Genomic DNA, 53,897 nt, shown 5'->3' on the forward strand with positions numbered 1-53,897 from the left:
AACAACCGTCCGACTCTATTAATCGATAGGGGCTTCACCCTCGAGCGCTTTGGCCTGGTTCTGCATCATTTTCAGGATGTTCAGGAAGCCATTGGCACGCGAGGGCGTAAGGCTGGCCTGAAGACCTGTCGCTGCGATGAAGGCGGGATCGATGGCTTGCACCTGATCTGGTGTCAATCCATCGAGTCCCTGGATCAAAAGAGCCAGCAGGCCCTTCGTGATCAAGGCGTCGGAATCACCTTTCCAACGCATCACGCCGTTGTTCAAATCACCCCGAACAAACACCTGGGAAACGCAGCCCCGCACCTTGATGTCGTCGGTCTGTTGATCCGGCGGCAGCGGATCGAGTTTCTTGGCGAGCCAGAGGACGTACTCGTAGCGACGTTTCGGATCCGCCGTTCCGCCGAGACGCTCCACCATGCGATCGAGGGCCTCGCTGCCGGTGCCGGGGGTCATGCCTGGTGTCGATTCCTTCGGCGCTGCACGTTAACCAGCAGCCCGACAAGAACCAGCACGATGGGGCTTTGCACAACCTCGTCCAACTTCACCCGGCCGGCCTGGACTGGAACCTCGAGGTAATCGCGATGGCCAGGGCCGCCATCCACTTGCAGGTCATAGCGACCGTCTTTCACGCCGTTGAGATCGAGCCTGATCTGTCCGGATGCATCGGTTCTACCGAGCTCCTCCCCAGGAGTTCCGTCAGCCTGCAGAAGACGAACCACGGCACCAGCAGCGGGTTCTCCATTGGAAAAACGGGTACTCAGCTCAAGATCACCATCGAGATACTCGAGTGCGCTTTCGATCTGATGGGCTCGGACCGGTGTTCCGGCAGCGAGCGTGAGAAGAACCGCAGCTAAGAGGAGTCGCATCAGTCGAAGGTCTGGAGGCTCATGATGCGGATCATTGGCCGTTCGGGCCAGGCCCCTCTTCCGTGATCCAGCCGCTGAATGGCAGATCCCATGGCTCTCTCGGCAGCAGCGCATGGCTGAGGCAGGCTTGGGGCAACACCACCCAGGCCGGCAGATCAGCCCATTGCGGCTTGGCACGCAGGCGGTCGTAATCCCCCCCGCCATAGCCCAGCCGCATACCCCTCTGATCCACAGCGAGGGCAGGAACGAGCAACAGCTGAAGTTGAGGAGGCTCCAGTGGGGGCTGGTCGACAGGTGCGGGAATGCCGCAACCGTCGCGCCCTTCCAGTGGCCTGCCATCCCAGGCGCGATAGCTCAGGCCCCCCTGTCCTTCACTGCAGGGCAACGCCAGTTTCCATCCCCGCAGTGTCGGCAGGAGCGGCATCAGATCCGGTTCGCCTGGCAGCGGCCAGTAGAGCCCAAGGCGGCCAGCCTCAGGGCGGAAGCGTCCTTTGCCGCTTGATGGCAGCAGCAACTCCAGAACCCAAGAGCGAATGGTCTCGTCATTGCGCTGCTGGCGGAGAGCGCGGTAGTGGCGCCTCAGGTCTTGTTTGCTACGAGCGTCTGCGCTCACTGCAGCAGGCCCCAGCGCCCCATCAAAGGCAGATGCAGCGATAACTGCTTCTGATCAGGCGGCCAGAGCGTTTTGAGCTCCTGCCGCAGAGTGGCCATTAGGTCCAGGCCTTGATGGTCATTGCTGCGCAGGGCCGACCACGTACTGATGAAACCCAGCAGTTGATTCGCTGTCCAATTCAGTTCAATGCGCAGGGTTTCAGGAACGATTTGGCTTCTCACTGGAAAGGGCAGATCGGCATAACGGTGATCCACATGGATGCGTTCGGGCGGCCATAACCCCTGCAAACGCTCGTGATACAGCGCATCCAGCCAGAGCTGCAGTGGTTCGGGCGCTCCCTGCAGCGGGTCGTAGCCCAGCCAAGCCAGTAAACCGCCGGGCTTCAGCACCCGTTTCACTTCCTGGTTGAAGAGCGGCACATCGATCCAGTGGATTGCGGCAGCCACCACCACGGCATCGAGGCTCGCGGCTTCAAGACCACTCTGTTCAGCTGTCGCCACCCGGTAGTGAATGCGTTCATGGGCAGGCGCGGCCGCGATCTGTGCTGGGCTGAGGTCGGTTCCTTCCACCCGCTGAAATTCAGCGGCCAGGCCGACGCTGGCCTGCCCGCTGCCGCAGGCCGCGTCCCAGCAGCACTGACGGCCTGGAGCTTGATCTGCCAGCCAACGAAAAAGGGCCTTGGGATAGCCAGGGCGGCAGCTTTGATAGGTGTCGGCTACGGCCTCAAACCAACCGTGATCTGGGCTGTTGCTCATCGCTGATACCAACCAGTGAGCGCGACAGCCAGTGCATCGGCGGCATCATCCGGTCGTGGTGGTTCAGACAGGTTGAGTTCCCGCATCACCGCATCCAGCACTTCATCCTTTTCCGCGTGGCCAAAGCCAGCCACGGCCAGCTTGATCTGCATTGGTGGAAACTCCACCACCGGCACCTTGAACCGAGCCAGGGTCATCATCACCACTCCCCTGGCCTGCACCACGTTGATCGTGTTGCTGGAGCGGTAAAAGAAGAATTTCTCAACGGCTGCCAGCTCAGGTCGCCAGATGCGGATGAGTTGTCGAAGATCCGCCGCAATCTCCACCATGCGATCGCCATCGGATCGACCTGGATCGGTGCGGATAATGCCGCAATCCAGCATCTGCTGGGTTCCGTTGCCCGTGTCGATGACCCCGTAGCCCACCCGGGCGAGGCCCGGGTCGATGCCAAGGATTCGCATGGATCCAATCTGGATCGATCAGGCGGCGATAGCCAGTTCAAAGTCGGCGCGATCAGTGCTTTCGCTGCGTTCGAACACCTTGCAGAACACTTTCACGACCCGTTCGCCGGAATCCACCTGTTCCAGGGGATCCTTCCGCAATCGATGGCGTAGGCAACAGGAGGCGACCCGTGCCACATCCTCTTCACTCACCTCCACGCGACCTTCAAATGCAGCCAGGGCTCTGGCGGCACGATTGGTCACGATGTCGCCTCGTAAGCCATCAACATTCAGCTCGCCGCAGACCGCTGCGATCCGCAGGCGCAGATCCTCATCGATGCTCACCGCATCGAGCCGTTGCTGGGCCTCCACCACACGATCCTGGAGAGCTTTCTGATTTCCTTCCACTGCCGTGCTGAATCCGTCGGGATCGCGATCAAAAGCGGTGCGCTGGTCCACCACCTGAACGCGCAGTTCGGGATCGCGAACGGTGCGGACTTCGACGCTCATGCCGAATCGATCGAGCAGCTGGGGACGCAGCTCTCCCTCTTCCGGGTTGCCGGAGCCGATCAGCACAAACCGGGCGGGGTGACGCACCGAAACGCCCTCGCGTTCAACCGTGTTCCAGCCGGAGGCCGCTGAATCAAGCAGAACGTCAACCAGATGATCGTCGAGAAGGTTCACCTCGTCGACGTACAGCAATCCGCGATTGGCTTTGGCCAGCAATCCGGGTTCAAAGGCACGCACGCCCTCACTGAGCGCCTTCTCGATATCGATCGTTCCGCACAGTCGATCCTCCGTGGCCCCGAGCGGGAGATCCACCATCGGGACCTGGCGCGGTTCCGTTGTCAGGTTTTGCCCCTCTTCAAGCTGTTGACGGATTTCGCTGCTCTGCAGATCCGGATCGCTGGGAGAGCTGTTGTAAGGATCGCCAGCTACGACGTCGATGTCCGGCAGCAAGTCAGCCAGAGCCCGGATGGTGGTGGACTTACCGGTACCCCGATCGCCCATGATCATCACGCCGCCGATGCGCGGATCGATCACATTCAGGAGAAGCGCCAGCTTCATCTCTTCCTGACCGATCACGGCCGTGAAGGGGAAGACCCTGCGCTTCCGGGGTGCACTCACGAGACCTGGACTCAAGAAGAACTGGATTGTTTCACAGGCCGGACGGTAAGCACCTGGGGTGGTGTGGCATCCGCTGGATAAATGAGACGGATGCGCACGTCCCGTTGTTCGCCCGGCTTCAGGGTGAGTTGGCCGAGGGCAGGGCCCCGTTGTCCCTGACGTAAAACAAGGTGAATGGTCTGGCGCCCGAGGGGCTGACCGTCAGCATCGTTCAGGCCTGAAACTTCGATGGGGCCACGGAACATCACAGGGCCTGTGAGGCTTTCGCGAAAGTTCAGTCCCCCAATCGGACGATCCGTCTTCATTGGAGATTCCAGGGCGATCTCAACCGTTGCCGGCCTTGTCTGGCGGTTCTTCAAGGGAAGGGTGAGGTCGTAATCAACGCCGTAGTTCCCGTGGGCTGCCCAGGCGGTGTTGGGGTAAAGCGCCTTCAGCTCGGCCGTCTGAACCTGTTCGGTGCCCATGGATCCCCGCTCAAGGCTGCTGATCGGCCATGACAACGGCCCCCTGGGAACTTGAAGCACAGGACTCTCAGGATCGGTGATCCTGCTGCGCCAGCCACTGCCGATCTGGATCCCGCTGACTCTGGAATAAATCATTTTCCCTTTGGCTCCGCGCGCTGTCGGGCTGTGCTCCTTGGAGCTCAACCGGCCGCTGTCCAGCAGCTGTTTCCAACGTTCCGGCGGTGGTGGAGCATTCATTGGGCCCTTGGCGGCCAGCGTTGCCAAGGCGACAGGGCCTGAGCTGTGCAGGCGCAGCTGCAGATTGCGTCCGTTGAGCAGTGGGTCCAGTCCCGCTACAGGGATGGGAAGCACCAGCAGCGTTGTCGGTGCCCCTGGCTGAAGCTGCCAGCTGCTGGTGGACAGTTCCGAGGCGCGACGTCGCTTCAGCAGGTCGCCAGCGACCCGGCTGCCCGGTCCGGCGGCGATCACTTCACTGGTTTCCCGCAGGAAGGTGGGCAGGGGCAGAAAGGGTGCAGCGGTTTGCCCCGGTCGAGTGGCCTGGGACAGGGATGTGCTGCCCTCAAGCAGCTTCAGTTCGACGGGGCCTTCACCCAGAGGGGCTGCCAGAACCGCGAGCCATAACGTCGATTCCAGGCTGTCGTCGTCTCCTGCGTAGACGTGATGGCTGAACAGGTCGAATCGACCTTCCAGTTCAACATCCAGCCCCCACCCATCTGCATTCGGAAAGGTGGAGAGAAGGATGCCGTCCTCCCTGATCAATTCGGGATTGTTGTCGTTCACCATCAGCACCGTGTCCAACGCCCCTGGCAGTGGTCTCACCTGCTGCTGACGCAGCACAACATCAGTGTTCGCTCGTGCTGATTCTGTGAATCCTCCGGGAAGGCAGATCAGGGCTGTCGTGAGCAGAGCGGGCAGTCTCATGGTTTGGGATTAGAAGCAGGGGCGGCTGGTCGTGGCGGGGCTGGCTGCGGCTTGAGATGTGGTGCCATCGCTTTCGCCAACGCGCGGATCATGTCCGTCGACCGTGGATCATTGAAGGGTCCCTGGACAAGAAACCCTGCAACGGCACGTCGTCCATCCGGCAGTTCGATCAGTCCGGCATCGGCGTAGGCAATTCCGATGTCTCCTGTTTTGTTGTATACGCGATAGCCCTTGCGGGCCAGGCTTTCATTCGGTGCCCCCTGGGCGCCACCGATCCCCTGCAGAAGTCCAGTGGGCAGGAGCGTGTCGGTGACCGACGTCGACATCACTTCGCGGAAGAGATCACGGCTCCTTGGGCTGAGGGTTTCGCCGCTGTCGACCAGAGCGATCGAGCGGCTGAGGTCTCGGGCGCTGGTGGTGTTGGTTCCATCCAGGTCTGGCAGCCAGTTGTTGACCTCTGTTGCAGGGAGTCCGAGGGCTTGGAAACGGGCGTTGACAGCTGCTTGACCACCCACCCGTTCGATCAACAGATTCGTGGCGGAGTTGTCGCTGACACGGATCATTTCCGTTGCCACTTCATACGTTGGAAAGCGGCTCCCGACAGGCTTTGAGGCCATCCAACCGGCCCCTCCACCAATCAGCTCCTTGGTGAGGATGAGCGGCTCGTTCCAGTGCAGATCGCCGTTGTCAATCAATTCCAGGGAGGCAAGCAGAATTGGGGTCTTGATCGAACTTGCCGCAGGCATGGGCCGCTCAGCCTCCAGTTGAGCAAAGCGACCGTCGTCCAGGATCAGCATGAAGGCGCTTGTCTTGAGGTCCTTCTGCTGGGCGGCCAGCTGTTTCCACTTTTCGGACAGGGCTGCGATCTCCTGTTTCGGTTCGAATCGTCCAAGTGGCTTTGCCGCAGCACCATCACGGCTGCCAGTCGAGGGCTTGGTTGAGGTGGCGGAATCGACTGGGGCAGGCTGCAATCCCGACAACCAGTCCTGCGATGTGATCCAATCGGGAAGGGAGATCTGCTGATTGCGGACCTGCGGCGCCAGCACTTTCAGAGTTGAGCCTGTAAGCACTCCCAACCCGATACCCATCAGGATCAGACGCAGAACCAAGCGTATGGGACGGCCCCATCCTGCGGCTCGCTTGGATGGTCTGCTGTTCGTCAACCCTGAAGCTGTGTCGTCTCCGGCAGAGGTTAGGGGCGCCTGGCCCGAACGGCCCATCGCAGCTGACGCACCATGCCGCGCAGCAGAGCCACCTCGTCAGGCCCTGTTGTTGCGCGCTGCAGAAGGTCATTCACTTTCGCCATGCGTGCCGAGGCGGTGTGAGGCAGGAGATATCCCACCTCCAGCAGAAGGCTTTCGGCATCATTGAGAAAGCCGCTCATCGCTGATGCTGGTGCAGGATCCGGCCCCACGGCTTGGTCGTTGAGGGAATGCTGCTGCAGGCGATTCATCTCATGGAGCACCACTGCAACGGCGTGGGACAGATTCAGAGACGGGTATGTCGCATCGCTGTGCAGGCTGAGCACTCTCTGGCAAAGACGGAGCTCGCTGTTGCTCAGTCCCCGGTCTTCACGCCCGAACACGACGGCGACCGGCTCGCCCTCTCGGGCTGGACCATCACCGCTGCTGAGCAACCAGGACAGGGCCTGATCAGGAGTCAGCAGGGGGATGTCTCCGTGGTCGATCCGACCGCAGGTGGCTACGGCCCTGCGGCAGTCCGCTAGCGCACTGAGCAAGGAATCATGGACTGTGGCGCGCTCCAGCATCAGGCGGCCATGAACAGCCATGCGCTGGGCGTCTTCGCTCTGATGATCACACTGAGGATTGACAAGACGCAGGGACTGCACGCCGAAGTTGGCGCAGAGCCTGGCCACGCTCCCAACGTTGAGCTCCCCTGCTGGCTCCACCAGAACGACCACCCGTGGGGAATGGGGTGATGACGATCTCAACGCAGTGTGCGCAGATAGGCAAGTAAGTCGGCCATCGATGAGGGTTCCATCTGAAAGCTCGGCATTGGCGGTGTTTCACCACTCACGATCTGGTGAACCACACGTGGATCTGAACTTCGCTGACTGATTCCAATCAGGTTGGGACCAAGCAATCCCTGGCCGGCCAACCCATGACAGCCAGCGCAGTTGATTCGGAACAGCTGGCCGCCATGGTCCGCAGATCCTTGAAGGTCGAGGGTGGCCTTGAGGTAGGGATCCTGTCGGGCGTTGCCCAGAACCCAAAGCAGCAGCACCACGCATGCTGCTGCGGCGAGCACGACCAAGGCACTGATCAGACCAGAGCCACCGTCGCTTTGGGCGTCAACGTCCTGATTTGCAGCAGTTGATGTCGGCTCCGACACGGCGATGGAAGTGCATGAAAGAATTGTGGTCAATCCTGCGCCCTTGTGTGATCAATGATCGAACCACTGCTGTGTGGCATCGTTCTCGGGCTGATTCCAGTCACTCTGATGGGTCTGTTTGTCGCGGCCTGGAATCAGTACCGTCGGGGAGACAGTGCTCTCGGGGGCTGATCATCAACAGTCCTGTTGTTCCGTAGCGTCGTTGATCGACGAGCACCCAGCCATCCCCTGGCACTGGCTGATTGTTTCCGGAATGTTCACAAATCACGAGACTGCCGAGGTTCAGCCATTTCCCTGAAATCAGCTTGTCGAGAATGGGCTGATAGAGCTCTTTCATGTAGGGAGGATCGAGATAAACCAGGTCGAATCCAGGCTCTGTCCAGCCACGGCTTAGCCAGCTGATCACGTCACTGCGAACCACTTTGACGCTGGATTCGCCTGGACAGTCCTGCTGTGTCAAACCCAGGTTCTGCTCGCAGATCCGAGCTGTTTTGGGGTTGGATTCCACGGCTAGCACCATCCCAGCACCGCGCTGGAGTGCTTCGCAGCCCATCACTCCGCTGCCGCTGCATAGATCAAGCCAGCGGCAGCCAGGCAACCGTGGGGAAAGGATGTTCATCACAGCCTCCCGAACTCTCGAGGTGGTTGGCCGTGTCTCCGAACCGCGGGGACTGAGCAGTTTGCGGCCACCCGTCAGCCGGAGCTGCCCCTGCATCTCAGCCCTGTTCTTGAGTGTTTCCCACTGACTGAATCGACTCAAGCCAGCTCAGCCAGCGCTTGAGCATCAGAGAGCCGCAGTCGGCGGATTTTTCAGGGTGGAATTGACAGGCACCCACGCGGTCCCGCCAAACCATGGCCGTGACGGGACTGTCCGCGAAAGGAGCGGTGGCAGCCAGGACGTTCTCGTTTGAGCTGGGAACAGCTGCATAGGAATGCACGAAATACACCCATGCCGTTGGGTCACCCTGCCGTAGCAGCGGGCAATCCATGACGGGGTTGAGAGGGGCCCAGCCCATGTGTGGAATGCGTTCGCGTGGATCATCAGGAAGTCGTTCGACGCGTCCAGGCAGCAGAGCCAGTCCCTGACGAGATCCTTCTTCGCTGCTCTCGAACAACAGCTGGAGCCCCAGACAGATGCCAAGGAGTGGGCGTCTATCCAGAGCCCATGACTTCAGATGGGGAATGAGCCCTGTGGACTCGAGATTCTCCATTGCAGGGTCAAAGGCTCCAACACCAGGAAGAATCAACGCATTCGGAGATGCCAGGTCAGCTTCGGAACGGACATCGAGCACGTCACCTCCAAGGCGCTCCAAAGATCGTCTGACGGAATGGAGGTTGCCCATTCCGTAATCGATCAGTCCGATCCTCAACGCGGGATGACTCAACCCTGATGAGTTCAGAGGTATTTCGAAATGGTGCCGCTCAGGGTTGCCTTGGGAACCGCGCCGACGACGGTGTCAACTTTCTGGCCGCCTTTGAACACCATCAGAGTCGGAATACTGCGAATGCCGTACTGGCTGGCGACGTTGGGGTTCTCGTCGGTGTTGAGTTTGAAAACCTTGATCTGGCCGTCGAATTCCTTTGCGATTTCCTCGACAATCGGAGCGACCATGCGGCACGGACCACACCAGGGAGCCCAGAAGTCGACCAGCACCGGTACGTCGCTCTGCAGCACGTCCTGTTCGAAGGAGGCGTCGGTAACAGCTGCGGCGCTGGACATATGACCTGAAGAAAGTGCCCAGAACTTAGCAACAGTACCGAGCCGTATCCCCGGTGTGACGTTGCCCGCAGAGAACTGTGATGGTGACTTGAGAAGAATGAAAGCCCGAACGCGCCGGGCCAGGGGGTGTGAGGAGTGTGAGAGCGTCAGCTCGCACACAACTCACACTAGCTCTGGCTTACTTACCCATCCCTAGTTGTTGAGCTTTCTGGTACACCTTGCCCTCGGTCAGCAGTGAAGGTGCCACCACCACTTCAACCTGCTGCATCTCCTTGAGAGTTTTTGCGCCCAAGGTGCCCATCGACGTTTTCAGAGCACCAAGCAAATTGTGTGTTCCGTCATCAAGGAGTGCTGGACCTCGCAGAATTCGTTCCAGGCTGCCGGTGCTGCCCACGTTGATCCTCGTTCCTCTGGGGAGAACCGGACTTGGCGTTGCCATGCCCCAGTGGAACCCGCGTCCCGGGGCTTCCTCTGCGCGGGCAATGGGTGAACCGATCATCACCGCATCGGCACCACAGGCAATGCACTTGCAGATATCCCCACCCGTAACGATGCCTCCATCGGCAACGATGGGCACGTATCGGCCTGACTCTTGCAGATAGTCATGCCGAGCAGCGGAACAATCCGCCACTGCTGTGGCCTGGGGGATCCCCACGCCTAACACTCCTCGCGAGGTGCAGGCGGCTCCAGGCCCGATTCCCACAAGAACGCCCGCCGCACCGGCGCGCATCAGCTGCATGGCGACGTCGTAGGTGACGCAGTTTCCGATGACGACCGGCACACCCATGTCGCGACAGAGCGATTCCAGGTCGAGTTTTTCCCGTCCCTCAGGACCGATGTGTTCGGTGGAGACAACCGTTGCCTGGACAAAGAACAGGTCCGCACCTGCCTCAGCAATGGTGTTTCTGTATTTAAGAGCAGCAACAGGGGTTCCGCTGACCGCAGCGATCCCACCCTTCCGCTTGATGTCTCCAATGCGCTGACGGATCAGCTGTTCCTGAACGGGTTGGCTGTACAGCTCCTGCATCAAGGGCACAAAGGCGTCCTTGCCGACCGCCGCGATCCGATCGAGCACAGGGTTGGGGTCTTCATAACGCGTCTGAACCCCTTCCAGATTCAAAACCCCAAGGGCGCCCAGCTGCGAAAGGCGTACTGCCATATCCACGTCGACCACACCGTCCATGGCACTGGCGATGATCGGAATCGAACGTTCGATGCCACCGAGCGTCCAGCTGGTGTCGGTCACTTCAGGATCGACCGTGCGGCCCCCGGGTACGAGGGCGATTTCATCAATTCCGTAGGCGCGGCGAACGACCTTGGAGCGTCCGAGCTGAATGTCCACCGCAGGATTGGTTCAGATCGGGACAAACTACCAACCAGCAGCCAGTCAGTAGGGCTCAGCGGCCAGTAATGCTCGACCAGCGGGATCGCAGATCACCGATCACTTTCTTGCGGTCGGTGCTGCGAATCATGTTGCGCAGCAGAAAGTTGATCAGCCAGATCAGGCCTGTCAGTTCGAGCAGTCCGGAGACCAGGGGCAGATTGTCGATCGTGCTGACAATGCCGCCGTAGATCTTCAGCAGGACGACCAAAACGATCAAGCCGAAGCCAAGCTTGATCGGAGTGCCCCATTTCCCCCAGAGATCCCCGAGATCCTGGCCGTTGAACCACTGGCGAAGTTTGTCCTTCAGCAGATCCCATTCACCACCTTCGGAGGTCTCCTGCGCAGGGATTTCAACGCTTGTGGAGAAAGCTGGATCGAGGGTTGCGGCAGGAGTGGGCGATGGAGTCGGTGCTGGAGTTGGCTGAGGGGTTGCCTCCGGCGTGGGAGTGGGTGTCGGGTCAGGCTGTTGTGTCTCCTCGATCGACCCCATGAAGGCGTTTAGAGCTAACAGGAATTTTATCGGAGCTTTCCAGTTACGACGCCCTATCGAGATAGAATGAAGGACGGCGGTTCAACCCTCGTATGACGGATTCTGTGGGGCCTGTCGGCGGCGGTCCTGGCGGTTCCGACGATCGGATTATTCAGACGGACCTACGCAACGAGATGTCGCGCTCCTATTTGGAGTATGCGATGAGTGTGATCGTGGGTCGGGCGCTGCCCGATGCCCGCGATGGTCTCAAGCCCGTGCATCGCCGGATCCTTTACGCGATGTATGAGCTGGGCCTCACCAGCGACAGGCCCTATCGCAAATGCGCCCGTGTGGTGGGCGAAGTGCTCGGCAAATATCACCCCCACGGCGACACCGCTGTGTACGACGCCCTGGTGCGCATGGCACAGGACTTCTCCATGTCGATGCCCCTCATCGATGGGCATGGCAATTTCGGCTCCGTGGACAACGATCCACCGGCAGCCATGCGGTACACCGAATCGCGATTGCGGGCACTGACCACCGACAGCCTGCTGGAGGACATCGAGGCTGAGACGGTTGATTTCGCCGACAACTTCGATGGTTCCCAGCAGGAGCCCACGGTGCTTCCCGCCCGGATCCCTCAGCTGCTGCTGAATGGTTCGGCAGGAATCGCGGTGGGGATGGCCACCAACATTCCGCCCCATAACCTCAATGAGCTGATTGACGGGTTGCTGGCGTTGATCGCCGATCCCGAGATCAGCGATCAAGAACTGATTCGGTTGATTCCTGGCCCCGATTTCCCCACCGGCGGTCAAATCCTGGGTCGCGATGGCATCCGCGACACATACCTCGGCGGTCGGGGCTCCGTGACGATGCGTGGGGTGGCTGGTATTGAAACGCTGGAGGTCCCCGGTCGCCCGGACCGTGATGCGGTCATTATCACGGAGCTGCCATATCAGACCAACAAAGCGGCGCTGATCGAGCGGATCGCCGAACTGGTCAACGACAAGAAGCTTGAAGGGATCTCCGACATCCGCGACGAAAGCGATCGTGATGGCATGCGGATCGTCGTTGAGCTCCGACGGGATGCCTACCCACAGGTGGTGTTGAACAATCTGTTCAAACTCACTCCGCTTCAGAGCAACTTCAGTGCATACATGCTCGCGCTGGTGAACGGCGAGCCGATCCTGCTCACCCTGCGCAAGATGCTCGAGGTGTTCCTCGACTTCCGGGTCGAGACGATCGAGCGACGCACCCGCTACCTGCTGCGCAAGGCGGAGGAACGCGACCACATTCTGCTGGGCCTGCTGCTGGCCCTCGATCAGCTGGACCCGATCATTGCCTTGATCCGGGCTGCTCCCGATACGGCGACTGCACGCCAACAGCTGCAGGAACGCCATGGACTTTCGGATATCCAGGCAGACGCGATTTTGCAGATGCAGCTGCGTCGGCTCACCGCCCTTGAAGCAGACAAGATCCGTCTCGAACACGAGGATCTGGTCACCAAGATCGCCGACTACAAGGACATCCTTGGCCGCCGCGAGCGGGTGTTCGGGATCATCCAGGCTGAGCTTGGTCAGCTACAGGATCGCTACCCCATCCCTCGTCGCACGGAGATCCTTGACCTCGGCGGTGGACTCTCCGACATCGACCTGATCGCCAATGAGCGGTCTGTGGTGCTCCTGACCGAGACCGGTTATCTCAAGCGGATGCCCGTCAGTGAGTTCGAAGCCACCAGCCGCGGGACGCGTGGCAAGGCCGGCACCCGGAGCCAGGGGGAGGATGCCGTGAAGCTGTTCATCAGCTGCAACGACCACGACACCTTGGTGTTGTTCAGTGATCGAGGCGTGTCCTATGCCTTGCCCGCCTACCGGGTGCCCCAGTGCAGTCGGACTGCGAAGGGCACGCCGGTGGTGCAGCTGTTGCCGATTCCCCGGGAAGAGGCGATTACATCGTTGATCCCTGTGTCGGAGTTCAGCGACGACACCGACCTGCTGATGCTCACCACCGGCGGTTTCATCAAACGCACCCGGCTTTCGGCCTTCAGCAATATCCGTTCCAATGGCCTGATCGCCATCAACCTGGAAGAGGGCGACGCCCTCACCTGGGTGCGCTTGGCCGTTCCCGGCGACAGCGTCTTGATCGGCTCCAAAGCCGGGATGACCATCCACTTCCGTCTCAGTGATGAGGAGTTACGGCCCCTGGGACGCACAGCCCGTGGTGTGCGTTCGATGAATCTGCGGGATGGCGATGCCCTGGTGAGCATGGATGTATTGCCAGTGGAACTCGCCGATCAGGTTGCTGCCAGCGCAGAGGATGAAGAGGACTCAGCCAGTGAGGGGCCCTGGGTGCTTGTGGCCTCGGCCTCCGGTTTGGGTAAGCGTGTGCCGGTGACGCAATTCCGTTTGCAGAAGCGTGCCGGTATGGGCCTGCGGGCGATGAAGTTCCGCACCGAGGCCGATGAGCTGGTGGGCCTGAGCGTCCTCGGTGCCGGCGAGGAATTGCTCCTGGTCAGCGAGAAGGGGGTGATTGTGCGCACCAGCGCCGATGCCATTCCCCAGCAGTCGCGGGCTGCCACGGGTGTGCGTCTGCAGAAGCTGGACAAGGGTGACCGGCTGCTCAAGGTGGTGCTGGTGCCGCCGGAAGCCGACGACGACAGTGAAGATGACGACAGCGCTGCCGGTGAGGCTGCACCTGATCAGGACAGCTGACCTTGCCGCCAAACGTTGATGTGCTGGTGCTGGGGGGCGGTCCTGCCGCCCTCTGCATCGCGTCTGAACTGAATCAACGAGGCGTGGCTGTTGCGGGCATCGCTCCCGATCCGCTTGATGCTCCCTGGCCGAACACCTACGGCATCTGGGCCGATGAATTGAAAATGGTGGGGCTCGAGCAGCTGCTCGAGCACCGCTGGAGCGACACCGTCAGTTATTTCGGCGCAGGCGGCACAACGGCTCAGGATCAGAGCTATGGCCATGGCATCGACTATGGATTGTTCGATCGGGCCGCGTTGCAGCGGTATTGGCTGGAGCGCGCCGACGGCGTGGTGTGGCATCAAGACACCGTTCAGCGGCTGGAGGTGAACGGTGCAACCACAAGCGTGAGCTGTGCATCGGGAGCCACGTTGCAGGCACGCTTGGTGATTGATGCCTCCGGCTCGCGTACGCCTCACATTCGCCGCCCGGATCAGGGGCCGGTGGCGGGGCAGGCGGCTTACGGCGTGGTGGGGCGCTTCTCCCCACCCCCGATTGATGCGGGCCGGTTTGTGTTGATGGACTACCGAAGCGACCACCTCAGCGAGGCGCAGCGCCGTGAACCGCCCACCTTCCTTTATGCGATGGATCTGGGTGATGGGGTGTTTTTCGTGGAAGAAACCTCGCTCGCCTTGGCACCGGGCGTTCCCTATGACGTGCTCAAGCAACGGTTCCAGCAACGCCTTGATCAGCGCGGTGTGCTGATCACTGAGGTGATCCACGAGGAGTTCTGTCTCTTCCCGATGAATCTGCCGTTGCCCGACCGCAGCCAGCCGGTGCTGGCCTTTGGCGGTGCGGCGAGCATGGTGCATCCTGCGTCGGGCTACATGGTTGGGGCGCTGTTGCGCCGGGGGCCTGATATGGCCGAGGCGATTGCTCAAGCGCTTGTCAATCCAGCCCTGGGCTCAGCGGCCTTGGCGCAACGGGGATGGCAGGCGCTTTGGCCGATCGAGTTGGTGCTGCGCCACCAGCTGTATCAGTTCGGCTTGGGGCGGTTGATGGGATTCAACGAAGCCCTGTTGCGCACCCACTTCGCCACTTTCTTCGCCCTTCCACGGGAGGAGTGGTTTGGCTTCCTCACCAACACCCTGCCGCTGCCACGACTCATGGGCGTGATGCTGCGACTGTTTGCAATGGCTCCATGGGAGCTCCGTCGCGGTTTGGTGCTGGGAGCTCCCGCAACTCAGAGCCCCACGTTCGCCCAATCCAGTGGCTGAATCAGAGGGAACAGGCGATCTTCGGAGTGAACGGCTTCGAACCAGCCATCCGGGAGTGGTTCCACCCCGTCCATTGCGCTCATCAACTGCCAGAAACGTTCCAGGTGTCGTTCAATCCGTTCCTTCGCCAAGCCGGTGGTGGTCCCGGCCCTCAGGATGAAGCTCCAGTCCGATGACTGGGCCAGCAGCAGTTCCCTCGCGGCCTGTTGCAGCAGGAGCAGATCAGCTTCTCGTGCCACTCCGCGGCTGCAGCGTCGCACCATGGCATCACCGGCTCGCCCCCACTCGGCCACAACCCAGGCGTTGGTGTCATTCAGCCAGTAGTTGTGATAGCCACCCTGTCCCCAACTCGATGGACAGGGATCGCACAACTGCAGCTGCCCCGCTGCGCTCAGCACATCTCGCAGACGGGTGAACTGCACGCCCTCCGCAGGTCCCTGATGGAAGAGCTCTGAGAGGAATCGGGGACCTTCAAACCACCAGTGCCCGAACAGTTCAGCATCGAATGGGGCGACCAACAGAGGGCTGAGTTCCATCGAGTTGGCCAATCCATCCAACTGCCGTCGTCGTCCTTGCAGGTAGTGGCGCGCGTGCTGGCCAACGCGTTGTTCGGCAATTGCTGGTTGGTAGGGCTGTTTTTGGTCCAGCGGCAGCTGATGATCGGTCACTCTGTGCAGCTTGAGGCCGAGGGGACGGGGCTGTTGCAAGCCCAGAGGAGCAAGGGCCTCGAGGGGAAGATCCCAGCCCAGGTCGCGATGGAACTCCCGGTAGTGGGGATCACCGGGATAGCCATCTTTGGCTGACCAGACCGGCAAAGTGGCTTCACTGTCCCGGCCAAAAAAGGCAACGCCATTGCGGCTGCAGATCGGGGCGTAGACACCGAAGCGGGGCCGTGGTTTGCCATGCAGCAGGCCATGGCCGTCGAGAACGGCGTAGCGCAGCCCGGCGTCGCGCATCCAGAGATCGAGGCCTTCGTAGTAAGCGCACTCAGGCAGCCAGATCCCCAGGGGACGCTCTCCGATCAGTCGCTGGTGTTCGCGCACCGCTGTACGCAGCTGACCACGGATCGCTTCAGGGTTCTGGCGGAGCAGGGGCAGATATCCATGGGTTGCGCCGCAGGTCAGCAGGTCTGCAACGCCTTGCTTCTGAAGACGCGCAAAACGTCCGATGAGGTCCCCGTCGCAGTCCAGCCAGCCCTGTCGGTGGTGCTTGATCGTGCTTTCAAGATGCTGAGCAGCCGTCTTCAGGGCCTCGTCAGCACGTGGCAACAGCTTGAGCCTGTCGTCCAGCCATTGCGGAAAGCGTTGCTTCAGTTCCCCATCACTGAGGAGCGAGAGCAGCGTTGGAGACAGCCCGATGGTGATTCTGGGCTGCACTCCAGGGGCCTGGACGGCCTGCTCCAGGACAGCCAGAAGGGGGAGGTAGCACTCGATCAGGGCCTGGAAGAACCAATCCTCCTCAAGCGATCCCGGCTGAGTGGAACGGACGTACGGCAGGTGGGCGTGAAGAACCAGGGCGAGAGCGCCTTTGGTCACGGAACCACCAGAAAGGTCACCGAATTTAGAACGGGCGGACAGTCTCACCTAAAGTTACTTAACTCATAGTCATTCCGACTAACGCCTGCTCCTGGAGAGTCGCCATGGCCAAGGATCCTGGTCGCGTACTGATTTTTGACACCACCCTCCGGGATGGAGAGCAGTCTCCTGGAGCCAGCCTCAACCTCGAGGAGAAGCTGGCCATCGCCCAGCAGCTTGCACGGCTTGGGGTGGATGTGATCGAAGCTGGCTTCCCGTTTGCCAGTCCCGGAGATTTCTCGGCAGTCCAGCGGATCGCCCAGCAGGTAGGGGGCGAGCAAGGCCCCATCATCTGTGGTCTCGCCCGCGCTTCCAAAGCCGACATCAAGGCCTGTGCGGATGCCGTGGCACCGGCTCCATGCCGACGCATTCACACGTTCATCGCCACCAGCGACATCCATCTCGAGCACAAGCTGCGCAAGACCCGCAGTGACGTGCTGGCAATCGTGCCGGAGATGGTGAGCTATGCCCGGTCGCTTGTTGAGGACGTTGAATTCTCCTGTGAAGACGCGGGTCGCAGTGACCCTGAGTTTCTTTACGAGGTGATCGAGGCCGCTGTTGCCGCCGGGGCCACCACCATCAACATTCCCGACACGGTCGGCTACACAACGCCGACGGAATTCGGGGCTTTGATCAAGGGAATCAATGATCACGTCCCGAACATCGGAGAGGCTGTGATCTCCGTTCATGGCCACAATGATCTGGGGCTGGCCGTGGCGAATTTTCTGGAGGCGGTCAAGAACGGTGCCCGTCAACTCGAGTGCACGATCAACGGCATTGGAGAACGTGCCGGCAATGCTTCCTTGGAGGAGCTGGTGATGGCAATGCATGTGCGTCGTCGTTACTACAACCCCTACTTCGGAAGAGACGTTGATAGTCCGACTCCTCTGACAGGAGTGCGTACGGAAGAAATCACCAAGACCTCCCGTCTGGTGTCCAACCTCACCGGCATGGTGGTCCAGCCCAACAAGGCAATCGTCGGTGCGAATGCCTTTGCCCACGAATCAGGGATTCACCAGGACGGGGTCCTGAAAAACCCACTCACGTACGAGATCATCGATGCCCGCACCGTCGGCCTAAGTGACAACCGGATCTCCCTGGGCAAACTCAGTGGCCGCAGTGCTGTCCGGGCGCGTCTCGAAGAATTGGGTTACGACCTGACCCGTGAGGATCTCGATGAGGCCTTTGCCCGGTTCAAGGACCTGGCGGATCGCAAGCGAGAAATCACTGATCGCGATCTTGAGGCGATTGTGAGCGAACAGGTCCAGCAACCGGATGCTCGCTTCGTGCTGAAACTGGTTCAGGTCAGTTGCGGCAGCAGTCTGCGACCAACGGCCACGGTGACACTGGCTGATGAAGAGGATGGTGAACGAACCGGCTCCGCTGTCGGTACCGGACCGGTTGATGCGGTCTGTCGCGCTCTCAATGACCTTGCCGGGGTCCCCAATGAGCTGGTTGAGTTCTCGGTCAAATCTGTCACGGAAGGCATCGATGCCATGGGCGAGGTCACCATCCGACTGAGACGGGATGGTTCCCTGTTTTCAGGTCATTCCGCCGACACCGACGTTGTTGTTGCCGCCGGGCAGGCGTTCATTAATGCATTGAATCGACTGGTCGCTGGTATGGAGAGACGGCCTTTGCATCCCCAGAAGGATGTGGTGTCGGTTGAAACGCGCCCAAGCCTCTGACCCGGCATGAGCCGTCGCGTCCTCGTCTCGGTTCTGCAGCTACTTGTGCTGCTGCTGCTTGCCTTGCTGGTGTTGGTGCCGCTGCTTTGGCTGGTCAGTACCTCTTTGAAGGGACCGGCTGAAGACATCTTCAGTAGCCCTCCTGCCCTGCTGCCTTCGGAGCCCAGTCTTCAGGCCTACGTACGCTTATTTCAGGACAACCCGCTCACCACCTATCTGTTGAACAGCACCGTGGTGAGTGCTTTGGCTGTGCTCGCGAATCTTCTGTTCTGCTCGATGGCGGCCTATCCACTGGCCAGGATGCGGTTCGCGGGCCGCGGCCTGGTTCTGGGGCTGGTGGTTGCCACGATCCTGATCCCGTTCCAGGTGGTGATGATCCCGCTCTATCTACTGATGGTTCAACTGGGGTTGCGCAACACACTGGTGGCTCTGGTGATTCCTCAGGCGGCGACCGCGTTTGGTCTCTACCTTCTTCGCCAGAGCTTCCTCGGTGTTCCCGTCGAACTTGAGGAGGCGGCGCGGATTGATGGCTGCAGCCGACTGGGTGAATGGTGGAACGTGATGATCCCTGCCGCTCGTGCCGACCTGATCACTTTGGCGATGTTCGTCTTCATCGGAACCTGGAGTGATTTTCTCTGGCCTCTCGTGATTCTTGATGACCCAAGCCTCTACACGCTGCCCCTTGGTTTGCAGCAGCTCTCCAGCAGCTTCGGTCTTGATTGGCGAATCGTGGCGGCTGGATCTGTGGTCTCGATCCTCCCGGTGCTCGTGCTGTTTGTTCTGCTTCAGCGCTTCATTCTTCCAAGCGCGAGCGGTGATGCCGTGAAGGGTTGACCTAGAACAAGGCGTTCGCCGCTTCTGTTTGTGTCGCTTCAGGATCTCGACCGTCTGATGGCCTTGCGTCAGCAGGATCCCGCGCTGGCCGACCGACTACGTCAGCCACTCGACCTCGAATCATTTGTGGCGCTGGCTGCTGAATTCGGTTGCTCTGTGACCGAAGCCGATGTCTTTGAGGCTCAGCAGCGGGAAGATTCCCAGCGCTCTGCTGAGGAACTGCAACGCCAGCAGGCCGATGAGTCTCGCCGGTTGCGATCGTTCATCCAGGGGTGACCTGCTTTGGTGGCCGCCGTCACCTACCGACGTGTCTTCAATGACTGACAAAATCGGGGCGCCGAGCGAGCTTGCACTTTGATAAAAGAGAGTGATGGTCCTTCGTCAGGACGGCAAGTCCAGGGCATCCTGGAATTCTGGAGACGTTGATGAACGTCAACCGATCATCCGTCTTCGCACTGATGTTCCGTCTCCTGCTCCAGTGAAGAAATCGCCATTCCTGAGCTGGAGCGACCTGATTGGCGAGCGCTGAGAGGTCCTGAACCCCATCCAGCGCGGCCGTCGGAACGCCTTAGTCCTCGAGGCGTACGACGTCAGGAGTCGTTCCGTGCACTTCACCAATCCAGCGAGCGTGCCGGACCGCGCCGTCATGGGTGTGGAAGATCCAGGCATCCGCCGGTGATTCCAGCGTTTCAATCACCTGGCTCTGGGTATTCACCCCCAGATAGCGGCCTGCTGGCAGGGACCGCAGCACATAGCGCTCGGCGTAGTTGGAGAACATGGCCCTGTAAGGGTTTCATCAAACCCATAGCGATATCGAGACAGTGTGAGACTCGTTATGCGGAATGTCTCCATTTTTTATTCCAGCAGCGTTAATAAGCTGTGTTGTTGCCAGATCAGACCTCTTGGAGGCTGGAATCGCGTCTGATGGCCGCCATCGCGAAACCAGGGTTCGGGCCATGGTGTGAGGGTCAATTCTTCGGCATCAAGGCCCCAGGCGGTGTCCAGCCAACGTTGCAGGTCGGCCTGTTCGGGGGCTTCCGGTTGCTGCCAGTGCACCACGGCCAACTCACGCGGTGTTGATGTCAGCGTCACAATGCGGTGATGCGGCTCACCGTCCTCCGCTGGGTGCTGGGACTCATCGAGGGATTCCTCGCTGACAAACAGGCGGAGTCCATGCTTCTCATCGGATTGAGGGAGCTGGTATTTGTTCAGATAGAGGCGTCTTGCCCTGGGAAAGGCTGCTCCCGGAGCCTTTGCCATCAGAGCGTTGTAAGCATTTTGCAGCGTCTGTTTCATGCCGAACATGGTCGAAACGTCCTGCATGAAATGATGGAGACAATTGCGGGACTGTCCAGTGATGAGGTCACATCGCTCCCGATATCGCCTTGCTGGCCTTGATGGTCAGCCCCATCCAGTGCTGGACACCACCTACGACAGTCTGGAATCCGCTCTCACGGAAGCGTTGAACTGGTGCTCGGGTCAGGGAGCTTCTTGCGCTCCGGCACAACGGGGAATTGCTGTGCAGGTCTGCACCGGAACAGGGGCCTGGAGAACCATCGATTATCCGAGGAGCTGTCTTGTGCAGCCCTCTCGGAATCAAGTCTGATGACCTGGGTCAGCGTTGACCTCTGTTTGGTTCCGATCGGTGTCGGGGTGTCGTTGTCTCCGTTCATTGCAGCTTGTCAGCGGCAGATCGCCAAATCCGGACTTAAGTCCCAGTTAGGCCCGAACGGCACTGCGATTGAAGGCCCCTGGGAGGAGGTGATGGCCTGTGTCCATGCCTGTCACCAGGACGTACATCGGATGGGCGCACCGAGGATCTACACGACGTTGAAAATCAACACACGCACTGATCGGAATCAGTCCTTTGAGGACAAGGTGAACGCGGTGGAGCGATGTCTCAACCCCTGAGAATCTTGAGAAGTTATGGGGGAAACAACATCCATTGCTTGAAATTTGAGACCAATGAGAACAGTTTTGAGTCGCGTCTGTGCGTCGCTGCCGCTCATCCTTCGCTCTGCTGCTGCTGTTGATCACCAGCCTTGGGACAATCGCTGGCGCCAGGGCGGCCACCTGGGAGCGAATCGGTGGCTATGTGCGCTTGATGCGGCGCGCTGGTGTGGAGTCTTTGGTGGCTAAAGATTGCCCGGAGGGTCTTCTCGGAGCTTTCCATGAAGGACGGCAGGTGTTGCTGATGTGCGGCAACAACCTCCCGGATGATCCGGCCTACGTCTGGGTGGTGCTTGCCCATGAATCCGCCCACGTCATGCAGTTCTGCAACGGCGGACCGTTGATGCCTGCCGCCCTGCTGACCCAGGAAATGGACCGAGCACGTCGGACGACTCCCGATGCATTTCATGAGTTGAAGCTCTATCACGTGAGTCAGCATCACGTCGAAGTCGAAGCTCGTCTGGTGCAGGCGTTGCCCCCGGATGAGGTGGAAGCTCTGTTCCATCGACACTGCGGCGATCGGCTTGAGCGCTGAGGTCCTTGCAGAACGGCATCGCGACAACTGGCTTGTGGTGGTGGAGAAACCTGCTGGACTGCTCAGTCAGCCTGGACTTGGAGCGGATCAGCAGGATTCCTTGATCACGCGCCTGCAACAGAAAGAACCTGACCTGCAGCTTGTTCATCGTCTAGATCGCGATACGTCGGGGGTGTTGTTGCTGGCCCGTGGGAAAGACGCCTTGCGCCGCTGCAGTGCCCTGTTTGCCAGCCGGCATGTCCGAAAGCTTTACGTCGCTGATGTGATGGGAATCATGCTGGGTAGCGGAGCGATCCATGGTCCATTGGCGCGTTTGCAGCGTCATCCGCCGCGTTATGGCTTCCATCCGTCTGGTCGTCCTGCCCGGACCCGCTGGAGAGTGCAGCGGTCACAATTGGGTTCGACCCGTTTATGGCTGGTTCCACTGACCGGTCGTTCCCATCAGCTGCGCTCCCATCTGGCCGAGCGCGGTCACCCGATCGTGGGTGATCCCATCTACGGCGCTCGAGGCTCCTCACGTCTTCAATTGCACGCCGTCGCTCTTGCCTTCCGACATCCCTTCACCGGTCAGAGATGTCGCTTCCTTTCTCGGAACCCGTTGCCATGTCCATCCCCGCAGAACTGATCGGCTATGGCGCTGCAGCGTTAACCACCGCGAGCTTCTTCCCTCAGGCCGTCAAGACTCTGAAGAGCGGAGACACCCGGGCGATTTCCCTGGGGATGTACACCCTGTTCACCTGTGGCGTGACGTTATGGACCATTTACGGCGTCATGGCCGGTGATGGTCCTGTGATCGCCGCCAACGTGATCACCCTGATCCCCGCAGCGGTGGTGTTGCAACGCAAGCTGGCGGATCAGCTGCGATAACTCTGACGGGCGGGAATCGGATAAGGGATCCGGCGATGACGCATCCGCCGCCACACCCGTACAAATGCCTTCACGACAAGTTCCATTTCCGCTCGACTCAGGGAGCTTTTGCGGAGCTGACCGTCACGTAATCGGGCCTCCGCGATGGAGCGGACGGTCTCGACAGCCTGTTTCTCGGACGTGTCTGGAGGCAGTGAGCGCAAGGCTGCTTCACAGCCATCGGCCAGCATCAGCACCGCCGTTTCCCGTGATCGAGGCGCCGGTCCGTGATAACGGAAGCGATCTTCATCCACGCCGGGGTCGCGCTCCCTGGCCTTGTGAAGGAAGTAGCCCATCTTCAAGGTGCCCTGATGTTCGGGGATGAAATCCGCCAATGGACGGGGTAGCCGGTGACGACGTGCCAGCTTCAGGCCTTCATCTACATGGGCCTGCAACACGGCGGCGCTGGCGATCGGATCGTCCAGTTCGTCGTGGGGGTTGGGGCCGCCTTTCTGGTTTTCAATGAACCAGTCGGGTGCGTGAAGTTTGCCGACGTCGTGATACAGCGATCCTGTCTTGATCAGGTCCACATCAGCTCCGATGGCTCGAGCCCCTTCCTCAGCAAGCCCGCAAATCATCAGGGTGTGTTCGAACGTGCCGGGAGCTTCCGAGGAGAGTCGGCGCAGCAAAGGACGTTCCTGGTCTGCCAGCTCCAGCATCCGTGCGCGGGTCAGCAGCCCAAATGATCCCTCCAGGATTGGAATCAAAAGCAGGGCGGTCATCAGCAGCAGACCCAGCACCAACGCCTCTGTTGCCAGCTCATCCAGACCGCCGGACACACTCACCCAGGGGCTCCAGCCTGTGTAGGGCTGGAGCTGGAGCAGCAGCCACTGGCCAAGGAAAGCTCCGAGCGGAAGCATGACCGCCATCTGAAGTAGCTGCCCACGGCTCCGTTGACGACCAGCCAGCAGGGCCCCGGCGGCGGCCACCGTAGAGGCCATCAGGAGTCGTCCGTCACCCAATCCACTCACTTGTTCTGGCCAGAGAAGGCTTGCGATGGCAAGCCATGCCAGTCCACAGCCAGGTCCCAGCCCCTCGGTTAACACCAGCGTGGGTGGGACCAGAAGTGCCAGAGGAATCACATTGGCGCCGAACCAAAGCTTGGCTGCTTGTACCAACAGAAGAAATCCAAGAGCCAGCAAGGCATGACGGACCTCGAGGGTGGGGCGTTCACGCCGCATCACAAGCAGCATCACGCCGCAGCCCGCAAGCGCTTCGATGAAGCGTCCAAGCCAGATCAGAGGTTGTGGTTCGCGCCGAACCTTCCCGAAATAATCGAGAACGTCGTAGGCCTGGGGGCTGATCACTTCACCCTTGCGTGTGATCAGGTCTCCCTTGCGAACCTCAATTGTGGGAATGCCCTGTTTGGTGAGCTGCTCCTCAATCAGCTGCTTGCTGAGGGTTGGGTCCGTGCGCAGGTTGCTGCTGCCCTGAAGCGTGTTTACAAGCAGCTTGCTGGCCAGGGTTCGTGCTGCCGGTTCGTCGATCTCCAGCGGTAGATCCCGCATCTGGATACCGGCGGCGCGACGCAGCTCCGCAGCTGCGAGGCTGCTCACAATCCCCTGGCTGAGCATCCGGTCAGCAGCGCGGAGCACCGCCTTGTCCCAGGCGAGATGTTCAGCTTCGCTGCGTTGCTTGAGCCAGCGCTGTTCCTGAGGCGACAGGTTCACCGGGCCGATGCGAGCGGCGGAACCGCTCTCCGTCACCTGCTGCAACTGTTTGAGCTGCTTGTTCAGTCGCTCCTTCAGTTGAATGCTCTCGTCCTTGTCGATGACCTGAACAACCGAACGGGCGACAAGGGTGGACCGTCTTTGCTCCAGTGCAGAGCTGTCCTGAACTAAAGCGTCTTTGGGCGCAACAGCATCGAACGGTGCCAGCGAGCCAGGCTGCAGATCTGGCTTCAGAAGCCAGGGAATGCTGGAGAGGAGCGCAACTGCAATGCAAACAATCAGGAGAACTGCCGTCTGGAGACGGGTCCAGCGCAGCAGTCTGCGACTTGGGGCCTGATGTTGCAGCCAGCCTCGCCAGAGGAGGCTCGCCCGAAGGATGCTCACATCAGGGAGGCGAACCGAGAGGTCCGGATTGACGCGTTCACGCTAGCTGTCCTGTCAGGGCATGCTGGAAGCAGTGGAAGCTAGATCACATGGCCCTGCGGCTTGATGGCAAGGCTTTGTCCACACAGCTGGAACAGCGCCTCGGAAATCTGATCGCTGGTCATCTTGATCGGGTCGAACGGCCTCCCGGTCTGGCTCTTTTGCGCGTTGGGGATGACCCGGCCAGTGGCGTTTACGTGGCCAACAAGGAAAAGGCCTGCGCCCGGGTTGGGGTATTGAGCACAGGGATCCATCTCAGTGCAGGTTGCTCTTCTGACGACGTGCTTCACGAACTGCAGCGCTTCAACACGGACCCTTTGGTTGATGGGATCCTGCTGCAGCTGCCCCTGCCGAATGGCCTCGATGAGGGGCCTTTGCTCACGGCAATCGATCCCGACAAGGACGCTGATGGTCTCCATACGTTGAATCTTGGTCGGCTGCTCAAAGGTGAACCGGGCCCGCGCAGCTGTACGCCAGCCGGCGTGATGGCACTACTGCGCAGCAATGGTTTCGATCCAGCCGGCAAGCGAGCTGTTGTGGTCGGCAGGAGCATCCTGGTCGGTCAGCCGATGGCCCTAATGCTTCAGTCGGCTCATGCCACGGTGAGTGTGGCTCACTCACGCACCAGAGATCTGGCAGCGCTAACCAGGCAGGCGGAGATTCTCGTGGTGGCCGCCGGCCGGCCGGGGATGATCGGTGCTGAACATGTCAGTCCCGGTGCCGTCGTGGTGGATGTCGGCATCCATCGCAAACCGGAAGGGGGACTCTGCGGCGATGTGCGTGCCGATGAGGTGAGTGAAATTGCCGCTGCTCTCAGCCCAGTCCCTGGGGGTGTTGGGCCCATGACGGTCACGATGCTGCTTGTGAATACTGTTCTGGCCTGGTGCCGTCGACACGGCATTGATCATGGCCTGGATGATCTGATCAGCTGAACTGACCGATGTCGCTTCAATGGCTCTTCCCCACACCAGTGCTGCAAGTTGATCTCGAGCCTGATGCCGAGATCGTTGAGGCCATGAACGCTGAAATTGAGTCGTTTGATCACAACGTCTTCCTCCATCCTGAGTTCAGCGATCGCAACAATCTCACCGGTGATCTTCTCGGGCATGCCGGTCTGGACCAGCTGCATCGCATGGATGCTTTTCAGTGGCTGAATCAACGCCTGGCAGAGCAGACCAGCCTTTATCTCAAAGAACTCCTTGGACCCGAGCATGGGCTTGAAGTTCATATTCAAAAAGCCTGGCCCGTTGTTTGTTCCAGAGACGGTGGCTCAATCGAACTGCATAGCCATCGCAATGCTCAGCTGAGCGCGGTTTTCTACGTGCGAGTGGACACGGATAACAGCAGCGGTGAGATTGAGTTTCAGGCTCCTGATGACTACTTCAGCCACGTCATGGCGATTCCATACCGCGATGCCGCTGTTTCAGGAGGCATGTTTTCGCCAAAGCCGAATCGCCTGTTGTTGTTTCCATCCGATTTACGACACCGTGTGATGCCGTATGAAGGCCAGACTCCTCGATATTCCGTGTCATACGACCTGGCGGTGACGACATCCTCCGGCCGCGGCAAGGAAATGCGAATGTCCCACCCGATGGATTGGGTTCCGCTGACGATGTTCAGTCCTCAGGTTTGAAGAGTATTCGCCGCAATCGTCGCTGCAGTCTCCACAATCCTTGAGCCATGGAGGTGGCGGTTGACGACTGGTTGTCAGCGAGTAGTAAGCGCAGACGCCCTTGGATGGCCTCTGCCTCGGCCTTCATTTCGAAGCGCTCACTTGAGTTGAGCGTTTCAGGGGTGAGTTTTTCAAGCAGACGTTTCGAAACCTGCAGATGATGCAGGACCCGACTGGGCACCCGTTCCTGTCGGAGCTGCTGACGGGTCTCCTCCACTGCCGATTCAACAGCTCGCGCCAGTCGTTTCGGTTCCTGATTCTGCAGAACCTCTCCGACGATCCGACGGCGATGGCGACGTTTCAGGCGCGAAGGCTGGCTTTGCAGACCAAGTTGAAATTGTCCTTCCTCGACGAGGCGTTGCAGGATCAGCGTTGGCATTGCATTGTTGATCGCTGCTTCAAACGGGAACTGGCGATCAAAGGTTGGCGCGAGATGGCGGCGCTGCTGGATCAGCAGCAAACCAATGGCCTGCCATGGTTCACGGAGATCACTCGAAAGTTCTTCAAGCTGTTGCTGCAGCTTTTGGAATAACTGTTCGCAGGCCGCGACGATCGAATATTGGTTTGGGGCTTTGCAGAGGTCGTTGAGGTACGTCTCCACCAGGGAGAGTTGAGAGAGCTCTTGCTCGAGCGTCTCTCTGGAATCCAGCCGATAAGCCTCCTTCACCCAGTCTGGATCCAGCCCGAGCACATCGATCTGTTGTCGGAGTTTCAGGCGGCGATCGACCCAGCCGTAGGGGAGCTTCGTCTCAGGGGCCAGCTGCAGTGCGGTTTCGATGTATTCGACCTCAGTGCGAGACACGCTGGCCGGCAGAACGGCAACAAGTGGTCGTTTGAATCGCGTATATGCCTGCGGGTCTTCATCCAGGAGTTGCCGCATGGCAGACAGACGGCGGTTGCCGTTGATCACCACGCCAGTCGCATCGACCAGCAGCGGCTCTGTCTGGACCTTCAGTCGTCGCAGCTCCCGCAGAATCGGCCCCCGTTCATCTGCGGCTTTTTTCAGCAACAGTCGGTGCAGCAGCTCCTGGGTCTCCGCTTTGTCCTCTTGCTGATGGAGTCGCGTCAGTTCGGCCGGACGCTGAGAGAACTCCTCTTGCAGCGAGGCCAGTAGTCGCCCGTTATCCACGCGATAAACCAGCAGGTCCTGGTCCAGATGGACCGTCGGCAACTGCGTTGGACCGTGACGGAGGCTGATCCAGTGACTGGCGACGATTCCTGAGCAGGCGTTTTCGATGCGATTCCGCCGCTTCGCAGGGTTCTCGATGGGGTCGAACACCTGACCTCCAGGGTTGAACAGGAGGTCCAGTGTCTTCGCAATCGCCCTGCCTGAGAGAATCCCGCCAGCTCAGGCCTCTTCATGACCGACGGCTTTGATTTCAAGGCCTATCTGAACCAGGCCAGGCAACGGGTGGAAGCTGCCCTGGATGGCTCCCTGGCTCCGGAGCGGCCCGAGTCCCTGCGAGAAGCGATGCGTTATTCCCTTCTGGCCGGCGGCAAGAGACTGCGTCCGATTCTTTGTCTGGCGGCCTGCGAACTCGCTGGTGGCGACGCGGAGCATGCGATGCCAACAGCGGTGGCTCTGGAGATGATCCACACCATGTCGTTGATCCACGACGATCTACCCGCCATGGATGACGATGATCTTCGCCGCGGCCGGCCAACGAATCACAAGGTGTATGGAGAAGCGGTGGCGATCCTGGCCGGCGATGCCCTGCTCACACGGGCCTTTGAAATGGTGGCGCTGCGCAGTCCAGGCGTCCCGCCTGAGCGTTTGCTCAAGGTGGTGGGCGAGTTGTCGCTGGTGGCTGGTGCCCCCGGTCTCGTCGGCGGTCAGGTTGTGGATCTCGAGAGCGAAGGCAAGGAGGTGGATTTCGACACCCTGGAGTACATCCATCTCCATAAGACCGGCGCCTTGCTCAGCGCTTGCGTCATCACCGGTGCCACGATCGGCGGCGCTGATCCTGCACTGATCTCCGCCCTGCGGGTTTACGCCCGCGGCATCGGGCTCGCCTTCCAGATCATCGATGACATCCTCGACATCACCGCCAGCAGCGAGGTGCTGGGCAAAACAGCCGGAAAGGATCTGGTTGCTGACAAAACCACGTATCCGAAGTTGTTGGGACTGGAGGAGTCCCGCCGGCGAGCGGATGCCTTGGTCGGGGAGGCCAAAGATGTTCTCAAGCCATGGGAGCAACGTGCGATGCCGTTGCTGGCGCTAGCAGACTTCATTACCAGCCGCGACCGATGATTGAGACGGCCCCCAGCCATGCCGTGGTGCATGAACTGTTCGACAACGCGTCACTCGCCTGGGGATTGACTGCCTGCGGCTTGGCCCAGCTCTCCAAGCTGTTCATTGAACTCATCCGCTTTCGCCGCTGGCGACCAGCTGTTCTGGTCGAAACCGGTGGCATGCCATCAAGTCATTCAGCGCTGGTAACGGGCACGGCTGCTGGCCTGGGTTGGACGATGGGCTTTGACCATCCTCTTTTTGCATTGGCGGCCACCGTCGCCTTCATCGTGATGTACGACGCCAGCGGAATTCGCCGTGCGGCAGGTTTCACAGCCGAGCGCGTCAATGCCCTGCCCGATGAGCTCTGGACCGAGACCCTTGAGAAACCACTCAAGGAAAGTCTTGGCCACAGCCGCATGCAGGTTCTTGTCGGCAGCTTGATTGGCCCTACCATCGCCTTGCCCGGTTTGGTGTTTCTCGGTTCGCCACTGCATCTGCTCGGTGTGATCGGAGCGGGATTGGGGTGAGATCTGCAGCGAAGCTGACTGCCGATCAGAAGAAAGCGTCGGAAGCGTTCTCGGAATGGCTGAAGCAGCCCGCTGATGGCCTGCCGTTCGTTTTGAGCGGATTCGCTGGCAGCGGCAAAACCTTCCTGTCGATGCGACTGCTGCGTGAGGTTGAGGAGAGGGGCCTGTGCTGGACCGTGGTGGCGCCAACGCACAAGGCCGTCGGCGTGTTGCGACAAGCGCTTGATCTGGAAGGTCTCATTCCCACCTGGTACCCCTCCACGATCCACCGTCTGTTGCGACTCAAGCTCAAGCGGCAGGGAGATGCGGAGGCTTGTGAACCCACCGAGCAGACGGCGATGGCTCTCGAGCACCTCGGGCTCGTCCTGGTGGATGAGGCCTCGATGGTGGACAGCACCCTGCTGGGCATCGCGCTGCAGTGCGCCCATCCCTTCAAGACGCGGCTGGTGTTTGTTGGTGATCCAGCCCAGCTGCCACCTGTTGGCGAGCCTGAGAGTCCTGTTTTCGTGATGCGCCGCGCCTGTTGCGCCTCACTCAGCGAGGTGGTGCGACATCAGGGGCCGGTGCTGCAGCTGGCGAGCCGGCTTCGTGATGGAGGGCTTCCCTGCCGAAATCCTCCGTTGCTGCCGGCCATCAAGGATGAGCGCGGCCAGGTGATCTGCACCGACAAACAAAGCTGGCTGGACCAGGCTCGCAAAGCTCTGCGGCAGGCATCGGTTCAGGACAATCCAGACGCAGCAAGAATTCTTTGTTACACGAATCGCACCCTCGAGAGGCTGGTTCCCCATGCCAGACGAGCCATTCATGGTGAGATGGCGGACCAGATGCCGGTTCTGCCTGGTGAAGTGTTGATCAGCCGCTCGGCTGTGATGGCACCGGCCTCCCGTGATGGCGCTGAAGCCGGTGAAGAACCGGACATGGTGCTTGGCTCCAATCGTGAGGTGGTGGTGCTGGATGTGGCGCCTGAAGCCTGCGATCTGGCGGACTTTGGCTGTTCCTCCAGCGATGGCCCGGTGCCGGTGATCGAGACCCTCTCCGCAACCGTTCGTGCCGGCGAGCTGGACCTGACCCTTCGCCTTCAACCTCCGGTGGGGTCTGTCGCTCGGTCACTGCTGGATGAAGCGATGCAGCGGCTGCGCCAACAGGCACGGGATGCCGGCAAGAAAGGAGGCCGGTCCATCTGGCGTCGTTATTTTCTGATCAGAGATGCCTTTGCATCCCTTGGCCCTGCAGCGGTATTGACGGTCCATCGCAGTCAGGGCAGCACGTTCGGAGATGTGTTCGTGGCTCCCGACGTGTTCTGGCCGCAGGACCTGACCCTGCGTCGTCAGTTGGTGTACGTGGCGGTCAGTCGAGCCCGAACCGGGGTGTGGCTGGTGGGCCAGGGCGAGGCTGTGGAAGAGCGTGCTGTCTGGCTGGATCGGCTCAGATCCGGGTCAACCCCGTCAGCCCCTGCCATCCCAGATAGCCACCGAGAACAAGGCTGACGCTAGCCACAACCAACTCTCCACGGGCGAAGAGCAGCTGTTTGCAACGCTCCAGAATCGGCAGAACCCGCCCTCGCCCGATCAGCACGGCCAGACACGGCAACAGCATCAGAACACTGGCCGTCAGGGTGAACAGTGCGCTGCCGGCCATCTCCTGGCCGATCGGCATCCCGGCAGCCAGGATGACGGAGGCCGCCTTGGCGAACAGCAGCAGGTCGTCCGGGGTGACGACCTGAACAAGGGCACTGAGCGCGATCAGCAAGGGCATGGGCATCGCGGTGAGACGATCCACCGTGCGCGTCCAGCCCGGCGGGCCATCACTTTTGGTGATGGCGTTCAGACACTCTCTGCCCCCAAGTGTGAGCAAGGCGCCTCCGCCGATCAGATCAAGCCCGGTCCTCGGATGGGAACCATGCGTCATGTCCAAGACAAGACCATGCCCAAGGGTCAGCAAGGCGATCAAGGTGAGCAAGGTTGTGAGAATCCAGGCACCAAGAAACAGACCACCGCGTCGCAGTGGTGAAGGACCGAGCAACAGAAGCAGCAGAACGGCGATGTGCAAAGGCGAGATCGCCATGCCGATGCCGAAAGCGGTCAGATCACTCCAGAGAGAAGCTTCAGTCATGTCGTCCGGTGTCCGGCATCTGCAGGCAATCAATCTGGTGGTTTCGGATCAGAAGCCCTCAAGCGGTTGCGTTGGGGCATTCCAACGCGAGATCGCTCTCTTGCCGCGTTCCCAGCCCAGCACGCTCACGGATGCCGTGCCGAGTTTGAAAAAACTGCCGCCGGAGGCGCCAAGGCCCAGCCAGGTGCCAGTGAGAGCCCTGAGGATATGGCCGTGGGCAAACAGGGCGACATCCCCTTCGCCTGGAGCAGCCAGGGCTTCGTTGATCGCTGCTTCGCATCGAGCCTGCACCTGCACTGCGGTTTCACCGTTGGGGCAGCCATGGCACCAGACCGTCCAATCGGGAATGGTCTCGCGGATCTGTGGCGTTGTGATGCCCTCGTAATCGCCGTAGTTCCATTCCAGGATCTTCTCCTGAATTTGCATCTGAGCCCCGAGTCCGGCCAGCTCACAGGTTCGGCGTGCACGTTGGAGAGGTGAGCTGAACACGGCGGCAAAGGCCTGTTTCGCAAGGATGGGAGCCAGGGCCTTTGCTTCGGCCTCTCCCTGGGGTAGTAACGGCAGGTCGGTGTTGCCGGTGTGCCGCCCGTTCAAGGCCCATTCCGTGGCTCCATGGCGCAGCAGCCAGAGCTGACGTTGTGTGTCGGACATGGAGTGAACAGCCAGTGGTCACCCGTTCAGGATGCCCATGCTCGGATCGATCCGCTGCAGCTTGCAGTCCTGATCACGTCGATCATGCGCTCGCCGTCACATCTTCAGGATCAAGGCTGCCAAGCCGATGCCTACCCCCAAGCTCACGATGCCGAGCAGGGCGCGCCAGAAGGCTGTGCTCCGTGGATTGAAAAAGTCCTGATTCATGGCACAACGCTGATCGTCGGCCCAGCCTCGGCAACGGTTGTGGGAAAGGGGAAGCGGCGAAACACCTTGTGGTTCAGTTCGGAAAGTGATGCGTTGTAGTGCGCGTCGGCGACCACGCTGTAGCGATATCCGAGCACCACAGGCTGATCCAGGTCGGCTTCACATCCGCGGATGAAGGTGTCAACCGTCGCGGCTTCGCCGCCTAGACGTGCCTCTGGAATGCGCACCTTGAAAGTGCCCTCACCTTGTTTCCAGCGCTGGCAGGCGAGCTGGGCGTCTTCCGGGCTCTTATGCATCCTCAGGGGAGGTCGTCGCTGGGCACTCACCACATCCATCCCAATCAAGTGCACCACGGTGATGGTGAAAACGATGGTGAAACGGAACATGGCCTCGTCTGGGCACACCCATGACGTCGACCTAGCCAGGGAGAGCCTGGCAGTTGCATCCAGTTCCCAATCTCTTTATGGGACTGACAAGATTCGACCAATCAAAAACGCACTTCAAACCAGTCGTCTCCCGTGGCCGGCAGCCTCACCGGCAGGACCTGGAGCACTCTGGCGCCAGGGGGACCCTGCTCGCACCAGGCCCTCAGTTCGGCAATCGCATTGGGTGATCCCTCAGCCTGTACTTCCACGCTGCCGTCCTGTCGGTTGCGGACCCAGCCGGTGATGCCGAGATCCTGGGCGCGGCGGCTGCAGCTGTTGCGGAAGCCCACACCCTGCACGCGCCCATGGATTAACAGTTGCCAACGCTCGAGAAAGGGGTAAAGGCGTTGCTGAACGCGATTTACGAAGCGTCGCTCGGTGGATTCGGCGCGGCTTCGAGAGCGTCGCGCCACCGGGAACAGATCGTCGTAGAGCTGGCCCAGTGCAGGTGAACCCAGCTGGCGTGAAGTCTTTGACCTCCCCATCCTTCCGTTACCTTCTCCGTTCGCCATCCCTCAATTTCCCACAGCGCCCTGTCGGATGGTTGCGGGTCAAGGGACCAACGATGGAACTCATGCCCACGCAGTTCCTCGTTCGTACGCGTCAGGAGACCATTGCGTCTAGGACGAAGGGTGCGGTAGCCAACCTGCAGTGGCCCCTTGCTGGCTTCGAAGGGCAGAAGTCCCGCCATCGTCCGCCGAGACCCGTCGAGCCCGGTCAGGGTTTGTCCCAGCAGCAGCATGCCGCCGCATTCGGCGTAAATGGGCAGCCGCCCCGAGGCCCGGCGCAGGCATTTGAGGCTTTGATTGCAGTGGCTGAGCTGCTCGGCGTGCTGCTCCGGGAACCCACCGGGCAGGATCAATCCGCGGGCCTCGGCAGGCAGTGGTTCATCGGCCAGGGGACTCCAGGGCAGGAGCGGCATCCCCATGTGTTCCAGGAGCTCTCCGGTTTCCTGATACCGGAAGTGAAAGGCCTCATCCGAGGCCACCGCCACCGGCAACGTGCCTCCTGACTGCTGCGGGATGTCTCGCAGTGGATTGTCTCCAACACTTGGAGCTGCCAGAAGTGGCTCAAGTCGCTTGAGGTCGAGATGGATCGTCGCCAGGGAGGCCCAGCGCTCCAGGCGTTGATCGCGGTTCTCAAGTTCATGGGCGGGGGCTAGCCCCAGATGCCGGCTGGGAAGAGCCAGGTCGTCCGTTCGTGGCAGACAGCCGAGCAGAGGCACGTCGATGCTGCTTAAGACGTCGGTCAGCAGATCCCGGTGCCGTGCACTGCTGACACGGTTCAGCACAACACCGGCCAGCGTCAGCTCAGGGTCGTGATCACGAAAGCCACGGACGAGGGCCCCAAGCGACGCGGCCTGCCCGCCGGCATCCACGACGAGCACCACCGGCAGATTGAGCAGCTTCGCCGTTGCAGCAGTGCTACCCAGCTCACTGCTGCCGAGGCCATCGAACAATCCCATCACCCCCTCTACAAGAGCGAGCTGGGCTGAGCGGCTGTATCCGTGAAAAGCCCTCACAACCCAGCTCTCTCCGCAGAGGTTGCTGTCGAGGTTGCGGCAGGAGCGGCCGGCGGCGATGCTCAGCAGCTGGGGATCGAGATAGTCCGGCCCAACCTTGTAGGGCTGAATGACACGTCCTGTTGCTCGCGCCCAGCTGACCAGAGCCAGGCTGAGAAGAGTTTTGCCGCTGCCGCTGGCTGGTGCCGCGATGACAACGGCCATGAAGATGGATCGGGCGTTAGGCCAGCAGCCTGGCAGCCAGGGGCGCCGAGGAGGCCAACAGTGGATTGGTGGTGTCGTGTCCGCCACCAAGCAGTCGGGCGACATCCATCTCTGGAGACGCGTGCTGGGTGGGAACCACCTCCTCCAACAGTTCCATGCTGGCCATTCCGCCACCCTCGAGGCGCATGCAGCCGCCCGATTCGGCGCAGAGAATCACGCAGACCCCCTTACCGTTCTCCGGCTGACTGACGAGACGCAGGCCAACCATTTGGCCGGCGTGAACGCTGGGCTGTCCCATCGGCACCGACATCAGATGGAAGTTCACCTCGGCGCCGTCGTTGCGTCTGAAGCGGGACGCAATGCCGTCCTCAGTGGCTTCGGTGTGTTCCAGCTGCCAGCCAAGTCGATCAGCAACCCAGCCAGCCAGCAGGAGTCCTTGGGCTGGATGGTGGCCCTCCACATCAATGTCGAATTGAATGATGTGGCTGAGGGCATCACGACGATGGGGGGGGTCAAAGACCATGGCCAGCGTCTCGTGCCAGCTGCGCAGACGCAGCCAGTTCAGATCGTTGACGGCCTGTCCCGATTCGACCCGGTCGCGCAGGAGGTCCAGGCAATGGCGAGGGTTGCCGTTGGCGGTGTCGATGATCAGGCGTCTTGGGGAGCTGGCTAGCTGTTCCAGAAGTCCTGACGCTTCGTCGAGGAAGCCGTTCCACCACACCCAGGACGGCATGGATGCAGGCAGCAGGGGTTGAAGAATGTCCATGCCCTCCTGGAGCGCGTCATGGCCGCCCCGCAGGACCACCACATCGCCACAGGCTGCGGTGCCGCCCCCCTCTTCCGGTAACGGGCAGTAAGCCGCCACAAGGGTTTCCAGGGCTTTGCCGTCGTCGATGGTGGGTGCCAGCGTGATCAACCGTCGTGGTTGCAGGGCACTCAGGGCCGGATCAATGTACTGACCTCGCAGATCGTCGCTGTCCTCACTTCCGTCGTAGCCGGCGCAGGCCTCGATCACGGTGCTGTCGAGGGGCGGTGTGCTCAGAGGCAGATCGGCATCCACGACGGCCTGTCGGCCGGCCGCGATCAGCTGCTTGGACTGTTGTCCAGTGATCGGTCCTTTGAGACGGCCACTTCTCACAAGTTGCTGTTCGGCCCAGGCGGGTTGCCAGATCAGAAGGCAGAACGTGTTGGCACCGGTTCCAGTGTTTCCTTGCTGCTCGGGGGACCAGAGTTGATCAAGGTATGTAGGAACCTCGGCGGGGGCGAGTTCCAGAGGGGTCTGAAGGGTGAGCTGGGGGGACATGGGGCAGAGTGCGGACGCAGGGTGGTCGGGAGTCGGGCAATCTCAGGGACGGCGCCAGAGCAGTCCGTCACGGGCCAGCAGGGCATCGGCGGCGGCTGGCCCCCATGTTCGTGATTCATAGGGATGGATCGGCAGCTGCCAGGGGCTGTCCTCGATCAGCTCCAGCAGCGGGGTGTAGAGCCGCCAGGCGGCCTCCACTTCGTCACTGCGTGTGAACAGGGTGGGATCGCTGAGCATCGCATCGGCCAGCAGCCGCACATAGCCCTCGTCGGAGGGTTCGCCGAAGGACTCGTCGTAGGAGAACTCCATATCAATGGGACGGCTGCGCATGCCTGATCCAGGAGACTTCACCTCGAAACGGAACTCGGCTCCTTCGTCGGGTTGAATCCGCAGGATCAGCTGATTTGAGGTGGGTCCGCCATTGGCAGCATCGAAAAGATGCACCGGTGCCTCACGGAACGTGAGCACAACTTCACTGAGACGCTTGGCTAGACGTTTTCCGGTGCGGACATAGAAGGGCACACCCTGCCAACGCCAGTTGTCGATGAACAGCTTCAGAGCGACATAGGTTTCCGTGGTGCTGTTGTGATCCACCCCGGGCTCCTGGCGATAGCCGGCCAGGGGTGAATCCTTGGTGCCGCCGGGGCCGTATTGCCCGCGGATGCAGCAATTCCAGGGCTCCAGTTCATCCGCAAGGCGAGCCGCCTGCAGAACCTTGGCCTTTTCGTTGCGGATTGCCTCCTGATCGAACCGTCCCGGAGCTTCCATGGCGGTGATCGCCAGCATCTGGGTGAGGTGGTTCTGCACCATGTCCCGCAGGGCACCCGATGTTTCGTAGTAACCGGCGCGTTCTTCAACACCCACGGTTTCCGCAGCGGTGATCTGAACGCTTGAGATGTAGTTCCGGTTCCAGATCGGCTCGAAAATGGTGTTCGCGAATCGCAGCACCAGGATGTTCTGGACTGTCTCCTTGCCCAGGTAGTGGTCGATCCGGAAAATCTGGTTTTCCTGCCCGCAGCTTTGAACCACCTGGTTGAGTGCCTGGGCGCTGCCGTAATCACGCCCGAAGGGCTTTTCAATCACCACCCGGCTTCGTTTCGGATCTTTCAGCAAGCCGGCGTCGGCCAGGGCTCGGCAGCCACTGCCGTAGAACTTCGGTGATACCGAGAGGTAGAACGTTCGGTTTCCGCGTGTGGCGCACTGCTGGTCGATCGTCTCGAGGCGACCACCCAGACGCACCACATCCTGCGGCTGCTGAAGATCGACGGGCTCGTAAAAGAGCTTCGCTGAGAACTGCTCCCAGTCCTGGGGACTCTCCTCGATTTTCGAGGCAAGTGCCTCGGTCATTTTGCTTCTGAACTCCTCATCACTCCAGGGGCGACGAGCACAACCGAGCAGCGCGAATTCACTCGGCAGGCGCCGTTGTTTGAACAGTTCAAACAGGGCTGGAACGAGCTTTCGGTGTGTTAGGTCGCCGCTGGCACCGAAGATCACCAGACACTGTGGTGATATGACGCGTTCCTGACGAAGTCCAACCCGCAACGGATTGGTGATCGTGGCGGTCATGGAACAACGGCTTCTGCCGTTGGTTTAGGCACGGAAGCGGAATTGAACAGTGCTCGATGGCATCCCGCTACGAAATGACGTTTTTTTGTTTCCAACCGATCAAAAAGCCCACCCCTGAGGGTGGGCCTGGAGAGATCTGAATCTTCAGATATCCGGGTTGCTGGATTCAGTACGTCTCGACGTGCCAGCGATCGGCCTTCTTCAGCTGAGGCCGCAGTTCAGACCAGTCGAGCCCCTTGGCTGCTGCTGCTGCTGACATCGCTTCATCGATTCCGGGTTCCATGCCCCTCAGTCCACACATGTACACATGGGTTTTGGGGTTCTCAATCATCGAGAAGATTTCATCAGCGTGCTCGAGAACTCTGTCCTGGATATACATCCGGCCGCCTTTGGCGTTCTGTTGCTCGCGGCTTATGGCTTTCGTGTAGCGGAAGTTATCCGGGAATTCGCGCTCGTAGTGCTCGAAGTCGGCGTCATAGAGCAGGTTTGGAGTCTTGGGCGCACCCATGAACAACCAGGCCTTGCCGCGGAATGTCCAGCCGTTGGCGTCGCGTTCGCGAGGTTCGAACATGCGGCGCAGGTAGGTCCGCATCGGGGCGATGCCGGTACCGGTGGCCAACATGATGATGTTGGCGTCCTCATCTTCGGGAAGGAGCATCTCCTTGCCGACCGGACCGGTGATCTTCACCTTGCTGCCCGGTTCGATGTCACAGAGGAAAGTGGAGCAGACGCCGTAGATCTGATCTCCAGCATCATTCTTGTATTCCAGCTGGCGAACGCAAAGGGACACGGTGTTGTCCTTGAGATCATCACCGTGGCGAGTGCTGGCGATCGAATACAGGCGCAGTTTGTGGGGCTTGCCTTTGGCGTCTTCCCCCTCAGGAATGATCCCGATGCTCTGTCCCTCGACGTATTCCAGTTGAGGATCACCACCGGAAAGATCAAAGGTGATGTGCTGGACCCGACCAATGCCGCCCTCATGGACGAGGGCGTAGTTCTCGGTGACCGTGCCCATAAAGGGCGTTTTCGGCTTGTAGGTGTTGACGGGAACGTTGGCATGCGGCTTTTTCGGAGCCGGTGCGGAGGCAGGCGTCGTTGTCACGGCTTTCGGGGCGGGTGCACTGGAGGTGGTCGCTGGCGCTGTGGGAGTGTTCTCACCAGCAGGCGACACACTTAAGATTTTGGCCCCAGAAGCACTCAAGCGCTTGTAGATGGTGTTCAAACCCTCCATTGCAACGCGGTAAGTCCGGGTTACTGAGCTGCCTGAACCGGCCTGGATGCCGCTGGCGACAATGGTGAAAAGAGAAGACGACGTTCCACCAGCCGTGGCGTTCGGCACCTGCATGTCAGTTCTGCTTTCGAGTGGCGAGACTATAGGCATGGCCTCGGATTCATCACTGTTTGGATTGTTTCCGGATCTTCTGCAATATTTTTTGGGTGACTTCCTTAAGATCACAAAGTGATTCGTCTCATCTAGGCAAGGTTCCGCATTGGTTTCCCACCAGGCACTCTTCCGTAACAACCTCCGGGATGCCTCTGGTGCCAGGGAGGACAGTATTCAGCAGACGATGGAACGGATGCCCCAGGGGGTTCGTCGTCTTGCTGTGCAGTTGCGCACCTCGATCCCAGTTGACGTGCTTTGGCAGGTTCTCACGGACTACGAACGGCTCGAAACGTTCATTCCCAATCTTGTTAGCAGTCAACTCGTTTACAAAGACGGCAAGACCGTTCGCCTGCAGCAGGTTGGCAGCCAGCAATTGCTAGGTCTGCGTTTCTCTGCACAAGTTTTGCTGGAGCTCACCGAGTTCAGGCCGGAGGGCTTGCTTCAGTTCCGCATGCTCAAGGGAGATTTCAGGCGATTTGAGGGTTCATGGAGAGTGCGCAGCCTTCCCGATGGGTCATCACTGCTCTACGAGCTCACTGTTCAGGGATGTCTGGGCATGCCGATCGGATTGATTGAGGAGCGTCTTCGTGACGATCTTTCCAGCAACCTTTCAGCTGTGGAGAGGGAAGGGCTCCGCCGATGGCAGAAATACGACTGATGTCATACCCCCAAGGGGATTCGAACCCCTGTCGCCTCCGTGAAAGGGAGGTGTCCTAGGCCTCTAGACGATGGGGGCGAGGCCGTGAGCCGTGAGCCTTCTGTGCTCCCGATCACGTCCAAAAGCTACGGGTCCGCCTCACCCTCCGTCAAGACAGCCTGACCCCATTCCTGTCCCTGGCCTTGCCAGATCGGAACTGTGAAATAGAAGCAGGCTCCTTCATCAGGTTCAGACACCACCCAGATGCGTCCGCCGTGAACTTCAACGATGCGGCGGCAAACAGACAGTCCCACGCCGAAACCAGTGGTTTGGTTGGACGTCTGCGGGAGCCTCACCCGGTCCAGAAAGATTCGCTGCTGTTCTCCAGCAGGGATGCCAGGCCCGCTGTCGCAGACGCTCACCTCAACCCATTGGCTGGTGCGGTGAAGCATCGTCAGGGTGATATGGCCGCCATTACCAGTGTATTTGAGGGCATTCTCAAGCAGGTTGAGCAGCACCTGTCGCATCCGCCGTTGATCAGCGAACACCTTGGGTAAGTCGATCGGAATGTCGGTGCGGATCTCAACATTGCGGCCAAGCCACAGCTTCTCGAGTTCAAGGATCACCTCGGCGGACACGCTGGCGAGATCCAGTCGCTGGGGATTGAACAGCGTTTCCCAGCGTGTGGTTCCGACCTCCAGCAAGTCTTTGGAGAGGGCCTCCATCTCCTCCAGTCGCCGGGTGATCACGTCCTGAAAGCGATCCATGTCGATCTGCCCCAGTCGTTGACTTTGCAGGGCCAACGCCGCTGCTGTAAGGGGAGTGCGCAGTTCGTGGGCGACCATGCGCAGCAGCCGCTCCTGGGCATGGATGCGATCAATCAGCGTCTCGTTTTCCTGACGGAGGACCAACAATTGGTCCTCCAGCTGCAGTTCTTTCTGGGTTCGACTGCCGTCGAGTTCAGTGGGCCTGAGGCTCAGTCCAAGGCCGCTGACGACGCCGTCCTGTTGCCAGCGAGGAACCCATCCCTTCAGCTGCTGAAGGATGTTGCTGCCGGCAAAGACCTGTTTCGGCGACGGTGAAAGCTTGATCAAAGCCGGTGTCACCACCAGGCGATGCAGTTCGAGCAACTCAGGCTGTTGTGTTGGATCAGCCAGCTGCAGCGTCACTTCAAAGCCAACATCCTCACGCTCCAGGTAGAGAACCAAGGAGCGCAAATCGTTGCCGGACAGGTGATGACGGGCAGCCACCAGCAGCAGCTGCAGCTGCTGGCGACCCTTGGGACCGGCCTCATTCACGCGGTATCCGGTCTGGAAATCGGAGGCTCACCTTATGGGTTTTTGACTGAGACGGCATCTGGGCTAAGAAGACAGAGAAGGTTTCAGTGCGTCTTGAGAGCCGGATATGTCGCTTTTCTCCGCGAACAACCGGGTTCCACTCACGGCTCCGGGCAATGTGCCGGAGTCTCCGTCCATTCAGGTGGACAGCAATTTGCGGCGGTGGTTCTCCCGCAATCTCGGCGTCTGGCGTTCACGCCGTCAATACATGTTCAGTGATGACCAGGTGTTGCATCTTGATATGAACCTGAAAATGGAGGCTTTCGCAGAGCCTCAAGCAGGCGAGACCCGCTACCGCTTCAGCTGGTGGCCTGAAGCGGGACAGTCGAATGAGTTTTTCGCACGAAAGCCTTGGTATGAGGCTGAGGGAGTGATGGAAGCCACCCTCTGGGGGCATCAGTTGCAACGCAGTCGTGGCTATTTGAACGCTGATCCCGTTCGCACCAGGCTTCGCCAGGTGGATGAGCACGAAACCATTCTTGAGTCTCATTACCTGCAATGGGACATCCTTGAGCACATCCGTCTGGTGGACCAGGACCGATATCGCTATCGAGCGATTTACAGCTGGGAAAATGGAGAGCTGGCCATCGTTGAGCATCACCATGAGATCCGTCTGGAGGATCCCCTGCCCCCCATACCAGACGAGTGATCGGGCCACATCCGCCGGTTTTTTGGATTGTGTAGGTGAAAATATGTGCGTCTTATACGTCTCGGAACGTTGAAATTCCGCAAAACACTCCTCGGAGCCCTAGCTGTACCTGCGTTTCTGGCGCCCCTCGCCCTGACCGGCACCGCGGCGAACGCACAACAAGCTGCTGCTAAGGCAACCCCTGCCTCCAATTCGGACATTGCCGTCTACCAGGCCATGGGAACGTCCTTTTTCTGCATGGCAGCTCTCAACGGTGTTGAGTTTCCAAAGGCACTGGGGATCTCCAGCACCACATATGCCCAGATTCTGAAAGGGCGTCACAACGGACAGGTTGCTTCGCTCAAGGGCAAGACGCTGACTGAAGAACAGATGCTTGCCGGTGCCGAAGAGCAGGTGCTTCTGAGAGCCATGACGGCCTGCCCGAAAGCGATTCCCACAGATGTTCAGGACAAGATCAAAGCTGCTCTGAAAAAGAGAGGCTCCTAGGCACAGCGCCTCGTCTGATCCAGGCAGTTGCATTCTGAAGCAGCTGTCTGAAGGTTCGGACGCATCTCAGTCGTTGGAGAGGGCTTTTGTGGGGTGGTCCGGACGCGTTCGGGCTCAAGTTCTCTGACGACTGATCGATGAACAAGTTTTTCCCATTTTCGGCCCTGGCCATTTGTGGAGCGCTGCTGGCCGCTGCTCTCCCGGCACGTGCCCAGCATTGGTCTGCAGCGGCTCCCGTTCAGATCTACCCGGTGGCCCCTGCAGCGCCGATGCCGTACCCGGCCACCTATCCAGGAAATCCCTACGCCAACACCGCCTACCCGGATCCTTATCAAGAGGCTCAGCGGCGCTGCAATCGGGGCAGGCTGATCGGTGGCATTGTTGGCGGTGGACTTGGTTACGTGGCGTCCAGAGATGACGGCCGCAGCTGGGCTGTTCCCCTTGGGGCCTTGCTCGGATCACAGATGGGTTGCAACACAGGTGCCGGTCGTGGACCGCTGCCCTGGTGATTGATCCGTCAGGATCAGTCCACATTGAGTTCAGGCGTCGCGATGGCTGCTGCTGCTCCGATCCGCCTGGTGGATTACACCCCCTGGCCCTTTGCACTTCCAGACATTCACCTGAACGTGGATGTTCGTTCGGACCATGTGCTTGTGACGAGTCGCCTGCTGTTGGAGCCACAGCAGGCAGGAGTTCCCTTGGAGCTCCGTGGCGTGGAGCTTGAAATCGAGTCGATTGCCATTGATGAAGAGGCTCTGCCCGATGGAGCCTGGAGGCAATCAGGCGATGAACTCTCCATCCCCGAACCTCCGGCGGAGCCGTTCGCGCTCAGTCTTCGCTGTCGCATTGATCCTTATCGCAACACGTCGCTTGAGGGCCTCTACGCCAGTGGCGGCATGCTCACCAGTCAGTGCGAGGCGGAGGGGTTCCGTCGGATCACGTATCACCCGGATCGTCCCGACGTGCTGAGTCGCTGGACGGTCCGCATTGAAGCGGACCGCGCCAGCTGCCCGGTCTTGCTGAGCAATGGCAATGCAACGGAAACACAGGATCTGCCTGGCAACCGCCATGCCGTGACATGGAAAGACCCCCATCCCAAGCCCTCCTATCTCTTTGCTCTGGTGGCAGGAGATCTCGAGGAGATTCGCGATCACTACGTCACCTCACAGGGGCGTGAGGTCACCCTTCGTCTGCACGTTGAGCGAGGTGATGAGCCCTACACAGCCCATGCCATGGCTTCTCTGAAGCGGGCCATGGCTTGGGATGAGCAGGTCTATGGGCTGGCCTACGACCTCGATGAATACAACATCGTCGCCGTGCGCCACTTCAACATGGGCGCAATGGAGAACAAGAGTCTGAATATCTTCAACTCGAAGCTTGTTCTGGCTGATTCGGAAACCGCCACTGATGGAGAGCTTGAGCGGATCGAAAGCGTCATTGCCCATGAGTACTTCCACAACTGGACAGGCAATCGCATTACGTGTCGAGACTGGTTTCAGCTTTCTCTAAAAGAGGGCCTAACCGTTTATCGCGATCAGTGCTTCACCGCTGATCTTCACTCTCCGGCAGTGAAACGCATTGAGGATGTTTCGACGCTTCGCAACACTCAATTTCGTGAAGATGCAGGGCCGACAGCCCATCCCGTCAAACCCAGTGAATACCAGGCGATCGATAACTTTTATACAACAACGATCTATGAGAAAGGAGCTGAACTGATCCGCATGCTGCGCACACTGCTGGGTCAGGAGCGGTTCATGAAGGGAATGGCGACCTATGTGAGTCGATTTGATGGGACCGCTGCGACGACGGAGGATTTTGTCGACGCCGTTCTTTCCGGAGCCTCTGCGGGTGGAGAAGATCTCGGGTTCGATCCTGAGAGGTTTCGGCGTTGGTATCACCAGGCCGGCACACCTGAACTCCAGGTTGAGCGTCACTGGGAACCTGAACGTGGTGAGCTAACCCTGCATTTCCGCCAGACCACGCCTGCAACCCCCGGACAGAAGCAAAAAGATCCCTTGGTTCTGCCTGTGGCTCTGGCCCTGATCGGTCCCGATGGTCCTCTCACGGATGAGCAGCTGTTCATCCTGGACGCCGAGGAGGCCAGCCTCTCCATCACAACGAACCCTCAGGCTCAGCCTCCGGCGCTGTCCATCCTGCGTGGCTTTTCAGCGCCGGTGACGCTGACCATGGAGATGCCGTTGGCAGAGAACCTGCAGATTCTCGCTGCTGATAACGACCCCTTCAGCCGCTGGGATGCCGGCCAGCGCTTGTTCCGGCAGGTTCTGCTGGCTCGCTCCGCCGGGTCAGTCAAGTCTGATGTCGAGGAGGCGCTCACATCGTCCATCAACCAGCGGTTGGTCGAGGTAGACCTGTCACAGGGCTCAGAGTTGGCAACCCTGCTCAGCCTGCCGGGCCTGGCGGAATTGGAAGCGCTTCAGTCTCCAGTGGATCCCCCCGCGCTCTTCCAGGCGGCACTCGATCTTCGTTCTGCCCTGGGCGCTCGCCTGGAACAGCCGATGCAGGCGTTGCTCCAGCGCTGCCAAGCGGGCTGGGATCAATCCTGGCCTGAAGGGCAAGGAGAACGCCAGCTCACGGCAGTTGCTTGGAGTTGGCTCGTGGCCGCTGGTCATCAGGAGTCACGCAAGCAGGCACTGGAGGCGGTGTCCGGTTCCTCAATGACACTGGCGCGTGCCGCCCTAAGGGCATTGCATCCAATTGCCTGCCGGGAACGCGAAGAAGCGTCGGCTGTGTTCTTCGATCGCTGGCAGGACCGTCCGGTCATTCTCGATTCATGGTTTGCCCAGGAAGCGTCGATGCCGAGAGCGGATGGCCTGGAGAGGGTGCAAGCTCTGATGCAGCATCCACGTTTCGATCCGCTCGCTCCCAACTCGCTGCGGGCGGTGCTTGGCGGCTTTGCAGCCAATGTGCTGGTCTTTCATGCCGCCGGAGGCCATGGCTACCGCTTCATGGCTGAGCAGATTGCTGCAGTGGACAAGCGCAATCCGGTCACTGCCTCTCGAATGGCCAAGGTGTTCAGCCGTTGGCGCAGTTATGGCACGCAACGGCAGCAGGAGATGCGCACAGCGATCGAGGCACTGGCGTCCGCTGAGCTCTCAACGAACACCCGTGAAGTGGTGAGCATGTTGCTGGCCTAACCACAGGTTCAGAGAGCCGACAGAACCACCAACACAACAATGGTGATGACCAGCAGTGTCAGCCACAGCTTGGGTCGACGTCGCCCTGTTCGGACCGAGGGCGCGCGCACCGGACGCGATCCTGCGGGCGTCCCGCAGCTCTGGCAGATCAGTCGTCCGCCCAGAGAACGATCTGCCCGGAAGGAACGGCTGCCGCAGTTCCGGCAGACAGCTTGAGACAAGGTGTTGCCGCCGACAGTTAAACCTAATCGCTAATTTATCGCCACTTGACCAAAACACCATGTCGGGCTGTTCACAGCATTCTCCCAACGCGTCGGTGGGTTTGGAACGATCCGCAAAAAAACAGCCGATTGAGATTTTTGTTAGTGCGGGGGATTTAAACGTTCCGTTTTATACGTTTAAAAATTCGAAGGGAAAGGTAATCAAGAATTTAAAGATCAATCCAAAGAAAACCTACGTGTTTAGCCGTGAAGAGATGGCTGAGTCGCATCCTTTTTACATCAGCGATGTTGGTTTCAATCAAAGACACTCAAAGACCATCAAGATCAAAGGGGACGGGAGTTTCGATGATGGAATTTCTGGAGAAGAAACGTTTCAGCTCAGTATCGGCAAAAAATTCCGATCCGATTTTGAAGACTCAGGACAGCTGTTTTTCTACTGCACTTCCCATGAATCCATGGTTGGTGACTTCCTGATTAAGGCACGGCCAACGAAATCATCCGATTCCGACTCTTCGAAAGAAGGAAAGGAAACGAATTTCACGCCAATGTCTGATGAGTCTGAAACTCAAAGCAATTCCTCGACTGTGCCGTACGGAAATAGCTCCGGGGGATATTCCTATCGCTCCCTGGAAGAATTGACTTCACCAGACATTGTTGATGTTGATGCCAGCGTGGCGTGAATATGGATCTCGATGTTCAGGGCAGGGTGCTGTTATTCAGGGGTTCCCGGTACACCGCCAGAGCGGAGAGAATGCCACCCAGAAATCCAGCGGCGTGACCGATCCAGCTCACGCCTGCAGGTGACACCCCTGGGATCAGAGCAACTAGGGCGGAGCCATAGAGCCAGAACGCCAACACCCCCAGCAGGAGTGGAAGAATCCTGCGCTCGAGCCAGCCGATCAACAGCAGATAGCCGAGCAGGCCATAGATCACTCCCGACAAACCATGGCTGGCTGTGGGCCAGGCCAGGGCGACGGGAATGTTGATCGTGATCACCGCCGCCCAGACCGCCAGGTAGTCCTTGGTCCCACTGGTCAGCACCAGCCAGCTCAAGGGCAAGAAAACAACACTGTTGGAGATCAGATGGGCAAAACCGGAATGGCTGAAGGGGGCTGTGATCACACCCCAGATCGGCAGTCCGGGACCCATCGGCAGATTCCACTGACCAGAGAACAGCAGTTGATCCACAAGTTCCTGGCACCAGGCCATGCCCAGAAGCAGCACCGGAAACCAGAAACGTGACGGCACCATCGCAAGGCAGTGGACACAATGATGACCAAAGCGCTGGTCGGCGGGTGAGCGGCAAAGTCGACGTGGTGGTGATTGGTAGTGGTATCGGAGGTCTCTGCTGCGCCGGTTTGTGTGCCCGTGCCGGTAAAGAGGTCCTGGTGCTTGAAGCCCACAGCCAGCCCGGCGGTGCGGCCCATGGTTTTGAGCGTGATGGCTATCAGTTCGAGTCCGGACCTTCGCTCTGGAGTGGTCTGAGTGGTTGGCCCACCACGAATCCACTTGCGCAGATTCTCAGGGCTCTGGACCAGCCTCTGCCTGTGATTCGATACAGCGACTGGGATGTTCTGTTGCCGGAGGGACAGCTGCGTGTCGGCGTCGGCAGTCAAGACTTCGAGGCAGTGGTCAGGGATCTGCGCGGACCGCAGGCTGTTGCCGAGTGGCAGGCGTTCGGCGAGGTGCTGCAGCCGATTGCCGCCGCCGCCGCCGCTTTACCCCTGCTCAGCCTGCGTCCTGGAGCTGAGGTGTTGCAGCAGATGTGGAGCAGGGGCCGTCAGTTACTGCCCCATCTCCCCGCCATGCGTCATCTGGCGGGAAGTTTTGGCCCGCTTGTGAATCGCCACCTTCAAGACCCCTTCCTGCGCAACTGGGTGGATCTGCTCTGCTTTCTGATCAGCGGCATGCCCACGGCAGACACCAACGCCGCTGCGATGGCCACCTTGTTCGGGGAATGGTTCCAGCCGGATGCTCATCTGGATTACCCCGTTGGCGGAAGTGCCGCGGTCGCAGCGGCTCTTGTTGAAGGTCTGGAGCGACACGGCGGTTCCCTGCGCTGCGGCAGCCGCGTCGCAGCCCTCCAGCTCGATGCCGATCGTGTCTGTGGCGTGACCCTGAGCAGTGGTGAGCGGATCCAGGCCGATGCTGTTGTCAGCAACGCTGACGTCTGGAGCACGCTGGCCCTGTTGCCGGATGATGTCGCCAGAAGTTGGCAGCGCCAGAGGGCAGGCACGCCGCCATGCCAGTCCTTTCTGCATCTTCATCTCGGCTTTGCCGCCGATGGCCTGGAGGATCTTCCGATCCACACCGTATGGGTGGGGGATTGGCGGCGTGGCATCACGGCGGAACGCAATGCTGTGGTTCTGTCCGTCCCATCGGTGCTGGATCCCGGGATGGCCCCGTCCGGCCAGCATGTGCTGCATGGCTATACGCCGGCCAATGAGCCTTGGCAGCTCTGGCGAGACCTGAAACGGGGAAGTGAGGCTTACAACAGCCTGAAGAGCGAACGCTGTCAGGTGTTCTGGACGGTGCTGGAGCAGCAGATCCCGGACATTCGCGATCGCTGCAAGGTGGTGATGGAGGGATCTCCCCTCAGTCACCGTCGCTTTCTCAATGTCCATGAAGGCAGTTACGGCCCTGCCCTCTCAGCGGCGAAGGGACTCTTCCCAGGTGTGACAACACCTCTGTCAGGACTGTGGATGTGTGGAGCCAGCACCTTCCCCGGGATCGGCATTCCCCCCGTGGCGGCGAGTGGTGCTCTGGCTGCCCACGCCGTTCTGGGTCGTCAGGCTCAGGCTGAACTGTTGCGGGAACTTGGGATCTGACGATGTGTCGCAACCTGGCCGTCCATCGCTTGGATTGGTCTCAGGCCGCCTTTTCGGAGGTTCCGCTCAACACGCTGTGCAATAGCAACGGAGCCGTGTCATAACCTCCCTTCCGGTCGCCTGCCAGGCATGAACAGCAACGCCAAGATCGACGCTCTTGAGCTGATGCTCACAGATCTGCGCACGCGCAACGAACCGATTCGCCACAAAGCGGCATTTCGAGGATGTCAGCCTGAATTCCAGGCCCTGGTCTCCCGCCTGATCGAGCAGCTTGAAAGTGAACTGTTGGATGAAAAGCACCGGTTCAGGGAGGCGTCCCGATCAGTTCCCTCCTGATTATGTGAACAGATCACGCCAGCGTTGTTCCTGAGTTTCTGCGTCAGGTGTGTTTTCCAGGGGGAATCCAGCGAGAAAGTCCTTGTCGCTGCTTGGTTGGTAAGGACCCTGCTTCAGCTCGAAAATGACGGTGTCAGCCTCCAGAGCCACCAGAGTGTGCAGCTGACTCTCAGCCAGTTCGATGCCCTGTAGAGGTCCAGAGGCATCGAGGCGCTCCTGATGGGTGACCTCACCCTGTTGGTTCAGCAAAAGAAGTCCCACAGCTCCCTGGAGCACGAGAAAGCACTCAAATCCTTCCCCCTCTTGGTCGCGGAGATGGCGATGGGGGCGCACATAGGTTCCTGGTTGGAGCACATTGATGAACCGCTGAACAAGGTCGTTCGCCTGATGCAGGTTGTGATTCATGCGCAGCCGGCTCCCCTGGCGTGCCTCTTTTGCTACTCGATCGAACAGATCCTGATCCAAGCGTTGTAGCGGCTGGTGTTTGGTCATTCGATCTCGTTGAGGTTGCCGTTGCGATACGCCGCCGGAACAAGCACCAGAAACAAGGTCCACCAGGCGGCAACAGCAACTCCCAGGGGCAGCGTGATCCAGATGCGTTGCGGCCACCACCAGGATCCAGCCACCACAACCAAGCCGGTGAGGAGGATGCTCCAGGGCTGGCACCACCAGGGTTTCAGCGACCAGAAGCGGGGTTGCTCTCCTGAGGGTTGATCAGCGGAGGGCTTCGAGCTCACCGGATGCATGCAAGGTCGTGAGGTCGTCGTAGCCACCGATCAGCTGTCCATCAACGAACACCTGGGGGAAGGTCGTCATCCCGCTGCGGCTCTGCCAGCGCTTGAAATCGTCGTCACCGTTCACGGTGTCCACCTGATGCGGGAGGTCGAGGGTCCTCAGCAGCCGCAGGGCCCGAGCGCACCAGGGGCAGCCCGGTAAAACCGCGATCTCCAGCCGAGGATTCGCTGCGGCATCGGCAGGCTGAAGGGTCTGGGACTGAACCTGGTCCGTGATGCCCAGCAGTAGATCAACCCCCTTCTGCACAAGGGTTCCCGGCTCAAGGTGCCCTCCCCAAACCTGGCAGGCACCGTCCGAGAGGCTGAGGTGGAGATGGACGCCCTGGGGCGTGAAGTTGCCATTCAGGGTGATGACCTCGAGATCACCCTTGAGAACCCTGGGCTCTGCCTGGCCAGGGCATTGGAAAGCGGCCTGTGAGAGGTTGCCAACGATGCCGAGAACAAAGCCCGAAATCTGTTGCTCTGCAGCCAGTTGTTCGATGCTGAGGCGCAGGTCACTGCCGGGAGCCAATTTCAGCGGCAATGAACGCATGGCATCGAAGAAACGACAGGCCAGATTACGTGGAGAATCACACGAACAAGGCAAAGCCGCTGTTGGCACGATTTAGATACGATATAGATACGTTTCAGTAACGAAATGGTGTCAATTCTCCAGCAGTTGCGGCTTGAGTTGCAGCAGCGGTTCGAGCAGGGGGCTGCCCCCCTCAGCGCAGGTGAGGTGGCGGATGCCGCCAGTTCCGAGCGGATCAACGTCACCTTGCCGCAGGGGGTGATGGACGATCTCAAGCGGCATGCCCTGCAGGAGGGACGCAGCTGTGGAAATCTGGCGTCTTTTTTGATTGAAGACGGTCTGCGCCGTCATGCGGTGATCAGTCGAGTTGCTGACTTGTGAGCTTCTCGACCGTCCCGTTTCGTTGCAGTTTCAGGATCGAAACATCCAGGGGAGTATTCAGCTGGCTGCCCGTTTTGAATGCAAAACCGTAGGTTTCCTCGGCGAGCGTGAAGGGGGCGAGCTTGACCTTCATCTCAGGATTCTGTTTCAGGTAATACCGGATCGCAGGACGATCAAAAATCATGGCGTCCACCTGGCCCTGATTCACCATCTCAATGGCGGCAGCAAGATTCCGTGCCGCCACCTGGTTCATGTTGCCGCTTTCGGCCAGCCTGATGCCACTGGTGCCCTGAATCACAGCCACCCGACGTTGGGCGAGATCCTTGGCCGATGTGATCGGGGTGTCCGCGGCACCGGAGAGGAACAGGGTGAAGGCAGACGCAAGGCTGGCGGTGAGGGACGAAACAGCGATCAACGACATCACCATCCAGATGGACGTGATCGTTCGGCCCATGCGCGTCACCGGCGCTTTGTCTCCGTAGCCGACTGTGGTCAGAGTGACCAGGGCAAACCACATCCCACTGCTGATCCCAGCGACCGCCGGCTTCGGGAACGCTTCTTCATTGCGGTGCCGTTCGGCAAGCCAAACCAGCGTGCCCACTGCGGCGAGCACGCCGATCAGAACCACAACAGATGAGATCACCGCTCTGCCGAAAAACACCTGCAAGCGGCTGAACAGCGTCGGTGGACTCTTGGGCACAAGGACCCCTGCCTTGGCGAAGAAATATGGCTGCGTGAAATTGACGTCAGGGATGGCCAAACGCCTTGGCGTGATGCTGATCGGGCCAACCAGTAAATCAATGGCCTCACTGTCGACCGCCCGGATGCCTTCATCCGGGGACTCCTGGGGAATCAGCTCGTAGGTGAGCTTGTTTTCCTCAGCAACCTCTCGCCAAACATCAACGCTGATCCCACTGAATCCCGACCCTGTTTTGGTGACGAATGGTGGTGTTCCTGTCACGCCGACCTTGAGCGGTTTCGCCAGCAGAGGCGCCGCACCGCTGATCAACACCACCATCACTGCCGAGAGGCTGCTGATCAGGAGCCTGGGCCGGATCATCCGCTCGTCGGAATCTCACCGAACAGTGGCACAGATTCCTGGAGGCAAAAGGGCAACGGCGGCTGGTGATGAAGCATTGATCAATCGGACGACGGATCAGAACGACAGCCCGATCACCGGTTCATCGTTGCTCGAGCCGCCGGACGATCACGGCCATCGCTGCCAGAGAGCCGGCCAGGGCGATCAGAAGGGCAACGGTCATGGACGGATCAGGGAGTCGCTGATTGGTCCAGGTTGGCACTGATCAACTGCAAAAGCTGCGTTTCGCCTGGGAGGTGGTTTGGATGCAGTGAGCACGCCAAACTATGGTTCAAGGCTGCAATTGGGCTTGATGGTCGGAGCTTGCCTCCCGATTCAGTCAGCGTTTGATCTTGTTGCCCAGGCTCATTGATGGGAGAGCTCGTCTGGCAGTGGCGCTCTGAGGAGCTTGTGTTGCTGCCGCAACGGGCTCTCTGGCGTCCTCAGGGGCATGAGCTGCTGCTTGCCGACCTGCACCTCGGCAAGGCAGAAACCTTCCAGGCCCATGGCATTCCAATCCCCAGCGATGCCGACAGTGGCACCCTCAATCCCCTGCTTGAGCTTTGCCATCGTTGGCAGCCTCGGCGGATTTTTTTACTGGGTGATCTGATTCATGCTCGCGTCGGTCTGACGCCCCGGCTGCGGGACACCCTGCGGGCCCTGCCTGATCTCAGCGGAGCCGAGGTCTCCTTGATTGGGGGGAATCATGACCGGCACAGCTGGTTCGAAGGCTTGCCACAGCAACCGTCGCAGGCCCTGGGTCAGCTCTGGCTGAGCCATGCTCCCGAGGCATCGCCGCAGCCGGATCAACTCAATGTCTGTGGTCATTTGCACCCCATGACAAGGATTCATGGCAGCGCTGATCGGCTCAGGCTTCCGTGCTTCGCCTTCGACCCGGATGGTCCTCGTCTGGTGATTCCAGCCTTCGGACAGTTGACGGGAGGCCATGACTGCGGCGACCGTTACCGCCAATGGCTGGTGGCTGATGAGGCCATCGTTCCTTGGTTCAGTCCCCACCCCCAAACCCAAAGAAGGCGGTCGGCGTGATATCCCGACCCAGCCCCGCACCGCAGCTCCGTCGACCGCGGCGTCGACGCATGCGGAAACGCTGGCTTGTGCTGGCGTTGCCAGTGGTGGTTTTTGCCGGACTGGTGGCGATTGCTCCAGGGACTCCCGAACGCATGGAGAGTGCGCCTTCGGACTCATCCGCGCGTCCCGATCGGGGAGAACCTTTCGACTACATCCCGGATGATGAGGTCTACGCCCTCGAGCTGGATCCTCGGAAGGTTCGTTTTGATCTGCTCGAGGGTTGGGATCGGGAACAGGACGCTTACGAAGATCTCGCTGCTCTGGCCTATGTGTCTGGGCCAATGTACGAACGCCATATCGATAACGCAGGACAGGAAATCACAGTTCCTCTGGGTGATCTGAAGTTCGGCGCCAGGGTTTGGAAAGGGCGGAACCGCACGGCCTCCAGGCAGCGTGCCTTTGTGGGGATCCGACATGACGGCAGTGTGGATTTCGGGTATGGGGAACTCACGGAGGAGCGCAGCCGCACCTACAACACGTTCATCGGGGGGCTGCACAGTCTCTTCAACGACCTTGAAGAGCCCCCTGAGTCCTACAAGGGTGCTTACAGCAAAAGCATGGGGCAGCGGATCCGGTATTACCTGCCGCGTATCCGCATGGTGATGGGGCTTCGGGATGACGGAAAGCTGGAGGTGCTGATGAGTCGGGACGGACTCACCCTTGAGCAGACCAAAGATCTTTCCCGCCGGCGCGGCTATCTGGCGGCATACATGCCGGACCATGCCTCCAAAAGCCGCTTCATCATTCCCGGCGTGAAGGGATTCACAGAAGAGGACGCCAACTGGATCAGTGGCGGAGCCACCAGCTTTGTGCATGTGCCTTACATGCTGCGAATGAGTCAGCGAACAACCCCACTTCGAGGCAGTCTTTTGGAGGATTTGACCCCCAAGCTTCCGGGAGAGAGCCAGTGTGAAGGTCCTCTCGACTGTGTACAGGTCTTTGGAGCCCATCTCACCGATCGCGCCCTGGCCGGGTTGAACCGGGTGATGGAGCAGGGGGTCGAGCCACTGGCACGCATGATCTGGGCGCCTTCGCCCAACCCGCAGCCGCGTGAGGGGCTGCAGGATCAGCCGCAGCAAGATCCCGATCGCTCACCGCTGCGGGAACCACCGATCACGGCGGATCCTCTGGTGCTGCGCGATCAGCCCGCCGAGATGGATGACGACTGGGATGGTGGGGCCGTCAACCCTCCTTTGCCCCCGGATCTTCCTCCTCCGGTCCTGCTCGAAAACGCACTCGATCAGCCTCAACCACCTGAAACTCTTGAGGAGTCGGTGAACGTGAAGCCGCCTGTGGATGAGCCTCAGGCGCCATTAGACGACATCACGCCATCGGTTGAGGACGAACTCATCGGGGCACCGCCGCCGCCGGAATTACCCCCGCTGCCGCCGGTTAATCCCATGCCGCTGCCACTACCACCAGCAATGAACTAGCCGCCCGTGTCATGTCATGGATTTTGTGAATGTCGATCATTTAATTCTTGGAATTGCTTAAATCAATTGGTCAAGTTGCTTGCTCAAAAAATCCAGTTCTGTTGAGTGATATGAAAGGTGGCTCTTGATTATTGTCAAGCTGCCTTGAATTCAAACTACTTGGCTTGCTGGCGTGGAATATATTATCATCAACTCAATTTGTCCTAATTGATAATCTCCAGATAAGTAAACATTCCGTTCTCGTTGTGCCTCATCACGCATTCAAAATTTGAGCCTTTAGCTGGCCACCTGGTCCGTCCTTGAATGTTTTGGCTGGTGAAAGAAGTTGTTTATTTTTTGAACACACCATTGCAGTCCCCTGCGGCAGGTTTCTGGAAGCAATGCCCCTCGGGAGACCAATATCCAAGAGCGGGAAATCGCAGGCCCTGCGCGCGGGCTTTTGCATTCACGCCATCAATTCCCATCCCCTGGATAAGAATGTTTCCTTCGCCATC

At 59.8% G+C, this 53,897-nt stretch carries 64 protein-coding genes, 1 tRNA gene and 1 pseudogene (1 of these 66 only partly in view); 29 read left to right on the top strand and 37 right to left on the bottom strand.

The window, feature by feature from the left end; genetic code table 11:
• Positions 1-18: 18 nt before the first annotated feature.
• The 10 genes from SYN9616_RS0101465 to SYN9616_RS0101510 are packed head-to-tail and all read right to left on the bottom strand — an operon-like array spanning position 19 to position 7,542.
• A complete protein-coding gene (locus SYN9616_RS0101465; RefSeq protein ID WP_028951547.1) occupies positions 19-456 on the bottom strand; it encodes a SufE family protein in 438 nt (145 codons plus the stop codon).
• On the bottom strand, positions 453-869 hold the full coding sequence (locus SYN9616_RS0101470; RefSeq protein ID WP_198015116.1) for a hypothetical protein: 417 nt from the start codon (positions 867-869) through the stop codon (positions 453-455). Before SYN9616_RS0101470 ends, SYN9616_RS0101465 begins: the two co-directional genes overlap by 4 nt.
• 31 nt (positions 870-900) lie before the next feature.
• Positions 901-1,482 carry a 5-formyltetrahydrofolate cyclo-ligase gene (locus tag SYN9616_RS0101475; protein ID WP_028951549.1) on the bottom strand — a complete coding sequence of 194 codons (582 nt, stop codon included), beginning with the start codon at positions 1,480-1,482 and terminating at the stop codon, positions 901-903.
• Positions 1,479-2,237 carry a class I SAM-dependent methyltransferase gene (locus tag SYN9616_RS0101480; protein ID WP_028951550.1) on the bottom strand — a complete coding sequence of 253 codons (759 nt, stop codon included), beginning with the start codon at positions 2,235-2,237 and terminating at the stop codon, positions 1,479-1,481. The genes SYN9616_RS0101475 and SYN9616_RS0101480 overlap by 4 nt, the downstream gene beginning before the upstream one ends.
• Positions 2,234-2,698 carry a crossover junction endodeoxyribonuclease RuvC gene (gene ruvC / locus SYN9616_RS0101485; protein WP_028951551.1) on the bottom strand — a complete coding sequence of 155 codons (465 nt, stop codon included), beginning with the start codon at positions 2,696-2,698 and terminating at the stop codon, positions 2,234-2,236. Before ruvC ends, SYN9616_RS0101480 begins: the two co-directional genes overlap by 4 nt.
• 18 nt (positions 2,699-2,716) lie before the next feature.
• On the bottom strand, positions 2,717-3,805 hold the full coding sequence (gene bchI / locus SYN9616_RS0101490; protein ID WP_028951552.1) for a magnesium chelatase ATPase subunit I: 1,089 nt from the start codon (positions 3,803-3,805) through the stop codon (positions 2,717-2,719).
• 11 nt (positions 3,806-3,816) lie between these two features.
• Positions 3,817-5,190 carry a DUF3370 domain-containing protein gene (locus tag SYN9616_RS0101495; protein ID WP_028951553.1) on the bottom strand — a complete coding sequence of 458 codons (1,374 nt, stop codon included), beginning with the start codon at positions 5,188-5,190 and terminating at the stop codon, positions 3,817-3,819.
• Positions 5,187-6,353, bottom strand: coding sequence for a serine hydrolase (locus SYN9616_RS0101500; RefSeq protein ID WP_028951554.1), 1,167 nt, complete (start codon positions 6,351-6,353; stop codon positions 5,187-5,189). Before SYN9616_RS0101500 ends, SYN9616_RS0101495 begins: the two co-directional genes overlap by 4 nt.
• Before the next feature lie 29 nt (positions 6,354-6,382).
• Positions 6,383-7,141, bottom strand: coding sequence for an RNA methyltransferase (locus SYN9616_RS0101505; RefSeq protein ID WP_037990563.1), 759 nt, complete (start codon positions 7,139-7,141; stop codon positions 6,383-6,385).
• Entirely contained in the window at positions 7,138-7,542 is a 405-nt protein-coding gene (locus SYN9616_RS0101510; RefSeq protein ID WP_028951556.1) for a cytochrome c, read from the bottom strand. The genes SYN9616_RS0101505 and SYN9616_RS0101510 overlap by 4 nt, the downstream gene beginning before the upstream one ends.
• A gap of 54 nt (positions 7,543-7,596) precedes the next feature.
• On the opposite strand from SYN9616_RS0101510, the gene petG reads away from it, so the two are divergent.
• The gene (petG, locus tag SYN9616_RS16250; RefSeq protein ID WP_071839848.1) at positions 7,597-7,713 is read left to right on the top strand and encodes a cytochrome b6-f complex subunit V; all 117 of its coding nucleotides are present in this window, start codon (positions 7,597-7,599) and stop codon (positions 7,711-7,713) included.
• A gap of 16 nt (positions 7,714-7,729) precedes the next feature.
• Here the strand turns inward: petG and rsmD are convergent.
• The 5 genes and pseudogenes from rsmD to SYN9616_RS18050 all read right to left on the bottom strand — a co-directional run.
• Positions 7,730-8,257: pseudogene (rsmD, locus tag SYN9616_RS17805) on the bottom strand (16S rRNA (guanine(966)-N(2))-methyltransferase RsmD); the annotation flags it as partial.
• 1 nt (position 8,258) lies between these two features.
• Positions 8,259-8,927: an imidazole glycerol phosphate synthase subunit HisH gene (hisH, locus tag SYN9616_RS0101520; RefSeq protein ID WP_255326784.1), complete on the bottom strand. Its 669-nt coding sequence runs from the start codon at positions 8,925-8,927 to the stop codon at positions 8,259-8,261.
• 11 nt (positions 8,928-8,938) lie between these two features.
• Positions 8,939-9,262, bottom strand: coding sequence for a thioredoxin (gene trxA, locus SYN9616_RS0101525; RefSeq protein WP_006851354.1), 324 nt, complete (start codon positions 9,260-9,262; stop codon positions 8,939-8,941).
• A gap of 178 nt (positions 9,263-9,440) precedes the next feature.
• Complete coding sequence (locus SYN9616_RS0101530) at positions 9,441-10,604, bottom strand: GuaB3 family IMP dehydrogenase-related protein (protein ID WP_028951559.1); 1,164 nt, start codon at positions 10,602-10,604, stop codon at positions 9,441-9,443.
• A gap of 55 nt (positions 10,605-10,659) precedes the next feature.
• Positions 10,660-11,136, bottom strand: coding sequence for a CAAD domain-containing protein (locus SYN9616_RS18050; RefSeq protein ID WP_051410904.1), 477 nt, complete (start codon positions 11,134-11,136; stop codon positions 10,660-10,662).
• A gap of 92 nt (positions 11,137-11,228) precedes the next feature.
• Here SYN9616_RS18050 and gyrA point away from each other — a divergent pair, with 92 nt between their 5' ends.
• The gene (gyrA, locus tag SYN9616_RS0101540) at positions 11,229-13,826 is read left to right on the top strand and encodes a DNA gyrase subunit A (protein WP_028951560.1); all 2,598 of its coding nucleotides are present in this window, start codon (positions 11,229-11,231) and stop codon (positions 13,824-13,826) included.
• Between the two features lie 2 nt (positions 13,827-13,828).
• Positions 13,829-15,082: a lycopene beta cyclase gene (gene crtL / locus SYN9616_RS0101545; RefSeq protein ID WP_037990566.1), complete on the top strand. Its 1,254-nt coding sequence runs from the start codon at positions 13,829-13,831 to the stop codon at positions 15,080-15,082.
• Here crtL and SYN9616_RS0101550 read toward each other — a convergent pair.
• Complete coding sequence (locus tag SYN9616_RS0101550) at positions 15,049-16,617, bottom strand: glycoside hydrolase family 57 protein (RefSeq protein WP_028951562.1); 1,569 nt, start codon at positions 16,615-16,617, stop codon at positions 15,049-15,051. The two genes, crtL and SYN9616_RS0101550, sit on opposite strands and share 34 nt — an antisense overlap.
• A gap of 104 nt (positions 16,618-16,721) precedes the next feature.
• On the opposite strand from SYN9616_RS0101550, the gene SYN9616_RS0101555 reads away from it, so the two are divergent.
• The 4 genes from SYN9616_RS0101555 (at position 16,722) to SYN9616_RS16965 (ending at position 19,707) form a co-directional block, all read left to right on the top strand.
• Positions 16,722-18,344 (top strand): 2-isopropylmalate synthase, encoded by a 1,623-nt coding sequence (locus tag SYN9616_RS0101555; protein WP_028951563.1) that lies wholly within the window; start codon positions 16,722-16,724, stop codon positions 18,342-18,344.
• 6 nt (positions 18,345-18,350) lie between these two features.
• A complete protein-coding gene (locus SYN9616_RS0101560; protein ID WP_028951564.1) occupies positions 18,351-19,178 on the top strand; it encodes a carbohydrate ABC transporter permease in 828 nt (275 codons plus the stop codon).
• A 30-nt stretch (positions 19,179-19,208) separates the two neighbouring features.
• The gene (locus SYN9616_RS0101565) at positions 19,209-19,454 is read left to right on the top strand and encodes a Nif11-like leader peptide family natural product precursor (RefSeq protein WP_028951565.1); all 246 of its coding nucleotides are present in this window, start codon (positions 19,209-19,211) and stop codon (positions 19,452-19,454) included.
• Between the two features lie 94 nt (positions 19,455-19,548).
• Entirely contained in the window at positions 19,549-19,707 is a 159-nt protein-coding gene (locus SYN9616_RS16965) for a hypothetical protein (protein WP_156918620.1), read from the top strand.
• A gap of 39 nt (positions 19,708-19,746) precedes the next feature.
• Here the strand turns inward: SYN9616_RS16965 and SYN9616_RS0101575 are convergent, their stop codons facing one another.
• Positions 19,747-19,956: a hypothetical protein gene (locus tag SYN9616_RS0101575; RefSeq protein ID WP_028951566.1), complete on the bottom strand. Its 210-nt coding sequence runs from the start codon at positions 19,954-19,956 to the stop codon at positions 19,747-19,749.
• Between the two features lie 77 nt (positions 19,957-20,033).
• Positions 20,034-20,501: a hypothetical protein gene (locus SYN9616_RS0101580; RefSeq protein ID WP_232199880.1), complete on the bottom strand. Its 468-nt coding sequence runs from the start codon at positions 20,499-20,501 to the stop codon at positions 20,034-20,036.
• Between the two features lie 34 nt (positions 20,502-20,535).
• Here SYN9616_RS0101580 and SYN9616_RS0101585 point away from each other — a divergent pair, with 34 nt between their 5' ends.
• From SYN9616_RS0101585 to SYN9616_RS0101605, 5 genes are all read left to right on the top strand, one after another.
• Positions 20,536-20,784 (top strand): hypothetical protein, encoded by a 249-nt coding sequence (locus SYN9616_RS0101585; RefSeq protein WP_028951568.1) that lies wholly within the window; start codon positions 20,536-20,538, stop codon positions 20,782-20,784.
• The gene (locus SYN9616_RS0101590; RefSeq protein WP_037990568.1) at positions 20,784-21,089 is read left to right on the top strand and encodes an MTH1187 family thiamine-binding protein; all 306 of its coding nucleotides are present in this window, start codon (positions 20,784-20,786) and stop codon (positions 21,087-21,089) included. Before SYN9616_RS0101585 ends, SYN9616_RS0101590 begins: the two co-directional genes overlap by 1 nt.
• A 79-nt stretch (positions 21,090-21,168) precedes the next feature.
• Entirely contained in the window at positions 21,169-21,663 is a 495-nt protein-coding gene (locus tag SYN9616_RS0101595; RefSeq protein WP_028951570.1) for a hypothetical protein, read from the top strand.
• Positions 21,611-22,288: an RluA family pseudouridine synthase gene (locus tag SYN9616_RS0101600; RefSeq protein ID WP_084218287.1), complete on the top strand. Its 678-nt coding sequence runs from the start codon at positions 21,611-21,613 to the stop codon at positions 22,286-22,288. Before SYN9616_RS0101595 ends, SYN9616_RS0101600 begins: the two co-directional genes overlap by 53 nt.
• On the top strand, positions 22,267-22,530 hold the full coding sequence (locus tag SYN9616_RS0101605) for a SemiSWEET family sugar transporter (protein ID WP_028951572.1): 264 nt from the start codon (positions 22,267-22,269) through the stop codon (positions 22,528-22,530). The genes SYN9616_RS0101600 and SYN9616_RS0101605 overlap by 22 nt, the downstream gene beginning before the upstream one ends.
• Here SYN9616_RS0101605 and SYN9616_RS0101610 read toward each other — a convergent pair.
• Positions 22,518-24,617, bottom strand: coding sequence for an HDIG domain-containing metalloprotein (locus tag SYN9616_RS0101610; RefSeq protein WP_028951573.1), 2,100 nt, complete (start codon positions 24,615-24,617; stop codon positions 22,518-22,520). The genes SYN9616_RS0101605 and SYN9616_RS0101610 overlap by 13 nt on opposite strands.
• Positions 24,618-24,712: 95 nt before the next feature.
• Between SYN9616_RS0101610 and folD the strand changes: the two genes are divergently transcribed.
• A complete protein-coding gene (gene folD, locus SYN9616_RS0101615) occupies positions 24,713-25,594 on the top strand; it encodes a bifunctional methylenetetrahydrofolate dehydrogenase/methenyltetrahydrofolate cyclohydrolase FolD (protein ID WP_028951574.1) in 882 nt (293 codons plus the stop codon).
• 8 nt (positions 25,595-25,602) lie between these two features.
• Positions 25,603-26,295: a TIGR02466 family protein gene (locus SYN9616_RS0101620; protein WP_028951575.1), complete on the top strand. Its 693-nt coding sequence runs from the start codon at positions 25,603-25,605 to the stop codon at positions 26,293-26,295.
• Here SYN9616_RS0101620 and SYN9616_RS0101625 read toward each other — a convergent pair.
• Positions 26,279-27,613, bottom strand: a complete 1,335-nt coding sequence (locus SYN9616_RS0101625; protein WP_028951576.1) for a hypothetical protein — start codon at positions 27,611-27,613, stop codon at positions 26,279-26,281. The genes SYN9616_RS0101620 and SYN9616_RS0101625 overlap by 17 nt on opposite strands.
• A gap of 81 nt (positions 27,614-27,694) precedes the next feature.
• Between SYN9616_RS0101625 and crtE the strand changes: the two genes are divergently transcribed.
• From crtE to SYN9616_RS14950, 3 genes are read left to right on the top strand one after another with little or no spacing between them, the layout of a single operon-like run.
• The gene (gene crtE / locus SYN9616_RS0101630) at positions 27,695-28,585 is read left to right on the top strand and encodes a geranylgeranyl diphosphate synthase CrtE (protein WP_028951577.1); all 891 of its coding nucleotides are present in this window, start codon (positions 27,695-27,697) and stop codon (positions 28,583-28,585) included.
• Positions 28,582-29,094, top strand: a complete 513-nt coding sequence (locus tag SYN9616_RS0101635; RefSeq protein ID WP_028951578.1) for a divergent PAP2 family protein — start codon at positions 28,582-28,584, stop codon at positions 29,092-29,094. The genes crtE and SYN9616_RS0101635 overlap by 4 nt, the downstream gene beginning before the upstream one ends.
• Positions 29,091-30,581: an ATP-dependent RecD-like DNA helicase gene (locus tag SYN9616_RS14950; RefSeq protein WP_051410905.1), complete on the top strand. Its 1,491-nt coding sequence runs from the start codon at positions 29,091-29,093 to the stop codon at positions 30,579-30,581. The genes SYN9616_RS0101635 and SYN9616_RS14950 overlap by 4 nt, the downstream gene beginning before the upstream one ends.
• Here SYN9616_RS14950 and SYN9616_RS0101645 read toward each other — a convergent pair.
• The 8 genes from SYN9616_RS0101645 to SYN9616_RS0101685 form a co-directional block, all read right to left on the bottom strand.
• Complete coding sequence (locus SYN9616_RS0101645; protein WP_028951579.1) at positions 30,520-31,206, bottom strand: GAP family protein; 687 nt, start codon at positions 31,204-31,206, stop codon at positions 30,520-30,522. The genes SYN9616_RS14950 and SYN9616_RS0101645 overlap by 62 nt on opposite strands.
• 48 nt (positions 31,207-31,254) lie before the next feature.
• The gene (locus SYN9616_RS0101650) at positions 31,255-31,857 is read right to left on the bottom strand and encodes a histidine phosphatase family protein (RefSeq protein WP_028951580.1); all 603 of its coding nucleotides are present in this window, start codon (positions 31,855-31,857) and stop codon (positions 31,255-31,257) included.
• Positions 31,858-32,060: 203 nt separating this feature from the next.
• Positions 32,061-32,450, bottom strand: coding sequence for a hypothetical protein (locus SYN9616_RS14955; RefSeq protein ID WP_051410906.1), 390 nt, complete (start codon positions 32,448-32,450; stop codon positions 32,061-32,063).
• Positions 32,451-32,551: 101 nt separating this feature from the next.
• Positions 32,552-32,902, bottom strand: a complete 351-nt coding sequence (locus tag SYN9616_RS0101665; protein WP_028951581.1) for an acylphosphatase — start codon at positions 32,900-32,902, stop codon at positions 32,552-32,554.
• Complete coding sequence (locus SYN9616_RS0101670) at positions 32,851-34,215, bottom strand: cobyrinate a,c-diamide synthase (RefSeq protein WP_028951582.1); 1,365 nt, start codon at positions 34,213-34,215, stop codon at positions 32,851-32,853. Before SYN9616_RS0101670 ends, SYN9616_RS0101665 begins: the two co-directional genes overlap by 52 nt.
• Before the next feature lie 16 nt (positions 34,216-34,231).
• Positions 34,232-35,518, bottom strand: coding sequence for a glucose-6-phosphate dehydrogenase assembly protein OpcA (locus SYN9616_RS0101675; RefSeq protein ID WP_028951583.1), 1,287 nt, complete (start codon positions 35,516-35,518; stop codon positions 34,232-34,234).
• Positions 35,519-35,560: 42 nt separating this feature from the next.
• Positions 35,561-37,084 carry a glucose-6-phosphate dehydrogenase gene (gene zwf, locus SYN9616_RS0101680; RefSeq protein WP_028951584.1) on the bottom strand — a complete coding sequence of 508 codons (1,524 nt, stop codon included), beginning with the start codon at positions 37,082-37,084 and terminating at the stop codon, positions 35,561-35,563.
• Between the two features lie 166 nt (positions 37,085-37,250).
• A complete protein-coding gene (locus SYN9616_RS0101685) occupies positions 37,251-38,429 on the bottom strand; it encodes an FAD-binding oxidoreductase (RefSeq protein ID WP_028951585.1) in 1,179 nt (392 codons plus the stop codon).
• 223 nt (positions 38,430-38,652) lie between these two features.
• On the opposite strand from SYN9616_RS0101685, the gene SYN9616_RS0101690 reads away from it, so the two are divergent.
• Entirely contained in the window at positions 38,653-39,126 is a 474-nt protein-coding gene (locus SYN9616_RS0101690) for an SRPBCC family protein (RefSeq protein ID WP_051411065.1), read from the top strand.
• Between the two features lie 5 nt (positions 39,127-39,131).
• Here the strand turns inward: SYN9616_RS0101690 and SYN9616_RS0101695 are convergent.
• Positions 39,132-39,204 (bottom strand) — tRNA-Glu (locus SYN9616_RS0101695).
• 47 nt (positions 39,205-39,251) lie between these two features.
• Positions 39,252-40,403, bottom strand: a complete 1,152-nt coding sequence (locus tag SYN9616_RS0101700; RefSeq protein ID WP_028951587.1) for a histidine kinase — start codon at positions 40,401-40,403, stop codon at positions 39,252-39,254.
• A 106-nt stretch (positions 40,404-40,509) separates the two neighbouring features.
• On the opposite strand from SYN9616_RS0101700, the gene SYN9616_RS0101705 reads away from it, so the two are divergent.
• The 4 genes from SYN9616_RS0101705 to pepN all read left to right on the top strand — a co-directional run bounded on the left by SYN9616_RS0101705 (position 40,510) and on the right by pepN (position 44,732).
• Complete coding sequence (locus tag SYN9616_RS0101705; protein ID WP_028951588.1) at positions 40,510-41,091, top strand: hypothetical protein; 582 nt, start codon at positions 40,510-40,512, stop codon at positions 41,089-41,091.
• A 69-nt stretch (positions 41,092-41,160) separates the two neighbouring features.
• Positions 41,161-41,577 carry a hypothetical protein gene (locus SYN9616_RS0101710; protein WP_028951589.1) on the top strand — a complete coding sequence of 139 codons (417 nt, stop codon included), beginning with the start codon at positions 41,161-41,163 and terminating at the stop codon, positions 41,575-41,577.
• 137 nt (positions 41,578-41,714) lie between these two features.
• Positions 41,715-42,086: a glycine zipper 2TM domain-containing protein gene (locus SYN9616_RS0101715; RefSeq protein WP_028951590.1), complete on the top strand. Its 372-nt coding sequence runs from the start codon at positions 41,715-41,717 to the stop codon at positions 42,084-42,086.
• A gap of 42 nt (positions 42,087-42,128) precedes the next feature.
• Positions 42,129-44,732 (top strand): aminopeptidase N, encoded by a 2,604-nt coding sequence (pepN, locus tag SYN9616_RS0101720; RefSeq protein ID WP_028951591.1) that lies wholly within the window; start codon positions 42,129-42,131, stop codon positions 44,730-44,732.
• An 8-nt stretch (positions 44,733-44,740) separates the two neighbouring features.
• On the opposite strand, the gene SYN9616_RS16255 is transcribed toward pepN, so the two are convergent.
• Positions 44,741-44,953 (bottom strand): TFIIB-type zinc finger domain-containing protein, encoded by a 213-nt coding sequence (locus SYN9616_RS16255; RefSeq protein ID WP_071991399.1) that lies wholly within the window; start codon positions 44,951-44,953, stop codon positions 44,741-44,743.
• A 101-nt stretch (positions 44,954-45,054) separates the two neighbouring features.
• Between SYN9616_RS16255 and SYN9616_RS0101730 the strand changes: the two genes are divergently transcribed.
• Entirely contained in the window at positions 45,055-45,633 is a 579-nt protein-coding gene (locus SYN9616_RS0101730) for a hypothetical protein (protein WP_232199886.1), read from the top strand.
• A gap of 16 nt (positions 45,634-45,649) precedes the next feature.
• Here SYN9616_RS0101730 and SYN9616_RS0101735 read toward each other — a convergent pair whose 3' ends face one another.
• The gene (locus tag SYN9616_RS0101735; RefSeq protein ID WP_037990571.1) at positions 45,650-46,204 is read right to left on the bottom strand and encodes a rhomboid family intramembrane serine protease; all 555 of its coding nucleotides are present in this window, start codon (positions 46,202-46,204) and stop codon (positions 45,650-45,652) included.
• A 44-nt stretch (positions 46,205-46,248) separates the two neighbouring features.
• On the opposite strand from SYN9616_RS0101735, the gene SYN9616_RS0101740 reads away from it, so the two are divergent.
• The gene (locus SYN9616_RS0101740) at positions 46,249-47,781 is read left to right on the top strand and encodes an NAD(P)/FAD-dependent oxidoreductase (protein ID WP_028951594.1); all 1,533 of its coding nucleotides are present in this window, start codon (positions 46,249-46,251) and stop codon (positions 47,779-47,781) included.
• 129 nt (positions 47,782-47,910) lie between these two features.
• The gene (locus tag SYN9616_RS0101745) at positions 47,911-48,117 is read left to right on the top strand and encodes a hypothetical protein (protein WP_028951595.1); all 207 of its coding nucleotides are present in this window, start codon (positions 47,911-47,913) and stop codon (positions 48,115-48,117) included.
• On the opposite strand, the gene SYN9616_RS0101750 is transcribed toward SYN9616_RS0101745, so the two are convergent.
• From SYN9616_RS0101750 to SYN9616_RS0101760, 3 genes are read right to left on the bottom strand one after another with little or no spacing between them, the layout of a single operon-like run.
• A complete protein-coding gene (locus SYN9616_RS0101750) occupies positions 48,118-48,609 on the bottom strand; it encodes a WbuC family cupin fold metalloprotein (RefSeq protein ID WP_028951596.1) in 492 nt (163 codons plus the stop codon).
• A complete protein-coding gene (locus tag SYN9616_RS14960; RefSeq protein ID WP_232199890.1) occupies positions 48,606-48,854 on the bottom strand; it encodes a DUF6737 family protein in 249 nt (82 codons plus the stop codon). Before SYN9616_RS14960 ends, SYN9616_RS0101750 begins: the two co-directional genes overlap by 4 nt.
• Entirely contained in the window at positions 48,832-49,443 is a 612-nt protein-coding gene (locus SYN9616_RS0101760; protein WP_028951597.1) for a PCC domain-containing protein, read from the bottom strand. The genes SYN9616_RS14960 and SYN9616_RS0101760 overlap by 23 nt, the downstream gene beginning before the upstream one ends.
• 108 nt (positions 49,444-49,551) lie before the next feature.
• On the opposite strand from SYN9616_RS0101760, the gene SYN9616_RS0101765 reads away from it, so the two are divergent.
• The gene (locus SYN9616_RS0101765; protein WP_028951598.1) at positions 49,552-49,803 is read left to right on the top strand and encodes a CopG family transcriptional regulator; all 252 of its coding nucleotides are present in this window, start codon (positions 49,552-49,554) and stop codon (positions 49,801-49,803) included.
• Here the strand turns inward: SYN9616_RS0101765 and SYN9616_RS0101770 are convergent.
• Positions 49,781-50,863, bottom strand: coding sequence for a transporter substrate-binding domain-containing protein (locus SYN9616_RS0101770; RefSeq protein WP_037990574.1), 1,083 nt, complete (start codon positions 50,861-50,863; stop codon positions 49,781-49,783). The genes SYN9616_RS0101765 and SYN9616_RS0101770 overlap by 23 nt on opposite strands.
• A 25-nt stretch (positions 50,864-50,888) precedes the next feature.
• On the opposite strand from SYN9616_RS0101770, the gene SYN9616_RS0101775 reads away from it, so the two are divergent.
• The 3 genes from SYN9616_RS0101775 (at position 50,889) to SYN9616_RS0101790 (ending at position 53,403) form a co-directional block, all read left to right on the top strand.
• Positions 50,889-51,107: a hypothetical protein gene (locus tag SYN9616_RS0101775; RefSeq protein ID WP_028951600.1), complete on the top strand. Its 219-nt coding sequence runs from the start codon at positions 50,889-50,891 to the stop codon at positions 51,105-51,107.
• Between the two features lie 146 nt (positions 51,108-51,253).
• Positions 51,254-51,928, top strand: a complete 675-nt coding sequence (gene pdeM / locus SYN9616_RS0101785; protein ID WP_028951601.1) for a ligase-associated DNA damage response endonuclease PdeM — start codon at positions 51,254-51,256, stop codon at positions 51,926-51,928.
• Between the two features lie 50 nt (positions 51,929-51,978).
• Positions 51,979-53,403 carry a hypothetical protein gene (locus SYN9616_RS0101790; RefSeq protein WP_051410910.1) on the top strand — a complete coding sequence of 475 codons (1,425 nt, stop codon included), beginning with the start codon at positions 51,979-51,981 and terminating at the stop codon, positions 53,401-53,403.
• 329 nt (positions 53,404-53,732) lie between these two features.
• Here SYN9616_RS0101790 and SYN9616_RS0101795 read toward each other — a convergent pair whose 3' ends face one another.
• Positions 53,733-53,897, bottom strand: partial view of a hypothetical protein gene (locus SYN9616_RS0101795; protein WP_198015117.1) — the 3' portion only. The gene runs 105 nt beyond the window's last position; 165 of the gene's 270 nt are visible here — the last part of the coding sequence; the start codon falls outside the window, past its right edge; the stop codon is at positions 53,733-53,735.

The organism is Synechococcus sp. CC9616, from assembly GCF_000515235.1.
Classification (GTDB): domain Bacteria; phylum Cyanobacteriota; class Cyanobacteriia; order PCC-6307; family Cyanobiaceae; genus Parasynechococcus.

Bases quoted from the DNA above. Each gene is read 5' to 3' on its own strand.
- SYN9616_RS0101580 (WP_232199880.1), bottom strand. From the start codon at position 20,501: ATGCAGGACGTTTCGACCATGTTCGGCATGAAACAGACGCTGCAAAAT.
- pdeM (WP_028951601.1), top strand. From the start codon at position 51,254: ATGGGAGAGCTCGTCTGGCAGTGGCGCTCTGAGGAGCTTGTGTTGCTG.
- trxA (WP_006851354.1), bottom strand. From the start codon at position 9,262: ATGTCCAGCGCCGCAGCTGTTACCGACGCCTCCTTCGAACAGGACGTG.
- gyrA (WP_028951560.1), top strand. From the start codon at position 11,229: ATGACGGATTCTGTGGGGCCTGTCGGCGGCGGTCCTGGCGGTTCCGAC.
- SYN9616_RS0101760 (WP_028951597.1), bottom strand. From the start codon at position 49,443: ATGCGTTCATTGCCGCTGAAATTGGCTCCCGGCAGTGACCTGCGCCTC.
- pepN (WP_028951591.1), top strand. From the start codon at position 42,129: ATGGCTGCTGCTGCTCCGATCCGCCTGGTGGATTACACCCCCTGGCCC.
- SYN9616_RS0101650 (WP_028951580.1), bottom strand. From the start codon at position 31,857: ATGTCCGACACACAACGTCAGCTCTGGCTGCTGCGCCATGGAGCCACG.
- SYN9616_RS0101750 (WP_028951596.1), bottom strand. From the start codon at position 48,609: ATGACCAAACACCAGCCGCTACAACGCTTGGATCAGGATCTGTTCGAT.
- SYN9616_RS0101685 (WP_028951585.1), bottom strand. From the start codon at position 38,429: ATGCAGGTGCCGAACGCCACGGCTGGTGGAACGTCGTCTTCTCTTTTC.
- SYN9616_RS0101645 (WP_028951579.1), bottom strand. From the start codon at position 31,206: ATGACTGAAGCTTCTCTCTGGAGTGATCTGACCGCTTTCGGCATCGGC.
- SYN9616_RS0101605 (WP_028951572.1), top strand. From the start codon at position 22,267: ATGTCCATCCCCGCAGAACTGATCGGCTATGGCGCTGCAGCGTTAACC.
- SYN9616_RS0101590 (WP_037990568.1), top strand. From the start codon at position 20,784: ATGACCTGGGTCAGCGTTGACCTCTGTTTGGTTCCGATCGGTGTCGGG.
- SYN9616_RS0101670 (WP_028951582.1), bottom strand. From the start codon at position 34,215: ATGGCCGTTGTCATCGCGGCACCAGCCAGCGGCAGCGGCAAAACTCTT.
- SYN9616_RS0101770 (WP_037990574.1), bottom strand. From the start codon at position 50,863: ATGATCCGGCCCAGGCTCCTGATCAGCAGCCTCTCGGCAGTGATGGTG.
- petG (WP_071839848.1), top strand. From the start codon at position 7,597: ATGATCGAACCACTGCTGTGTGGCATCGTTCTCGGGCTGATTCCAGTC.
- SYN9616_RS0101480 (WP_028951550.1), bottom strand. From the start codon at position 2,237: ATGAGCAACAGCCCAGATCACGGTTGGTTTGAGGCCGTAGCCGACACC.
- folD (WP_028951574.1), top strand. From the start codon at position 24,713: ATGGCCCTGCGGCTTGATGGCAAGGCTTTGTCCACACAGCTGGAACAG.
- crtE (WP_028951577.1), top strand. From the start codon at position 27,695: ATGACCGACGGCTTTGATTTCAAGGCCTATCTGAACCAGGCCAGGCAA.
- SYN9616_RS0101690 (WP_051411065.1), top strand. From the start codon at position 38,653: ATGGAACGGATGCCCCAGGGGGTTCGTCGTCTTGCTGTGCAGTTGCGC.
- SYN9616_RS0101735 (WP_037990571.1), bottom strand. From the start codon at position 46,204: ATGGTGCCGTCACGTTTCTGGTTTCCGGTGCTGCTTCTGGGCATGGCC.
- zwf (WP_028951584.1), bottom strand. From the start codon at position 37,084: ATGACCGCCACGATCACCAATCCGTTGCGGGTTGGACTTCGTCAGGAA.
- SYN9616_RS0101705 (WP_028951588.1), top strand. From the start codon at position 40,510: ATGTCGCTTTTCTCCGCGAACAACCGGGTTCCACTCACGGCTCCGGGC.
- SYN9616_RS0101620 (WP_028951575.1), top strand. From the start codon at position 25,603: ATGTCGCTTCAATGGCTCTTCCCCACACCAGTGCTGCAAGTTGATCTC.
- SYN9616_RS0101575 (WP_028951566.1), bottom strand. From the start codon at position 19,956: ATGTTCTCCAACTACGCCGAGCGCTATGTGCTGCGGTCCCTGCCAGCA.
- SYN9616_RS0101465 (WP_028951547.1), bottom strand. From the start codon at position 456: ATGACCCCCGGCACCGGCAGCGAGGCCCTCGATCGCATGGTGGAGCGT.
- SYN9616_RS0101675 (WP_028951583.1), bottom strand. From the start codon at position 35,518: ATGTCCCCCCAGCTCACCCTTCAGACCCCTCTGGAACTCGCCCCCGCC.
- SYN9616_RS0101495 (WP_028951553.1), bottom strand. From the start codon at position 5,190: ATGAGACTGCCCGCTCTGCTCACGACAGCCCTGATCTGCCTTCCCGGA.
- SYN9616_RS0101635 (WP_028951578.1), top strand. From the start codon at position 28,582: ATGATTGAGACGGCCCCCAGCCATGCCGTGGTGCATGAACTGTTCGAC.
- SYN9616_RS0101470 (WP_198015116.1), bottom strand. From the start codon at position 869: ATGCGACTCCTCTTAGCTGCGGTTCTTCTCACGCTCGCTGCCGGAACA.
- SYN9616_RS0101715 (WP_028951590.1), top strand. From the start codon at position 41,715: ATGAACAAGTTTTTCCCATTTTCGGCCCTGGCCATTTGTGGAGCGCTG.
- SYN9616_RS0101745 (WP_028951595.1), top strand. From the start codon at position 47,911: ATGAACAGCAACGCCAAGATCGACGCTCTTGAGCTGATGCTCACAGAT.
- SYN9616_RS0101560 (WP_028951564.1), top strand. From the start codon at position 18,351: ATGAGCCGTCGCGTCCTCGTCTCGGTTCTGCAGCTACTTGTGCTGCTG.
- SYN9616_RS18050 (WP_051410904.1), bottom strand. From the start codon at position 11,136: ATGGGGTCGATCGAGGAGACACAACAGCCTGACCCGACACCCACTCCC.
- SYN9616_RS0101790 (WP_051410910.1), top strand. From the start codon at position 51,979: ATGCGGAAACGCTGGCTTGTGCTGGCGTTGCCAGTGGTGGTTTTTGCC.
- SYN9616_RS0101585 (WP_028951568.1), top strand. From the start codon at position 20,536: ATGAGGTCACATCGCTCCCGATATCGCCTTGCTGGCCTTGATGGTCAG.
- ruvC (WP_028951551.1), bottom strand. From the start codon at position 2,698: ATGCGAATCCTTGGCATCGACCCGGGCCTCGCCCGGGTGGGCTACGGG.
- SYN9616_RS14955 (WP_051410906.1), bottom strand. From the start codon at position 32,450: ATGTTCCGTTTCACCATCGTTTTCACCATCACCGTGGTGCACTTGATT.
- SYN9616_RS0101555 (WP_028951563.1), top strand. From the start codon at position 16,722: ATGGCCAAGGATCCTGGTCGCGTACTGATTTTTGACACCACCCTCCGG.
- SYN9616_RS16965 (WP_156918620.1), top strand. From the start codon at position 19,549: ATGGTCCTTCGTCAGGACGGCAAGTCCAGGGCATCCTGGAATTCTGGA.
- SYN9616_RS0101600 (WP_084218287.1), top strand. From the start codon at position 21,611: ATGAGGTGGAAGCTCTGTTCCATCGACACTGCGGCGATCGGCTTGAGC.